The 56816-nt window shown below is 59.7% G+C and carries 55 protein-coding genes and 1 riboswitch (2 of these 56 running past the window's edge); of the genes, 29 read left to right on the top strand and 26 right to left on the bottom strand.

What is annotated here, in order from left to right; all coding sequences use genetic code 11:
• Window positions 1–245, top strand: the final stretch of a protein-coding gene (locus CLV74_RS08615; protein ID WP_245888492.1) for a glycosyltransferase. It extends 1624 nt beyond the left edge of the window; only the last 245 of its 1869 coding nucleotides appear in the window; the start codon falls outside the window, past its left edge; it ends in the stop codon at window positions 243–245.
• Here CLV74_RS08615 and CLV74_RS08610 read toward each other — a convergent pair.
• Window positions 242–886 carry a GntR family transcriptional regulator gene (locus CLV74_RS08610; RefSeq protein ID WP_106263813.1) on the bottom strand — a complete coding sequence of 215 codons (645 nt, stop codon included), beginning with the start codon at window positions 884–886 and terminating at the stop codon, window positions 242–244. The genes CLV74_RS08615 and CLV74_RS08610 overlap by 4 nt on opposite strands.
• A 112-nt stretch (window positions 887–998) precedes the next feature.
• Here CLV74_RS08610 and CLV74_RS08605 point away from each other — a divergent pair, with 112 nt between their 5' ends.
• From CLV74_RS08605 to CLV74_RS08595, 3 genes are all read left to right on the top strand, one after another.
• Window positions 999–1646: a pyrimidine 5'-nucleotidase gene (locus tag CLV74_RS08605; protein WP_106263857.1), complete on the top strand. Its 648-nt coding sequence runs from the start codon at window positions 999–1001 to the stop codon at window positions 1644–1646.
• A 73-nt stretch (window positions 1647–1719) separates the two neighbouring features.
• Window positions 1720–1971, top strand: a complete 252-nt coding sequence (locus CLV74_RS08600; RefSeq protein ID WP_106263812.1) for a hypothetical protein — start codon at window positions 1720–1722, stop codon at window positions 1969–1971.
• 58 nt (window positions 1972–2029) lie between these two features.
• Window positions 2030–3232: a UbiH/UbiF family hydroxylase gene (locus CLV74_RS08595; protein ID WP_106263811.1), complete on the top strand. Its 1203-nt coding sequence runs from the start codon at window positions 2030–2032 to the stop codon at window positions 3230–3232.
• A gap of 15 nt (window positions 3233–3247) precedes the next feature.
• Here CLV74_RS08595 and CLV74_RS08590 read toward each other — a convergent pair whose 3' ends face one another.
• The 3 genes from CLV74_RS08590 to CLV74_RS08580 form a co-directional block, all read right to left on the bottom strand.
• A complete protein-coding gene (locus tag CLV74_RS08590; RefSeq protein ID WP_106263810.1) occupies window positions 3248–4372 on the bottom strand; it encodes an aminotransferase class V-fold PLP-dependent enzyme in 1125 nt (374 codons plus the stop codon).
• Window positions 4373–4549: 177 nt separating this feature from the next.
• Window positions 4550–5023 (bottom strand): Lrp/AsnC family transcriptional regulator, encoded by a 474-nt coding sequence (locus CLV74_RS08585; protein WP_106263809.1) that lies wholly within the window; start codon window positions 5021–5023, stop codon window positions 4550–4552.
• Window positions 5020–5475: an Lrp/AsnC family transcriptional regulator gene (locus tag CLV74_RS08580; protein WP_106263808.1), complete on the bottom strand. Its 456-nt coding sequence runs from the start codon at window positions 5473–5475 to the stop codon at window positions 5020–5022. Before CLV74_RS08580 ends, CLV74_RS08585 begins: the two co-directional genes overlap by 4 nt.
• Window positions 5476–5610: 135 nt before the next feature.
• Here CLV74_RS08580 and ilvC point away from each other — a divergent pair, with 135 nt between their 5' ends.
• Both ilvC and CLV74_RS08570 read left to right on the top strand, forming a co-directional pair.
• A complete protein-coding gene (gene ilvC / locus CLV74_RS08575) occupies window positions 5611–6633 on the top strand; it encodes a ketol-acid reductoisomerase (RefSeq protein WP_106263807.1) in 1023 nt (340 codons plus the stop codon).
• Window positions 6634–6720: 87 nt separating this feature from the next.
• The gene (locus CLV74_RS08570; protein WP_106263856.1) at window positions 6721–7632 is read left to right on the top strand and encodes a DMT family transporter; all 912 of its coding nucleotides are present in this window, start codon (window positions 6721–6723) and stop codon (window positions 7630–7632) included.
• 51 nt (window positions 7633–7683) lie between these two features.
• On the opposite strand, the gene glmM is transcribed toward CLV74_RS08570, so the two are convergent.
• The 8 genes from glmM to CLV74_RS08530 form a co-directional block, all read right to left on the bottom strand.
• A complete protein-coding gene (gene glmM / locus CLV74_RS08565; RefSeq protein ID WP_106263806.1) occupies window positions 7684–9030 on the bottom strand; it encodes a phosphoglucosamine mutase in 1347 nt (448 codons plus the stop codon).
• Window positions 9027–10040 carry a dihydropteroate synthase gene (gene folP, locus CLV74_RS08560; protein WP_106263855.1) on the bottom strand — a complete coding sequence of 338 codons (1014 nt, stop codon included), beginning with the start codon at window positions 10038–10040 and terminating at the stop codon, window positions 9027–9029. Before folP ends, glmM begins: the two co-directional genes overlap by 4 nt.
• 18 nt (window positions 10041–10058) lie before the next feature.
• Window positions 10059–11003, bottom strand: coding sequence for a dihydroneopterin aldolase (locus CLV74_RS08555; protein WP_106263805.1), 945 nt, complete (start codon window positions 11001–11003; stop codon window positions 10059–10061).
• A 103-nt stretch (window positions 11004–11106) separates the two neighbouring features.
• Complete coding sequence (locus CLV74_RS08550) at window positions 11107–11763, bottom strand: cell wall hydrolase (protein WP_106263804.1); 657 nt, start codon at window positions 11761–11763, stop codon at window positions 11107–11109.
• Window positions 11764–11925: 162 nt separating this feature from the next.
• Entirely contained in the window at window positions 11926–14418 is a 2493-nt protein-coding gene (locus CLV74_RS08545; RefSeq protein ID WP_106263854.1) for a putative PEP-binding protein, read from the bottom strand.
• 205 nt (window positions 14419–14623) lie between these two features.
• The gene (glyS, locus tag CLV74_RS08540; protein ID WP_106263803.1) at window positions 14624–16675 is read right to left on the bottom strand and encodes a glycine--tRNA ligase subunit beta; all 2052 of its coding nucleotides are present in this window, start codon (window positions 16673–16675) and stop codon (window positions 14624–14626) included.
• Entirely contained in the window at window positions 16676–17209 is a 534-nt protein-coding gene (locus CLV74_RS08535) for a DUF6446 family protein (protein ID WP_106263802.1), read from the bottom strand.
• Window positions 17206–18147, bottom strand: coding sequence for a glycine--tRNA ligase subunit alpha (locus tag CLV74_RS08530; RefSeq protein ID WP_106263801.1), 942 nt, complete (start codon window positions 18145–18147; stop codon window positions 17206–17208). The genes CLV74_RS08535 and CLV74_RS08530 overlap by 4 nt, the downstream gene beginning before the upstream one ends.
• A 159-nt stretch (window positions 18148–18306) precedes the next feature.
• Between CLV74_RS08530 and CLV74_RS08525 the strand changes: the two genes are divergently transcribed.
• The gene (locus CLV74_RS08525; protein ID WP_106263800.1) at window positions 18307–20088 is read left to right on the top strand and encodes a serine protease; all 1782 of its coding nucleotides are present in this window, start codon (window positions 18307–18309) and stop codon (window positions 20086–20088) included.
• A gap of 21 nt (window positions 20089–20109) precedes the next feature.
• Here CLV74_RS08525 and CLV74_RS08520 read toward each other — a convergent pair whose 3' ends face one another.
• The 3 genes from CLV74_RS08520 to metZ all read right to left on the bottom strand — a co-directional run bounded on the left by CLV74_RS08520 (window position 20110) and on the right by metZ (window position 24133).
• Entirely contained in the window at window positions 20110–21558 is a 1449-nt protein-coding gene (locus tag CLV74_RS08520) for a TrkH family potassium uptake protein (RefSeq protein WP_106263799.1), read from the bottom strand.
• A 182-nt stretch (window positions 21559–21740) separates the two neighbouring features.
• A complete protein-coding gene (gene folE2 / locus CLV74_RS08515; RefSeq protein WP_106263798.1) occupies window positions 21741–22838 on the bottom strand; it encodes a GTP cyclohydrolase FolE2 in 1098 nt (365 codons plus the stop codon).
• A 104-nt stretch (window positions 22839–22942) separates the two neighbouring features.
• Window positions 22943–24133 carry an O-succinylhomoserine sulfhydrylase gene (gene metZ / locus CLV74_RS08510; RefSeq protein WP_106263797.1) on the bottom strand — a complete coding sequence of 397 codons (1191 nt, stop codon included), beginning with the start codon at window positions 24131–24133 and terminating at the stop codon, window positions 22943–22945.
• A gap of 65 nt (window positions 24134–24198) precedes the next feature.
• A riboswitch (SAM riboswitch) is annotated at window positions 24199–24276 on the bottom strand.
• Window positions 24277–24384: 108 nt separating this feature from the next.
• On the opposite strand from metZ, the gene CLV74_RS08505 reads away from it, so the two are divergent.
• Window positions 24385–25095 carry a glutathione S-transferase N-terminal domain-containing protein gene (locus tag CLV74_RS08505; RefSeq protein WP_106263796.1) on the top strand — a complete coding sequence of 237 codons (711 nt, stop codon included), beginning with the start codon at window positions 24385–24387 and terminating at the stop codon, window positions 25093–25095.
• Window positions 25096–25174: 79 nt separating this feature from the next.
• Here the strand turns inward: CLV74_RS08505 and CLV74_RS08500 are convergent, their stop codons facing one another.
• Both CLV74_RS08500 and CLV74_RS08495 read right to left on the bottom strand, forming a co-directional pair.
• Window positions 25175–26440 carry a vWA domain-containing protein gene (locus CLV74_RS08500; protein ID WP_106263795.1) on the bottom strand — a complete coding sequence of 422 codons (1266 nt, stop codon included), beginning with the start codon at window positions 26438–26440 and terminating at the stop codon, window positions 25175–25177.
• Window positions 26441–26532: 92 nt separating this feature from the next.
• Complete coding sequence (locus CLV74_RS08495; protein ID WP_106263794.1) at window positions 26533–27444, bottom strand: AAA family ATPase; 912 nt, start codon at window positions 27442–27444, stop codon at window positions 26533–26535.
• Between the two features lie 319 nt (window positions 27445–27763).
• On the opposite strand from CLV74_RS08495, the gene CLV74_RS08490 reads away from it, so the two are divergent.
• The 12 genes from CLV74_RS08490 to CLV74_RS08435 all read left to right on the top strand — a co-directional run bounded on the left by CLV74_RS08490 (window position 27764) and on the right by CLV74_RS08435 (window position 39292).
• The gene (locus tag CLV74_RS08490) at window positions 27764–28723 is read left to right on the top strand and encodes a phosphoadenosine phosphosulfate reductase (RefSeq protein ID WP_245888491.1); all 960 of its coding nucleotides are present in this window, start codon (window positions 27764–27766) and stop codon (window positions 28721–28723) included.
• A 53-nt stretch (window positions 28724–28776) separates the two neighbouring features.
• Window positions 28777–29817: a dihydroorotase gene (gene pyrC, locus CLV74_RS08485; protein ID WP_106263792.1), complete on the top strand. Its 1041-nt coding sequence runs from the start codon at window positions 28777–28779 to the stop codon at window positions 29815–29817.
• A gap of 90 nt (window positions 29818–29907) precedes the next feature.
• Window positions 29908–30588: an orotate phosphoribosyltransferase gene (locus tag CLV74_RS08480; protein ID WP_106263791.1), complete on the top strand. Its 681-nt coding sequence runs from the start codon at window positions 29908–29910 to the stop codon at window positions 30586–30588.
• Between the two features lie 184 nt (window positions 30589–30772).
• Window positions 30773–32254, top strand: a complete 1482-nt coding sequence (locus CLV74_RS08475; protein WP_106263790.1) for a replicative DNA helicase — start codon at window positions 30773–30775, stop codon at window positions 32252–32254.
• 79 nt (window positions 32255–32333) lie between these two features.
• Window positions 32334–33374 (top strand): alanine racemase, encoded by a 1041-nt coding sequence (gene alr, locus CLV74_RS08470; protein WP_106263789.1) that lies wholly within the window; start codon window positions 32334–32336, stop codon window positions 33372–33374.
• Entirely contained in the window at window positions 33371–34147 is a 777-nt protein-coding gene (locus CLV74_RS08465) for an MlaE family ABC transporter permease (RefSeq protein WP_106263788.1), read from the top strand. Before alr ends, CLV74_RS08465 begins: the two co-directional genes overlap by 4 nt.
• A complete protein-coding gene (locus tag CLV74_RS08460; protein WP_106263787.1) occupies window positions 34144–34890 on the top strand; it encodes an ABC transporter ATP-binding protein in 747 nt (248 codons plus the stop codon). Before CLV74_RS08465 ends, CLV74_RS08460 begins: the two co-directional genes overlap by 4 nt.
• 8 nt (window positions 34891–34898) lie before the next feature.
• Window positions 34899–35288 (top strand): hypothetical protein, encoded by a 390-nt coding sequence (locus tag CLV74_RS08455; RefSeq protein WP_106263786.1) that lies wholly within the window; start codon window positions 34899–34901, stop codon window positions 35286–35288.
• 81 nt (window positions 35289–35369) lie between these two features.
• Complete coding sequence (gene radA / locus CLV74_RS08450) at window positions 35370–36737, top strand: DNA repair protein RadA (protein WP_106263785.1); 1368 nt, start codon at window positions 35370–35372, stop codon at window positions 36735–36737.
• A gap of 21 nt (window positions 36738–36758) precedes the next feature.
• Window positions 36759–37316 (top strand): CvpA family protein, encoded by a 558-nt coding sequence (locus tag CLV74_RS08445; protein WP_106263784.1) that lies wholly within the window; start codon window positions 36759–36761, stop codon window positions 37314–37316.
• A gap of 105 nt (window positions 37317–37421) precedes the next feature.
• Complete coding sequence (gene purF / locus CLV74_RS08440) at window positions 37422–38879, top strand: amidophosphoribosyltransferase (protein ID WP_106263853.1); 1458 nt, start codon at window positions 37422–37424, stop codon at window positions 38877–38879.
• Window positions 38876–39292, top strand: a complete 417-nt coding sequence (locus CLV74_RS08435; RefSeq protein ID WP_106263783.1) for a DUF1284 domain-containing protein — start codon at window positions 38876–38878, stop codon at window positions 39290–39292. The genes purF and CLV74_RS08435 overlap by 4 nt, the downstream gene beginning before the upstream one ends.
• 156 nt (window positions 39293–39448) lie before the next feature.
• Here CLV74_RS08435 and CLV74_RS08430 read toward each other — a convergent pair whose 3' ends face one another.
• Entirely contained in the window at window positions 39449–40021 is a 573-nt protein-coding gene (locus tag CLV74_RS08430) for a biotin transporter BioY (protein WP_106263782.1), read from the bottom strand.
• 106 nt (window positions 40022–40127) lie between these two features.
• Here CLV74_RS08430 and CLV74_RS08425 point away from each other — a divergent pair, with 106 nt between their 5' ends.
• The 4 genes from CLV74_RS08425 to CLV74_RS08410 all read left to right on the top strand — a co-directional run bounded on the left by CLV74_RS08425 (window position 40128) and on the right by CLV74_RS08410 (window position 43549).
• Window positions 40128–40778 carry an SDR family oxidoreductase gene (locus CLV74_RS08425; protein ID WP_106263781.1) on the top strand — a complete coding sequence of 217 codons (651 nt, stop codon included), beginning with the start codon at window positions 40128–40130 and terminating at the stop codon, window positions 40776–40778.
• 64 nt (window positions 40779–40842) lie between these two features.
• Complete coding sequence (gene surE, locus CLV74_RS08420) at window positions 40843–41628, top strand: 5'/3'-nucleotidase SurE (protein ID WP_106263780.1); 786 nt, start codon at window positions 40843–40845, stop codon at window positions 41626–41628.
• A 5-nt stretch (window positions 41629–41633) separates the two neighbouring features.
• Entirely contained in the window at window positions 41634–42272 is a 639-nt protein-coding gene (locus CLV74_RS08415) for a protein-L-isoaspartate(D-aspartate) O-methyltransferase (protein ID WP_106263779.1), read from the top strand.
• 74 nt (window positions 42273–42346) lie between these two features.
• On the top strand, window positions 42347–43549 hold the full coding sequence (locus tag CLV74_RS08410) for a peptidoglycan DD-metalloendopeptidase family protein (protein ID WP_211299022.1): 1203 nt from the start codon (window positions 42347–42349) through the stop codon (window positions 43547–43549).
• Between the two features lie 103 nt (window positions 43550–43652).
• Here CLV74_RS08410 and CLV74_RS08405 read toward each other — a convergent pair whose 3' ends face one another.
• The 6 genes from CLV74_RS08405 to CLV74_RS08380 form a co-directional block, all read right to left on the bottom strand.
• Complete coding sequence (locus CLV74_RS08405; protein ID WP_106263852.1) at window positions 43653–44450, bottom strand: ATP-binding protein; 798 nt, start codon at window positions 44448–44450, stop codon at window positions 43653–43655.
• A 44-nt stretch (window positions 44451–44494) separates the two neighbouring features.
• On the bottom strand, window positions 44495–45367 hold the full coding sequence (gene tatC, locus CLV74_RS08400; RefSeq protein ID WP_106263777.1) for a twin-arginine translocase subunit TatC: 873 nt from the start codon (window positions 45365–45367) through the stop codon (window positions 44495–44497).
• Complete coding sequence (gene tatB / locus CLV74_RS08395) at window positions 45364–45837, bottom strand: Sec-independent protein translocase protein TatB (RefSeq protein ID WP_106263776.1); 474 nt, start codon at window positions 45835–45837, stop codon at window positions 45364–45366. Before tatB ends, tatC begins: the two co-directional genes overlap by 4 nt.
• A gap of 6 nt (window positions 45838–45843) precedes the next feature.
• A complete protein-coding gene (tatA, locus tag CLV74_RS08390) occupies window positions 45844–46056 on the bottom strand; it encodes a twin-arginine translocase TatA/TatE family subunit (protein ID WP_106263775.1) in 213 nt (70 codons plus the stop codon).
• 204 nt (window positions 46057–46260) lie between these two features.
• On the bottom strand, window positions 46261–47349 hold the full coding sequence (locus CLV74_RS08385; RefSeq protein WP_245888489.1) for an ABC transporter ATP-binding protein: 1089 nt from the start codon (window positions 47347–47349) through the stop codon (window positions 46261–46263).
• Between the two features lie 158 nt (window positions 47350–47507).
• Window positions 47508–48287: an SDR family oxidoreductase gene (locus CLV74_RS08380; RefSeq protein WP_106263774.1), complete on the bottom strand. Its 780-nt coding sequence runs from the start codon at window positions 48285–48287 to the stop codon at window positions 47508–47510.
• Window positions 48288–48438: 151 nt separating this feature from the next.
• Between CLV74_RS08380 and CLV74_RS08375 the strand changes: the two genes are divergently transcribed.
• The 5 genes from CLV74_RS08375 to CLV74_RS08355 all read left to right on the top strand — a co-directional run bounded on the left by CLV74_RS08375 (window position 48439) and on the right by CLV74_RS08355 (window position 54490).
• Entirely contained in the window at window positions 48439–49458 is a 1020-nt protein-coding gene (locus CLV74_RS08375; protein ID WP_106263773.1) for a Hint domain-containing protein, read from the top strand.
• A 42-nt stretch (window positions 49459–49500) separates the two neighbouring features.
• Window positions 49501–51105, top strand: a complete 1605-nt coding sequence (locus tag CLV74_RS08370) for a peptide chain release factor 3 (protein ID WP_106263850.1) — start codon at window positions 49501–49503, stop codon at window positions 51103–51105.
• A 132-nt stretch (window positions 51106–51237) separates the two neighbouring features.
• Entirely contained in the window at window positions 51238–51987 is a 750-nt protein-coding gene (locus CLV74_RS08365; RefSeq protein WP_245888488.1) for a hypothetical protein, read from the top strand.
• Window positions 51984–52964 carry a glycosyltransferase family 2 protein gene (locus CLV74_RS08360; protein ID WP_106263772.1) on the top strand — a complete coding sequence of 327 codons (981 nt, stop codon included), beginning with the start codon at window positions 51984–51986 and terminating at the stop codon, window positions 52962–52964. The genes CLV74_RS08365 and CLV74_RS08360 overlap by 4 nt, the downstream gene beginning before the upstream one ends.
• Before the next feature lie 137 nt (window positions 52965–53101).
• Window positions 53102–54490 (top strand): DEAD/DEAH box helicase, encoded by a 1389-nt coding sequence (locus CLV74_RS08355; protein WP_106263771.1) that lies wholly within the window; start codon window positions 53102–53104, stop codon window positions 54488–54490.
• A 145-nt stretch (window positions 54491–54635) separates the two neighbouring features.
• Here CLV74_RS08355 and CLV74_RS08350 read toward each other — a convergent pair whose 3' ends face one another.
• Both CLV74_RS08350 and CLV74_RS08345 read right to left on the bottom strand, forming a co-directional pair.
• The gene (locus CLV74_RS08350) at window positions 54636–56303 is read right to left on the bottom strand and encodes a ribonuclease J (protein WP_106263770.1); all 1668 of its coding nucleotides are present in this window, start codon (window positions 56301–56303) and stop codon (window positions 54636–54638) included.
• On the bottom strand, window positions 56300–56816 hold the 3' portion of the coding sequence (locus CLV74_RS08345) for a type III pantothenate kinase (protein ID WP_106263769.1). Its footprint extends 260 nt past the window's final position; 517 of the gene's 777 nt are visible here — the last part of the coding sequence; its start codon lies off the right edge, out of view; it ends in the stop codon at window positions 56300–56302. The genes CLV74_RS08350 and CLV74_RS08345 overlap by 4 nt, the downstream gene beginning before the upstream one ends.

The following is a 56816-nucleotide window of genomic DNA, read 5'->3' as shown; positions in this document are numbered from 1 at the left end:
CGGGTCTGCTGACATCCCTTTCATGGGTCTTCATTGGCAGCGAGGTCCTGAATATGTTCAGTGCTGCACTGGCCACCAAAGGACCACAGCACCGCCACCTCTGGCCGTGGATTCCGACCATGGTGTTCTACTTCCCCCTTGCCAGCGTCGCCGCTGCCAAGGCCCTTTATGAGATGATTTTCAGCCCGTTCTACTGGGACAAGACCACCCACGGCATCTCTAAGGTAAACCCGAAAGAAGCTTAGCTGTGGTTTTCCGCGTCGGACTTGAGGCGCGTGACAAAAGCCTTGGAAATATGGGCTTTCAGCGCCTTATACGCCGCCTCACTATCGCCGTTTTCAATCGCGGTGACAATGTGGTCATGCTCTTGCAAGGCAGTCTCGCTGCGCCCTTCCGCAGCCAACGAGGTCGTCGCCATCAGCGCCATGGTCCGGTAGACCAGATCCAACTGCTGCACCAGATACCGGTTATGAGAGGCCAGATGCACCTGACGGTGGAACCGCCGGTTCGCGCGGGCCAGCGCCGCCGGATCATTCAGCAAGGCTCGGTCCTTCTCGACCATATCGCGAAGAACGTTAATCTCTTCTTCCGTAGCATGTCGGGCTGCTAGCTTGGCTGCCAGCGCCTCAAGCTCGGAACGGACAACATACAGTTCGGCCAACTGGTTGTGGTCCAACGACGCCACGATCATCGAGCGCCCATCACGGGTCAGCAAAGACTGGGTCTCCAGACGCTGCAGTGCCTCACGGATCGGGGTACGAGACACGCCAAAGCGCTCGGCCAGTTCGCTTTCCACAAGTCGATCGCCTGGTTTGTAGGTGCCCGAGTCAATCGCATCAAGGATCAGCGCATAAGCATCTTTGTTCTGGTTGCGGTCGTCTGGCATGGGGGCTCCTACACAAGATCGGGCCAAGGTATGCCGGACCTGTTACCGTAATCAACCCAAAGAATACCACGACTTACTAGGCAATTTGGCGCATAGGGCCTATGTGATCATCATGACCCGTAATGCTTTCAGCCACGTGGACACTTGGGTGTTCGATCTGGACAACACCCTGTATCCACCCCACATGCGCCTTTTCGATCAGATCGAAGAGAAGATGGTGAACTATGTGATGCGGACACTGAATGTGACCGCCGAACATGCCAACGACCTGCGACGCACCTACTGGCGCTTGCATGGCACGACATTGGCGGGCCTGATGGCCGAGCATTCCGTCGATCCTGATCCGTTTCTGGACGAGGTTCACGACATCGATTTCTCGGTCTTGTCGCCGGATGCTGATCTTGCCGAAAAGATCGCCGCGCTGCCCGGGCGTAAGATCATCTACACAAACGGCGCCGCCCCCTATGCCCGCAACGTGCTAGAGGCACGTGGTCTGTCGGGCCTTTTCGATGCGATTTACGGGGTTGAGCACGCAGGCTATCGCCCCAAACCCGAAGCGGCCGCCTTTGAACGGGTCTTCGCCATGGACAAACTGGACCCCAAACGCGCCGCAATGTTCGAAGACGATCCCCGCAATCTGACGGTCCCTCACGCCATCGGCATGCGCACCGTGCACGTGGCCCCACAGCCGGAGCCGGCAGATCACATCCACTTCCATACTCCTGATTTGAATGACTTTTTGTCGCGCCTGACAGATTGACACAGCGACAAAGCTGCTCATGGCACTCAGCTTTCGACCCGCGCTAGGCACGAGGCAACGAAAGGAAAAAACCATGACTGCTCTCTCTCCCTCCGCGCCCCGCAGCAACCTTGTGGCCCGTATCGTTCTGTCGATCCCCGTGATTGGCTGGATTGCCCGCGATCTGCTGCACGGCGACAAGAACAACATCTGGTTCTTTATCATTGCCATCGTCAGCCTCTGGGGCATCTCGGTGCTGACTTTTGGCATTCCCGGCCTCTATCTGCCTGCGGTCGGCTTTGTGCCGGTCATGTGGATCATCCTGCTTTTGATCACACGGGGCTAATCGTCGCTTGGACGCCCCCCGCGTTTCGCTCTATGTGGTTGTGCCAAGGAGACAAAGCATGACCCAGAGCGAAACCTACGACATCATCGTATCGGGAGGCGGCGTTGCCGGCCTCAGCGCCGCTGCCGCCTTCGGAACCGCCGGATTTACCGTCCTTTGCGTGGACCCTGCCCCGCCCGTCACCGAACGGGATGCCGAAGGGTCGGACCTGCGCACCACGGCGATCCTGCAACCCGGTCGCGACTTTCTGGATGAGGCGGGCCTGTGGGCGCGTCTTGATGCCCATGCGATGCCGCTGCAAGTGATGCGGATCGTTGACGCAGGTGGCCCTGATGGTGCCCCGCGCGTAACCAAGGATTTCAACGCCTCTGACATTTCCGAGCTGCCCTTTGGCTGGAACCTGCCCAACTGGCTTCTGCGGCGCGAAATGGTGGCCCATCTAGAAACCATCCCGACGGTGACCTTCCGCACCGGCGTTGGCACCGCGGGCGTTCTGGCCCGCAGCAGCGAAGCCCGTGTCCGCCTCAGCGACGGCACCGTGGCCAGCGCCAAGCTGCTGATTGCCGCTGACGGCCGTAACTCGCCAGTGCGCAAGGCGCTGGATATTCCGGTGAAAACCCGTCGCTACGGGCAAAAGGCCTTGGCTTTTGCGGTAACGCACCCGCTGCCCCACGAAAATGTCTCGACCGAGATTCACCGCCGCGGCGGCCCCTTCACGCTGGTCCCGCTGCCCGATTATGAAGGCCGACCCAGTTCAGCCATTGTCTGGATGGAAGACGGAGCCGAGGTTCAGCGCCTGATGGAGATGGATGTGCCGGAATTCGAGGCCGCCATGAACGACCGGTCCTGCCAGATTTTGGGACCGCTCACATTGGCGTCCCGCCGCACGGTCTGGCCGATCATCAGCCAGTGGGCCGAAACCATGTACGGTGCCCGCACCGCTCTGGTCGCCGAGGCCGCCCACGTCGTACCGCCGATTGGCGCACAGGGTCTGAACATGTCACTGGCCGATCAGCGCTGCCTGCTGGATCTGGCCAAAGCCGATCCCGCAAATGTGGGCAGCCCGCAGATGCTGGAGCGCTATCACCGCCGCCGTCACCCCGAAGTGCTGGCCCGAGTGACTGGCATCGACATTCTGAACCGCACTTCGCAGCTTTCCGCGCAGCCCCTGCGCGACGCACGGGCAGCGGGCCTGAACGCCCTATACTCACTGGCCCCAGTGCGAAAAACCCTTATGCAACTGGGGCTTGGCATGCGCTAAGCCCCAGCGCCAGACTTACAGTGCGGCGTCCAGCGCCGCGCTGATCCGCTTCAATGTCGCTTCCACATTGAACAGCTTATCCAAACCAAACAGCCCCAGACGGAAGGTCGAGAAACCCTGCGGCTCATCGCACTGCAGCGGAACGCCCGCCGCGATCTGATACCCTTTTGCGGCAAATGCGCGTCCACTCTGGACTTCAGGGTTGTCCGTGTAGCTGACAACCACCCCCGGCGCGCCAAAGCCCTCAGCGGCGACAGACTGGATGCCCCGTTCTGCCAGAATAGCGCGAACGCCATTCCCCAACTCCCACTGATGCTCGCGCAGGCGTTCAAACCCGTAGATCTTGGTCTCGGCCATGGTATCGCGGAACGCACGAAGGGCGTCCGTCGGCATGGTGGCGTGATAGGCATGGCCACCGTTTTCATAAGCCTGCATGATCTGATACCATTTTTTCAGATCGACCGCGAAGCTGTCCGACTGGGTTTCCTCAAGCCGCGCCAAAGCACGCTCGCTCATCATGACCAGACCTGCCGAAGGACTGGAAGACCACCCCTTCTGCGGCGCCGAGATCAGAACATCGACGCCAAGCGCCTCCATATCCACCCAAATGCACCCGCTGGCGATGCAGTCCAGCACCATCAACGCGCCAACCGCATGCGCCGCTGCGCTCAGTGCCGCGATATAAGTATCAGGCAGAATTACTCCGCTAGACGTTTCCACATGGGGCGCGAAAACAATCGCAGGCCGCTCTTCGCGAATACGGGCAGTGACCTCGTCAATCGGTGCGGGTGCAAACGGGGAATGAGGATCATTGCCCATCTGCCGCGCCTTCATCACGGTCGTCTGATCGGTGATTTTCCCAGCATCAATGATCTGCGTCCAGCGGAACGAGAACCACCCATTCCGCACGACCAAAACCTTTTCGCCCTTGGCAAACTGCCGCGCGACGGCCTCCATCCCGTAGGTCCCGCCACCAGGGACAAGTGCGACGCCCTTGGCATTATAAACCTCTTTCAACATGGAAGAGATGTCGTTCATGACTTTTTGAAAGACCGCCGACATATGGTTCAGCGAACGGTCGGTAAAAACCACCGAGAACTCTTCAAGCCCCTGCGGGTCCACATTATCCAATAACGCCATACCATTGCCTCCTCGAATGCACGTTTAGGCAAAGTGGTAACGGCCCAAGCGGTCACTGGCGAGGAATACTTTTGCATGCAAATCGCCCCCGCTCGCGGGCACGTCGTTTGAAACCGCTATCGAATGAGTATTTTAACAATAAAGAAGTTCAAAAGTGCTTCTTTATTGCACAAATACTCACTTCGCCCCCGCGCCACCCAGCGGTCCCGGAAGGCGCTCTTCGCTCAGCAAGACGTTTGCTTCCACGTCCCCAACACCGGGCAGCGCCATGATCCGGCGGCGCAAGACCCGTTCGAAGTCGCTGATATCACGGGCGACAATGCGCAGACGGTAATCATAGACGCCAAGGATGTGTTCGACAGTTTGCACTTCGGGAATGGCGGTCACTGCCCGTTCAAAGTCCTCAAGGCTGACCCTGCCCTTTGTCGCCAATTTCACGCCAAGAAAGACGGTGACGCCGAAGCCAAGGGCCTCATGATCCAGAACCAGGCGGCGGTGGGACAGTGCCCCTTCTGACCAAAGGCGTTTGATCCGCCGCCATGCAGCTGGCTGCGACAGACCAAAACGCCGGCCCAACGCGCCCGCGCTGAGGGTGGCGTCTTGGGAAAGGGCTTGCAGAAGCTTCAGGTCGATCTCGTCCAGATCCATCATATGGGCAGGGTTCCTTGCCCCTGAATACGGGCCACATGCATCAGCGCCTCGATGTCCACAATGTGGGGCAAAGTGAGGATGCGTTCCCGGTAGAGTTTCTGATAATGCGCCATATCGCGCGCGATCAGAGAAAGGCGCAAATCAACACGGCCAAGAAAGCTCTGGATTTCGAGAACCTCGGGAACATCGCGGGCGGCGGCGCTGAAGGTCTCGAAGGCATTGGGAATGGTCTTGTCCAGCACCACGCGCAAGGAGACCTCGACCTCATAGCCCAAGGCGCGCCAGTCGATCACCGCCTGAACGCCGTTGATCACTCCGGTACTGCGCATCTTTTCAAGCCTACGCCAACAGGCACCACTGCTAACCCCCGCCCTTTCGGCAAGGTCTGCGGAAGAAATAGACGGATCTGCCTGATAAAGGCGCAGAATGCGTCTGTCTGTGTCATCAAGCATGATTTACTCGGACTTAAAAAAATATGCGCATAGTTTTTTCGCAAATACCGAAACTACGCGCAAGATTGAAAGCGCATTCATCGAAATTCCATGGCATAACCTCGTTCAAACGAAACACCAGCGAGGAGATTTCCGATGCGCGTTTACTACGACCGCGATTGCGACGTTAACCTGATCAAAGAAAAGAAAGTGGCGATTCTGGGCTACGGCAGCCAGGGCCACGCACACGCGCTGAACCTGCGCGACTCGGGCGCCAAGAACGTTGTCATCGCTCTGCGCGAAGGCTCGGCCTCGGCCAAGAAATGTGAGGCCGAAGGCCTGCAGGTCATGGGCATCGCAGAAGCGGCTGCATGGTGTGATGTCATCATGTTCACCATGCCCGACGAACTTCAGGCAGAGACCTACAAGAAATACGTCAAAGACAACCTCAAGCCCGGCGCAGCAATCGCATTTGCCCACGGCCTGAACATCCACTTCGGCCTGATCGAAGCGCCCGAAGGCGTTGACGTCATCATGATGGCCCCCAAAGGCCCCGGCCACACCGTGCGTGGCGAATACACCAAAGGCGGCGGCGTGCCCTGCCTGGTCGCCGTACACAACGACGCAACTGGCAAGGCGCTGGAAATCGGTCTGTCGTACTGCTCGGCCATCGGCGGCGGTCGCTCGGGCATCATCGAAACCAACTTCCGTGAAGAGTGCGAAACCGACCTGTTCGGCGAGCAGGCAGTTCTGTGCGGCGGTCTGGTCGAACTGATCCGTTGCGGCTTTGAAACTCTGGTCGAAGCTGGCTACGCGCCCGAAATGGCCTACTTCGAGTGTCTGCACGAAGTGAAGCTGATCGTGGACCTGATCTACGAAGGCGGCATCGCGAACATGGACTACTCGATCTCGAACACTGCCGAGTACGGCCAGTACGTCACCGGCCCGCGCATCCTGCCCTACGAGCAGACCAAAGCGGCGATGAAAGAAGTTCTGACCGACATTCAGCAGGGCAAGTTCGTTCGCGACTTCATGCTGGAAAACGCTGTTGGCCAGCCCACCCTGAAAGCATCGCGTCGTGCAAACGACGAGCACCTGATCGAAGCGACCGGTGCCAAACTGCGTGAAATGATGCCCTGGATCTCGGCCGGCAAGATGGTCGACAAGTCGAAGAACTAAGGTTAAGGCGCTGGCCTGCGGGCCATGCCCAATCCTTTCGCCCCGGTCCGCAAAGGCCGGGGCGTTTTCGTTTCCAAAGAGGCCCTCATGCCCGAGATCACATCGCGCAGCTGGATCATGGTTGCCACCCTTGGCTTTGTCTGGGGAGCAAGCTTTCTAGGCATTGAGCTAGCATTGCGCGGGGTAACGCCCTTTTGGCTGGTGGCCTACCGCCTTGGATTTGCGGCACTTTTGACCGTGATGGTCTGGCGACTACGCGGTGGGCGGATCGTACGCCCGCAAGACGGCAAACGCCGCTGGCCCTTTCTAGTGGTCGCGGCGCTGTTCAGTTCCGTCATCCCCTTTGCCCTACTAAGTTGGGGCCAACAGCATGTGACATCCGCCACAGCAGGCGTTTCGATGGCGGCCGTGGCACTGGTCGTGATGCCCATGGCGCATTTCTTTTCGGTTGGAGAGCGCATGACGCCTCGGCGTGTCTTCGGGATGCTGGTCGGCTTTGGCGGCGTTTTGGTTCTGCTGGGGGACGGGCTGTTTCAAAGCTCTGGCGCGGCGCTAGAGAATTGGGGCCGTCTGGCGTGTTTCGGCGCAGCTTGCTGCTATGCCATCAGCTCCGTCACCACCCGCAATTGCCCGCCCATCGACCCGATCGCTATGGGCGCAATCACGATGGTCGTCGCCGCAGGAGCTGCCGTTCCATTGGCAATTGCAACAGAGGGCGCACCGCCCCTACCCGATCTGACAACCTTGATGGTGCTGGTGATGCTGGGAATGGTACAAACCGCTGGTGCAAACCTGCTGCGCATTCTGGTGATCCGCAGCGCGGGATCGACCTTCATGTCCCTCACCAATTATCAAGTGCCGTTCTGGTCGATGATCTTTGGCGCAGTTTTCTTGGGCGAGGCTCTACCCGCAGGCCTTTTCATCGCCTTGGGGCTGATCCTGACCGGCATGGGCATGAGCCAGTGGGACGCATTCCGCAACCTGTTCCGGAAAAAATAAAGGGCGCGCCTCTTCAGGCGCGCCGATCATTTTTCTCTGGCGACCAATAGGTTAGCGCGTGGCGCTTTCTACTTCCGAGACAATGCCATCCACCACTTGCATCAGCAGCGCGGGATCTTCGCATTCTGCCATCACGCGGATCAACGGCTCTGTCCCCGATTTGCGGATCAAAAGGCGCCCACGCCCTTCCAGACGGCTCTCTGCCTCAGCAATGGCGGCTTTGACAGACGCAACTTCCAACGGGGTTTGCCCGTCGCTATAGCGGACGTTCTTCAGCATTTGCGGCACGGGCTCAAAGCTGCGGGCCAACTCGCTGGCGCGTTTTCCGGTCAGTACCATTTCCGACAGGAATTGCAGACCTGCCAACAGACCGTCACCGGTGGTGGCGAAATCGGTCATGACCACGTGCCCTGACTGTTCGCCCCCCAGATTATAGCCGTTCTTGCGCATTTCCTCGACCACATAGCGGTCGCCAACCTTGGTGCGCGCCAGACCGATGTTGCGGGCTTTCAGGTATCGCTCCAGGCCAAGGTTGGACATGACCGTCGCAACCAGCGCCCCGCCCTTCAGGCGATCTTCGGCAGCCCAACGGGCCGCGATCAGGCCCATCAACTGGTCGCCGTCCGCGATCTTGCCCTTTTCGTCGATGATCATGACGCGATCCGCATCGCCATCAAGGCAGATGCCTACATCGGCGCCATTGGCCAGCACGGCTTCAGCCGCAGCGCGGGGATCGGTCGAGCCACAGTTCTTGTTGATGTTGGTCCCGTTCGGGCTGGTGCCCACAGGGATCACTTCGGCGCCAAGCTCCCACAGAGCTTCGGGCGCTGCACGATAGGCCGCCCCGTTCGCACAGTCGATCACCACCTTCAAACCATCCAGACGACGACCCGCAGGAAACGTGCCTTTCAAACGCTCGATATAGCGGAAGCGGCCATCATCAATCCGGCGGGCGCGACCGATATTCTCGGCCTTGGCAGGCTGCACATCACTAAGAACTAGCGCTTCGATCTCTTCTTCCGCCTCATCGGACAGTTTGAACCCGTCGGGGCCAAAGAATTTGATGCCATTATCATGGTGTGGATTGTGTGACGCCGAGATCATCACCCCCACATCCGCCCGCATCGAGGTGGTCAAGAGACCAACCGCCGGTGTCGGGATCGGCCCCAACAGCAGCACGTTCATACCGGTCGAGGTAAAACCTGCCGTCAGCGCGTTCTCAAACATATAGCCCGACAAGCGCGTGTCCTTGCCGATCACCACGCGGTGGGTATCCGAACCGTCACGACGGAAGTACCGGCCTGCAGCAGCGCCGATCTTCAATGCCATTTCGGCAGTCATAGGGTATTGGTTCGCAGTGCCACGAACCCCATCGGTTCCGAAAAATTGGCGAGTCATTCTGGGAAGCCTCCAGTCACGGCGGTGAAAAGCGTGAGTGCCTGACGTGTTTCAGCCAGATCATGGACACGCATGATTTGCGCTCCTTGGTGCACACCGGCCAAAGCAACCGCGACCGAGCCGGGCATTCGCCGGTCAGCCTGCGGTTCATTGGCAAGCGTACCGATAAATCGTTTACGCGACACGCCTAGCAAAATCGGACAGCCTAGGCTGTGAAAGAGCGAGAGGCGCTGCAATAGGGCCAAGTTATGCTCGAGCGTTTTGCCAAACCCGATGCCCGGATCGATGCAGATACGTTCACGTGGGATACCAGACTTCTCGGCCGCGATGATGCGTTCATAAAGAAGATCATATACATCCAGAACGACATTCGCGTAACTTGGCGCATCTTGCATGGTCTGCGGATCGCCTTGGGCATGCATCAGACAAATCGGCGCACCGGCGTCGGCAGTGGTCTTTGCAATAGCAGGATCGAAAGTCATTGCAGCAACATCATTGACCAGATTGGCACCTGCCTGCAATGCGGCGGCGGCCACCAATGACTTGCGCGTGTCGATCGAAATCGGAGTCTCAAGCGCTCCGCGCAAGGCAGCGATGACCGGCGCTGTGCGCGCAATCTCGACCTCGACAGGCACTTCTTCAGCGCCCGGACGGGTCGATTCGCCACCGATATCCAGAATATCCGCCCCCGCCTCAGCCATAGCGCGGGCATGGGAAATCGCCTGTTCCGGCGCGGCGAAACGGCCCCCGTCCGAAAAACTATCGGGTGTCACATTCAGGATGCCCATCAGATTTGGCCGAGCCATAGACATGCCCGCCATCGGCACGCGCGGCGTGATCAACGGCGCCAATTGTGCTGCTGTCAGGTCAGACGCAGGAATGACCTTCGGGGCAACATCGCGCGACAACACCTCCACGTGGGTGAACCATGCCCACCCTCCCGCAAGAGTTTGCGCGCCCAGAGGACGCGCCGGACCAGTTTGCACCAAGGGACGAATGTAGTCTTTCATAGCGCGGTGCATGCGCGATCACTGTGCGTTTTGCAAGAGTTCCGCTTGATCCGTTGCAACACGGCGCACAGGCAGCGCCCCTGCTGCCACATCCACATCACCGACAACCACGATCTCGGCGGCATCCATTTCAGCGGCCAACCACTGACACAGGGCCATCGGTTCGTACGAGGCGGGATGTTCCACCGCATCCAGCACCAGTTTCGACGGTGCCCAAACACTGATCTGGCCGTGTTTCATTCCCCAATCGAGTTCGGTACGGGTTTCGACCACCACGCAGCGACGATCCCGACCGGCCAGCACCCATGCATTCTGCTCGATCGCGAGTAGATCAATCCGGCGCTGCGCCAGCTTGGCAGCGGTCTGCGGCGCGACGATATCCGACTTTCCCACACATAGGATCGCAGGACGGTTTCCGGCAGTCAGCTGATTCAACCAAAGCGGCAGCTGTGGGGCCGAAATCGCCTCATTGGATAGGTAGACCACCCGAGGATCGTTTTCGGCGTTGTGGTGCGGCTCTGGGCCCTCTGCGTAGTCCTGTTTGTTGCGAACAATCTCTACCCCCAGCGCGCCAGGGCCGCGATCCAGCTTTTCGATGCGCACGAATGCACGCACTGCTTGTGGCTCGGCAAGGATCAACACGGCCACACGGTCAGCGAGAGTTTCCAGTAAATTCAGCCGCTCTTCCGCCAGCGCCGACGCAATGGCTTCGGTCACGCGGTCATAGGACAGGATACGATCCACGTCGTCTTCCAGCGGATCAAGGATCGGCTGAACCTCAACCACCACGTTGAAGCAAACTCGCTGGGTTGTTCCGCGCTCGGCCTGAAAGGCACCGATTTCGACCTCGACGGTGTGATCGCGCACGCTGATGCGATCAAGCGGCCCCGACAGACCCGGAAGCGGCATCGATTTGGCACGCTCGGACGGATGTTCGAAGGCGAGACGGACTTCGTTATTCATAATCTGGGTCTCCCCGACTGGTTTCGGGCGCACCCTAGAAAGATCGGCGGGAAATGCCAACACGTCGGGCGGCACTTAGCGTACCGCAAACGACCTGTTCCGATCAGCGCTGCGAGACGCGCGAGGGTTGGCGGTAAAAGTGATGCACGCCAATGGTTGCGGTGCGATCGAAGGATTTCGACCACCGAGGACGCACAGCTTTGGTGTGGTAGAACGTTGCGCCTTCGGTCAGACCGCGATCGCCGCCGTCCATCATCACACGGGCAACTTTGGCAACACGCTGCCAAGCGCGGGGTTCATTGATCTTCTCGGCCACGCCGTCACAAGTGTAGGTGAACTGGCAGGCATATTTGCGACCGGTTCCCTGATTGACCACGCCGCAGATGGTGTTGGGGAAGTTCACACTGTCAACACGGTTCAGGATCACCTCTGCAACCGCGAATTGGCCTTTCAGGGTTTCGCCACGCGCTTCAAAATACAGCGCCTCGGCCAGACATTTCCATTCGGGACCACCAGAAGCCTTGGGCTGCGCAGCGATCCAAGTGGGATCGTAGGAGACTTCAGGTTCCGAACGCTCCGGATTGGATTGGGGAAGACGTGTAAGACTTCCCAAGTGTTGCGCAGAAACAGACGATAGCGCCTTACGTTCTTGACCAAGAAGATCAGTCAACCTTGCGTCCAGTTGATCTGACGCAAGGACAACCGTAGGCAAGATGAGACCTACGAGGGCTGTAGCGACCTTGATAAAGCCAAATCGCATCCTGTTACCTCTTTGTTACGTCCGTCCAACAACACAGGGGGGGCTATTAGCGCAGCATGCCCTGCAAGTCCAATAGTGTCAGACGCATCTTAATAGCAGGTAACAATAAGTCGATTTTCCGCGCAAAAGTGATATGCGAATTTCCGTACTAATTTCAGTTGGTTAGGAAGTCCGATTGTCCATCAACGCGAATTGGGCTGCGGCAAGACGCGCGCCGGGCACCCGAAAGGGTGAGCAAGAGACGTAGTCAAGACCAGCACTGCGACAGAATGCAATTGATTCGGGGTTCCCGCCGTGTTCACCGCAAATTGATAGCGTAATTTCTGGGCGGGTTTCCCGCGCCCGCTCGGCCGCAAGTTGCAAAAGTTCGCCGACGCCATCCAGATCCAGCGTATGGAACGGATCTTCCGGATAAACGCCTTCTGTTACATAGGCTGACATAAACCTTCCCGCATCATCGCGTGAAAGCCCATAGGTCATTTGCGTCAGGTCGTTCGTCCCAAAGCTCATGAACGCCGCGTGGCTGGCAATATCACCGGCTCTCAGACAGGCGCGCGGTGTTTCCGCCATTACACCAAGCCGATAGGTAAAGTCCCTGCCCGTCTCGGTCCGCACAGCGGCGGCAACCGCGTCAACGCGGGTTTTGACCAGTTCGACTTCACGCTTGGCAGAAACCAGCGGGATCATGATTTCCGGCACGACAGGCTCGCCTTCTCGGCTGGCCTCAATGGTGGCCTCAAAGATCGCACGCGCCTGCATCTCGTAGATTTCCGGCACGGTCACACCAAGTCGCACCCCCCGAAGACCCAGCATCGGGTTGTATTCTTCCAACTGCTCTGCGCGGCGGGTCACATCGGACACGGGCAGGTCCAGCGCCTCGGCCAAATTCAGCAGTCCCCCCCGATCCGAAGGCAGGAATTCGTGAAGAGGCGGGTCAAACAGACGGATACACACAGGCAAGCCCTGCATGATCCGGAACAAATCGATAAAGTCGGCCCGCTGCATGGGCAGAATACGATCCAGAGCGGCACGGCGATCCTCAGCCGTATCGGCAAAGATCATCTCGCGCATGGCGGTCAGACGATCGGCCTCAAAGAACATATGTTCTGTCCGCGCCAAACCGATGCCCTGCGCTTTAAAATTCCGCGCGGTTTGCGCATCTGCTGGCGTATCGGCGTTGGCTCTGATCTCGATGTCGCGGAACTCGTCCGCCCATTCCATCAAGGTCTGCAAGCTATCGTCCAGCGCAGCCTCCAGCATGGCAGGCTCGCCTGCCAGAACATCGCCGGTCGTACCGTCCACGGTGATCACGTCGCCCGCCTTGAACAAGCGTCCGTCTTTGGTCACCAAAGTTTTTTTACGCAGGTTAAAACGTAGATCCTCAACGCCCACCACACACGGCAGACCAAGACCGCGCCCGATCACTGCCGCATGGCTGGTCATCCCACCGCGCTCGGTCAGAACGCCGGCAGCGGCATGCATCCCGCGAATATCCTCAGGCTGGGTTTCCCGCCGCACCAGAATGCAGGCTTCAAACCGCGCGGCACTGGCCTGCGCCTCAGCCGAGTCAAACACGATCCGGCCCGTCGCCGCGCCGGGGCTGGCGGCAACGCCCCGCCCGATCCGATCCCGCTTCGCTGTCGGGTCCACCTGACGGTGTAGCAATTCCGACAAGGCACGGGGCTGAATGCGCATCACTGCCTCAGCGCGATCGATTACACCGCTCTCGGCCAGATCAACGGCAATCCGCAAGGCCGCACGATTGCTGCGCTTGACCCGCAATCCGTCAATAATATGGGCATGGCCGTTCTCGATGGTGAATTCGATCTCCATCTCTTCCCGCAGACGCCGCCGCATCCGAGCGCCAAAGTCTAAAAGTTCGTCAAATGCCTGCGGCGCATGTTCCTGCAATGACGGCCCGCGCGCATCACACTCCAAATACAATGCCTCGCGCTGTAACAAGGCCTCGCGCCCTTGGCTTTGGCTCAGATACCGCCCAGTGATCTGGGGCTGGCCAGTGTCGGAATTCACGAACTGGATCACGCCCGAGCCACATTCCCCCGCGCCAATCCCCAACACCATCTGCTGGACGATCAACCCAAGGCCTGCATCCGCAGGCGCACCCTTGGCCTGACGCAACAGTCGCGCACTGGTGCCTTCCCAAGCCCGCGCCATACTGCGCAACACCTCGGCCAGTTGTTTTTCACGAGACTGAGGAAACGGCTCATCCGTTTCTTCCTCATAGGCCGCAAGCGCCGCCCGCAACCCTTCGGACCCCTTGGCCGTAATCTCGTCAAACGCATCCGGATCCAGCCGCGCCACATGCACCGAGAAATACTTCACAAACCGCAAATAAAGCTGCGCTGCCGCCTCCTGCCCGACCCGATCAGAAAGTTCCACGTAAGTGGCATCATTCATCCCGATGTTCAGAACTGCTTCCGGCCCGCCCCAATCGGGGTCTTCCGAGGACGGCCGAACGCACAGCAACGCCCCCCCATCAAAAACCGACGTTAACTCCGACAGATCAGGCATCCGCCCTGCGGCAATCTCTTTCACAGCACGGAAAGATAGCGCCACCGTCAACGGCACTGGCAATTCCATACGAACTAGGCGCTGCAAACACTTCGCCCGCCCTCCATGGGTCGCCACCGCCATCGGCGCGGTCGGAGTGATCAGGGTGATGTGATTCTCGGAATTCTGCACTGCAGCACCTCTCTGCTTGGACCGCAGGATAGGCTGATGGTGCCAACAGGCAAGCACCACTTATTCATCTTGGCGTAAATACCTTGGGGGTGTGGGGGCAAAGCCCCCGCTGGCCCGTCGGCAAATACCGGCACGTCCCCGCGCCGGTCTTCACGTATCAGCCTTCGATACGGCCCAAATCGGCCACCTGACCCACGGTCTGGCGAATCTGGCTCAGCAGATTCAGACGGTTGCGGCGCACGGTCTGGTTCTCGGTGTTCACCTGCACGGCTTCGAAGAACGCATCCACCGGCGCCCGCAAAGCAGCCATTTTGCCCATCGCACCTGCGAAATCCTCGGCTTTCAGATCAGCCGCAATTGCAGGGCTGGTGGCGGTCAGAACATCGAACAAGGCGCGCTCTTCGTCCACTTCCGCAAATTTGGGATCGGCTCCGAAGGAATATTCGACCCCGTCCTTCTCTTCGGCTTGGGTCAGAATGTTGGCCGCACGCTTGTAGCCTTGGACAAGGTTCACACCGTCCTCGGTTCCCAGCACATCCGACAGCGCCTTCGCCCGCTTGACCAGAAGGGTCAGATCATCGGCCCCGTCCATCGCCAGACAGGCGTCGATCACATCATGACGAATGCCCTGATCCTTCAAATAAACCTTCAGACGATCAAAGAAGAACGACAGTAGATCGTCCTTCGCCTCACCTGCCGCGCTCAAAAGCGACGACAGCGACACGCGCAGATCATTCTCAAGGATCAGACGGATCACACCCAGTGCCGCACGGCGCAGAGCAAACGGGTCTTTCGATCCGGTGGGCTTTTCGTCAATCGCCCAGAAACCGGTCAGCGTATCCAGCTTGTCTGCCAGCGCAACGGTCACCGACAAAGGCGCGGTGGGCACATCGTCCGAAGGGCCGAGGGGCGAGTAATGCTCTTGGCACACAGCCGCAACTGCCGCGTCATAGCCCGCAGCCTCTGCATAATAGCGCCCCATCAGGCCCTGCAGTTCGGGGAACTCATAGACCATTTCCGACTGCAAATCGGCCTTGGCGATACGGGCCGCGGTCTGCGCTGCCTCGGCATCCGCACCGGTCACGGCGGCCAGTTCACCGGCCATCGCCACAATCCGCTCGATCCGCTGCTTTTGCGAACCCAGCTTGTTGTGGAAGGTCACGTTGCCAAGACCATCGACCCAAGTGTCCATGCCCGCTTTCGCAGTGCGCAGATCGTTTTCCCAAAAGAACTTGGCATCCGACAGACGGGCGGCCAGAACCTTTTGGTTCCCCGCAAGAATGGTCGCGCCATTATCGCGGGTTTCGATGTTCGCGACTGTCACGAACTTTTCAATCCGGCCTGTCTTGGGATTTTTGACCGAGAAAAACTTCTGGTGCTCTTTCATCGAGGTCTGAAGAACCTCGGCAGGCAGGTTCAGGAAGTCCGCGCCGATCTCGCCCATCAGGACAACGGGCCATTCCACCAGACCCGCGACTTCGGCCAGCAGGCCGTTGTCTTCGACCACTTCCAGACCTTGGGCAAAAGCCATGTTGGTGGCGTCGTGCCAGATGGTGTCCGCACGTTCGGCAGGGTCCAGAACCACTTTGGCCTTTTTCAGCTTGGCCACATAGTCATCGAAGTTGTTCACCTCAAAGGCATCGCCGCCCATGAAACGGTGACCACGAGTGCTGCGACCCGACTTGATGCCGTCGATGTCCAGATCAACCACTTCGCTGCCGTCCTCGCGGGTCATCAAGCAGATGATCGAGTGCAACGGACGCACCCAGCGCAAAGACCCTGCGCCCCAGCGCATGGACTTGGGCCAAGGGAAGTTGCGGATGGTGGCTTCCAGAACTTCAGCGATGATGGCCGAGGCCTCACGACCGGGGGTCTGGATCATAGCGAAATAGACCTGACCCTTTTTCTCGTCGCGCACTTCCAGCTGGTCTTTGGTCAGACCCACACCGCGCAGGAAGCCTTCGATGGCCTTTTCGGGCGCATCTACACGGGGGCCTTTACGCTCTTCCTTCAGGTCGGGCGAGCGTTCCAGCACATCCTCGACCGCCAGCACCAGACGGCGCGGCGTGGCATAGGCGCGGGCGTGGGCATAGGTCAGGCCAGCCTCGACCATGCCGTCGGTCACTTTCTTTTTCAGATCCTCGGCGGCACGGGCTTGCATGCGTGCGGGGATCTCTTCGGAGAAAAGTTCAATCAGCAGATCAGGCATTTACTTCACGCTCTTCGGGGGTTCGGGGCAATCTTCGGGAACGGGATCGCCGTCATAAACAACTTCACCGCAATGGTTCAGCTGGTGCCAGACGAAGCCGCGCCCATCGGGCAGCACGGCCACAACGCGGTCAACACCATAGATAAAGTCGCGCTGACCGACAAAGGCCAGCGCCTCGCCGGTTTCCAGCGCCGCGCCGATGTCACCAGCGTCAAAGCAGTCAAACCAACCGGGGCCGACCAGCGGTTCGGCATTGGGGTATTCCACATAGGTCTCGGTCAACATCGCCTGGCTCAGCGGGGTCGAGAAACACGCGCGGTAGCGCAGCGGGCTGCTGTCCGAGTTGATCGCCTCAAAGCTGTCGTAGACGATGCCTTCCGGCTGGCCGCCGTTGATGCTGGTCATCATCACATCGTCAGAGCCGGTTGCCGGCACCGCGTCGTAATAGGCGTAAACCTGTAGATAATAGAGGGCAGCACCCGCTGCCAAAGCTGTCAGGACCATGCCAGTGCCTATGATCTTTCCCGCGCTCATGCAGCGTCTTCGGGGGTGTAACCGCCCGCCTCGGTCTGGACGAAAGCATCGGCGCACATCTTGGCCAGTGCGCGGACGCGGCCGATATAGGCCTGACGCTCGGTGACCGAGATCACGCCGCGTGCATCCAGCAGGTTAAAGATGTGGCTGGCTTTGATGGTCTGATCATAGGCGGGGTGCGCCATGATGATCCGCTTACCGGTCTTGGGGTCCACGTGTGGCTCTGCCAGAATGCGGGCGCATTCGGCCTCGGCCTCTTCAAAATGGCGCAGCAGCACGTCGGTGTCGGCCACGTCAAAGTTCCAGCGCGAATATTCCTGTTCGGTCTGCTGGAATACGTCACCATATTTCAGCGGAATCGGACTATCGGGATCGCTGTAGGGCATGTCCATCACATGGTCGATGCCCAGAACATACATGGCCAGACGCTCTAGACCGTAGGTCAGCTCGCCCGAGACAGGGTGACAGTCGTGACCGCCCACCTGCTGGAAATAGGTGAACTGGGATACTTCCATCCCGTCACACCATACTTCCCAACCAAGGCCCCATGCGCCAAGGGTCGGGCTTTCCCAGTCATCCTCGACAAAACGGATATCGTGCAGGTCCATGTCGATCCCGATTGCCGCCAGCGAGCCAAGATACAGCTCTTGCAGGTTCGCGGGGCTGGGTTTGATCAGCACCTGATACTGGTAATAGTGCTGCAAACGGTTCGGGTTTTCACCGTAACGACCATCGGTCGGGCGGCGCGAAGGCTGGACGTATGCCGCGGCCCAAGGCTTTGACCCCAGCGAACGCAAGGTGGTTGCAGGATGGAATGTCCCTGCGCCGACTTCCATATCGTAGGGCTGAAGCACCGCACAGCCCTGCTGGCCCCAGTAATTCTGGAGACGAAGGATGATTTCCTGGAAGCTGCGGGGTTTTTCAGTCGTACCGGACATGCTCTTTCCTCATGGGCTCGTGCGCCACACTCTGTATTCATGTCGCGCCCTGCGGTCAATTGTAGGGTCGGTAATATTGACCTATAGGGCGAAGCAGTTTTGATTGTTGTGAAAGCGTCCCCTACCGACGCCGCAAAAATGTTTAATTGAGGATTACGGATGACTCGCTTCGCCGCGCTATTGGGCAGCATTTCTTTGATGGCTGTAAGCCACGCCTCCGCACAAGAGGCCGCATGGCTGCAGATCGAGGCTCAGCCCACGTTGAACGAGGCGCAGTTTCGCGCTCAGGCCTATGCCAGCTCGATGCCCGAAGTGAACGGCTTCGCCCTGAGCAGCGGCTGGTACGCCATCGCCCTTGGCCCCTACAGTGAAGAACGCGCACAGGAATTGCGCCGCGAATATCTGCGCACGGGCCGCATTCCGCGCGACAGCTACGTGTCGGACGGCGCAGGCTATGGCCAGCAATTCTGGCCCGTGGGCGCGATCAACACCCGCAATCAGGCCCCGATCGAGCCGGAAAGCCCCCAGATCGACACCACCTTGCCGGAAGTGGCCGCCGACACCCCTGCCCCCGTGCAAGTTACCCCTGCCGAGCCCGATCTCGAACCGATCTTCGTCGAAGAGACTCCCTATGAGGCCCGCGCCAACGAAAGCCTGCTAACACGTCAGGAACGGGACCTGCTGCAAATCGCTTTGCAATGGTCCGGTCACTATAATGGCCGCATTGATGGCGCCTTCGGTCAAGGAACCCGTAACTCGATGGCCTCATGGCAAGCCGCCAACGGCTATGAGGTCTCGGGCATCCTGACCACCCGCCAGCGCGCCGACCTGATGGGACAGTACAACGCGGTCTTTGACGGACTGGGATTCGAACTTGTCTCGGACATGGAAGCAGGCATCCAGATGGAACTGCCCCTTGGCGTGGTCGCTTTGAAGGACCACCTGACGCCGTTCGCCCATTATGACGCGACCACCGATATGCCGGTGCAAGTCCTGCTGATCAGCCAACCGGGCGACAGCGCCACCCTTGGCGGCCTCTATGAGATCATGCAAACGCTGGAAGTGGTCCCCACCGAAGGCCCGCGTAGCCTGTCGCGCAACAGCTTCACCCTTGAAGGCGCGAACGAGCAGATCACCAGCTATACGCAGGCCTCGATCGAGAACGGAGCGATCAAAGGCTTTACACTGGTCTGGCCCGCAGGCGACGAGGCCCGCCGCAGCCGCGTGCTGGACCGGATGAAGGCCAGCTTTACCGCGCTGGACGGCTACCTGAGCACCGCCCTTGATCTGGATGCAACACAGGATATCGATCTGGTCTCGGGCCTTGCCGTGCGCAAACCTGCTTTCACCCGCTCGGCCCTTTGGGCAGATGCGCAGGGCCGCGTGGTCACTCTGGCCGAAGGGCTGGACAGCTGCGCCAGCCTGACCATCGACAGCGATTACGACGCCACGCTGGTGGCTGCCGATGCCAACGGCCTCTTGGCGCTGATCGCGCCGACGCAACCTTTGGCCCCTGCGGCCCGCGCCATCCTGCAACAGGTTCCCCCACGTCTTCAGTCCGAAATCGCTGTGGGCGGTTATTCCTTCGGCGGCGTCCTAAGTGCGCCTTCGGTCACCTTCGGCCACATCGAGGATATGGCCAGCCTGACCGGCGACACCCGCATGATGCGCCTCAACATCGCAACCACCCCCGCCGATGCGGGCGGCCCCGTTGTGGACATGAGCGGCGCGGTCATCGGCCTGATGATGGGCGATCACGACGGCGACCGAGTGCTGCCGGATGGTGTGCGCTTTGCCGTGAAGGAAAGCGAGATCGAAGCCTTCCTGCAATCCCAAGGGGTTGCTGTTGAAACCACCGCCGATGTGGGCCGGATGGAAGCCGAGGACCTGCGCTATGTGGCTTCGGACCTGACGACGCTGGTAGAATGCTGGCAGAACTGATCCAAGGATTGGCGCGCCGCCTCAGGCGCGCCAGAACCGGACGGTGAACAAGGCGTAAACGACCAAAAGCTCCAACCGACCGACAAGCATGGCAATCGCCAGCATCCATTTCGCCACATCATTCACGCCGGCAAAGTTGCCCGCAGGCCCCACTTCCGGTCCCAACCCGGGACCGATATTGGCCAGCGCCGTCGCCGCAGACGAAATCGCCGTCACCAGATCCAAGCCTGTTAGCGACAGAAAAAACGTCAGTATGCCAAGTGACACGACAAAAAACACGAAATAGGCCATGACCGAGCTCAGCACGTCATCGCCGATCTGCCGCCCCTCATACCGGGCCACAAACACGCCATTCGGCGCATAGATCTTCTGGATCTGCACTTTCAACGAAGCGATCAGCAGCTGATAGCGGAAGATCTTGATCGAACACGCAGTCGAGCCCGCACAGCCCCCGATCAGACCGATGAAAAAGAACATGCAGATCAGGAATGGACCCCACTCCATATAGTCCACACTGGCATAGCCCGTGCCGCTGATAATCGACGTGATGTTGAACAGCCCCTCGCGCATCGCCTGTTCCCAATGATGGGGAAAGATCCGCGTCAGCACCAATGTAGTCACCACGGTCAACACCGCGATCACCATCAAGAACCCGCGCACCTGCGCGTCCTTGAACAAGGCCGTCCGGTTCCCGTTGACCAACTGAACATAACGCACAAAAGGCAGCGCCGCCAAAATCATAAAGACCGAGGCCACATATTCCGCCGGCCCCGAGAACGTCCCGAATGACGCGTCATAGTTCGAAAATCCACCCGTCGACATGGTGGTCAGCGCGTGCACCGTGGCGTCAAAGGCGCCCATCCCCAGAACCAGATAGCAAAAGCCGCACAGCATCGTCAGACCCAGATAAATCACAAATATCTGCGCCGCGATCGCACTGGCTCGGGGCAGAATTTTCCCCATTGTATCAAAGGCTTCAGCGCGAAAAATCTGCATCCCCCCGACCCGCAACTCGGGCAGGAACACCATGGCCACAACAATGATGCCGATGCCCCCAAGCCACTGCAGAATACCCCGCCACAGCAGAATACCCTTTGGCAGGTCGTCCAGCCCCGAAAACACGGTCGAGCCTGTGGTGGTAATCCCCGAAACCGCCTCGAAAAACGCGTCTACAAGTCGCGCATCGGTCGCCCCGATTACAAATGGCAGTGCCCCAAAAATCGACAGTACAAACCAAACGCCTGTGGTCAGCAAAAAGGTCTGCTGCAAGGACAGTCCTTCTTTCACCGCATTCGCACAGGCCAGCGCCATCAGACCACCAAACAGAATGGTCACCAACGAGCTTTGCAAAAAGACATGAGCCTCGCCGCGCCCCTCGGCCAGATCGACCAGAAGCGGCGGCACCATAAAGACGCCAAGCGCCACGACCAAAAGGCCGATCACATATCCGACGGGACGAAGATCAAACATAAGAGGCAGCCTTGGACTGTCCCCCCAAGCCTGTCAAGCACCTGCAACGCATGCCGCCTAAATCCTCCTCTTCCTTGCACAAAACAAAAAAGACCCCTGTCTCCAGCGGCCTTTTCATCTTGGCAAAAATACCTCGGGGGGCGCGGGCAAAGCCCGCGGGGGGCAGCGCCCCCACGACGCCCTCAGCCCACGTGGAACAGGGTCGAGAACAGGCGCGGGTCCAGACTGTCTTGCTCGAACAGCGGCCCTTGGGTCAGGATGCTCACCGCATCATGGCTATGCAGACTTTCCTGATGACTTGCGATCACACGGAAATCACCAACCCGCCAATCTTTTTGCAATTGCTCGCAGAACAGGCGCGCTGCGTCTTCCACAAAGATTGGGTTCGCCGCATTTAGCTCTGCAAAAGCCTGCTCATCCTCGCGCTTCACCATCACCTGAGTTTCCGTTGGCACGGCGGCACGGCACAATTCGATCAGGTCTTCGAACCACAGGCATTCCTGCTCCGGCCGCAACTCCACCGACACCCGCGCAACCGAGCGCTGGGAATGGGGCGTTGCCAACTGACCACGGGTCATACGAGCATGCTCGCTCAGTTCCAGCGAACACGGACAGGTCGAGCTATAGACAAAGTCCAGATGCACAACTTTGCGACGCACACCGCCCTTTTCCACCAGCTCCAGCGCAATATCGTAATATTGGTAACCGGACAGACCCGAGCGCAGTGAAGGCACTTTCACCGGATAGCTCAAGCGCATCTGGATGCGTGCATCAAAGCTTTCCAGATCGGCTTTGTAGTCGTCCAAGGCCGCCTCGATCACTTCAAAGCTAAAGGTCTTTTCTGCGTGCTTGTAAAAGCTGCGCATGATGCGGGACATGTTGATGCCCTTTTTATCAGCATCAAGACTGACGGTGCCGGTCACGCTAGTCTCCAGCGTCAGATCGCCGTTATCACGGGTATGGTAGCGGATCGGCAGGCGGAAATTCGAAATCCCCACATGCTGGATCTGCTCATGAGCACCACGGATCAAACTGGAAGGGCCGTTTTGAAGGTCGGGCAGCGCCGCTTTGTAAGCGGCATCTACCTTCAAACCCTCAGGATACTCGCGGGACAAGACAGGATAACCCGCCTCTGCCCCTGCGATCTCTTTTAATTCGGGAACAAGGCCCGCAGCATCCTCGGAACTGGCACCGCGCATGAATCGCCGAAGCAACTCCAGTGCTTCTGCCGCTTCTGCTTCGGTAGGTTGCTGTTCCAAATCCGAGATATGTACGTTCATCCGTTCTGTCTCCTGTGGTACCAGGCCATTAGTAACGTAGGAATTCACACCTACTTTTCCAATTCCCCATACGGATACGTGAGACCACCCCGAATGGATCAGTTTCAGACGGCATCCAATCCGCGCAAAACGTCATCGATCAGATCCTGCGCATCTTCGAGGCCCGCGCTCATGCGAATAAGCCCGTATGTAATCCCCAAGTGATCCTTTTGTTCCTGCGGCAGACGCTGGTGCGTCGTGGTCGCGGGATGGGTCACGATGGTCTTTGCATCCCCGAGGTTGTTCGAGATGGTGCAGATCTCCAGCGCGTTCATGAAGCGGAACGCCGCATCGCGACCGCCTTTGATCTCATAGGCCACCATGGTCCCGCCCGAACCCATCTGCGCCTGACACAGGTCATACTGCGGATGCGAGGGGCTGCCAGGATAAACAACACGTTCCAGCTTCGGATGACCCTCAAGCGCCTTGGCAATTGCGGCAGCGGTAGCCGCTTGAGCCCGCACGCGCAGATCCAACGTCTCAAGGCCCTTCAGCATGATCCAGGCCGTAAAGGGGCTCATCGCGGCGCCCGTATGCTTCATGTATGGCTCAAGGGTGCCACGGATGAATTCCTTGCTCCCCAGAACCACACCACCAAGGGCACGACCCTGACCATCAATGTGCTTGGTGGTCGAATAGACGATCACATCCGCACCCAATTCCGTCGCCCGCGAAAACACCGGCGTCGAGAAAACGTTGTCCACCACAACCAATGCGCCAACCGCATGGGCCAGATCGGAAACCGACTTCATATCAATGACTTCCAACGCGGGGTTGGAAACGGACTCAAAGAACACGGCCTTGGTGTCAGGGCGGATCGCCGCCTTCCACTGATCCAGATCGGTGCCGTCCACAAAGGTCACGTCCACGCCATACCGGCCCAGAATTTCTTCAAGGATATAAAGGCACGAGCCGAACAGCGCCTTGGCCGACACCACGTGATCCCCTGCCCGCAGCATCGAGACCAGCGCCCCGTTGACCGCAGCCATCCCGCTGGCGCAGGCAAAGGCATCTTCGGTGCCTTCAATGGCGGCGATACGGTCTTCGAACATGGCGACAGTCGGGTTGCCATAGCGGGCATAGATGAACTCATCCTCGCCCAGTTGGACAAAGCGCGCCTCGGCCGCCTCAGCGGTCTCATAGACAAAGCCCTGGGTCATAAAGATGGCCTCGGACACTTCGCCATATTGGCTGCGACGGGTACCGCTGTGCACCGCTTTGGTGCGCGATTTCCAGTTCGAGTTGTCCTTCGTCATCGTCCAGTCTCCATTCTGCGCGGCAATCAGCCACGAAAAAACCCCCGGTCGCGGTCAGCAACAGGGGGGTCCCAAGCCTGACCTCTTTAGCGGTTTATTTATCGTGGCCCGCAATCCGGTAACAAAGCGCCACCGGACCCGATTACGCCCTACGCGGCCCTGCGTCAACCTGTCGGATTTACCAAGCACCCTTGCCAAAACTGCAACTCTGACCAAGCTAGAGCGCAATGGTGAACAGAAGGTTAACGCCAATGCCAACCCCGATCGAACTCTACTACTGGCCCACGCCCAACGGATGGAAAATCTCTGTCGCGCTGGAAGAGATGGGCCTGCCCTACAATCTGCATCTGGTGGACATCAGCGCAGGGGATCAATTCAAGCCGGAATTCCTGAAAATCAGCCCTAATAACAAGATGCCTGCGATCACCGATCCCGAAGGCCCGGACGGAGCGCCGGTCTCTCTGTTCGAGTCCGGCGCGATCCTGCAATACCTCGCCCGTAAGACCGGCCAATTCTATGGTACCACCGAACGAGACAGGCTTAATGTCGGTCAATGGCTGATGTGGCAAATGGGGGGACTTGGCCCGATGGCAGGGCAAACCCATCACTTTGTCAAATACGCCCCTCTGATGACCCCACCACAGGACCTGCCATACGCGAAAGAGCGCTACATCAAGGAAACCGCCCGCCTGTATAAGGTGCTGGATGGGCAACTGGCGCGAAATGCTTGGGTGGCCGGAGACTTTTATTCCATCGCGGATATGGCGATCTACGGGTGGGCGTCTCTCTGGGAGGGGCAAAAGCAAACCCTTGAAGACAAGCCCCACATGGCGCGCTGGTTAGAGGCCATGGCCTCCCGCCCCGCCGTTGCCCGTGGCATGGCACTGGCGCTGGAAAAGCGCCAAGCCCTGCAAAAAGATCGCGAGGCCATGCGCGGAATGTTCAAAGACACCAAAGCCTGAAGGTCTTTTTCGCCTATCCATAAATGACCCAAAAACCTGTGCGCCCCGCAAGGGGCGCTCCGCCGGATTTGGAAAAGGCTTAGCCTTCGGAGGTGTAGCTGTGCAGCGCCTGCATCATGCGGGCTTTCTCTCCGCCATCACCGGACAACGCGTCAGCCAACCCCTCGATCGAAGCGATGTTGTGGCCGGTCCGGAACACATCCACATGGGGCAGCAAAGCCTGAATCCCCTTGGCCCGTGGGGCGAACTCTTCCCATCGCAGCAGCGGGTTCACCCAGATCAGCTTGCGGGCGCTGCGGCCCAAGCGTCCGGCCTCAAGCGCAAGCAAGTCCGGATCGCCCCGCTCAAGCCCGTCAGTGATCAGGATCACCACAGCGCCCTGCCCTAACACCCGACGAGACCAGTCACGGTTGAACCGCGCCAGCGTCTCGCCAATCCGCGTGCCGCCCTGCCAATCCTGAGCTTCTGCACCGGCGGCGGCTAAGGCCGCATCCACATCTTTGGCCTTCAAATGGCGGGTGATGTTCGTCAGACGGGTGCCGAAGGTGAAGGCATGAATACGCCCCCAACCACTGCCCCCGTCATTTGAGACCGCATGAAGGAAATGCAGCATCGCGCGGGAATATTGGCTCATTGACCCGGAGATATCGCAAAGCGCCACCAGCGACAAAGGACGCGGTTTCGGTGCCATCCGAGGCAGTTGCCGAAGTTCCCCCCCATTTCGCAGCGCCGCCCGCAAAGTGCGCCGCGCATCAATACGGGCCCCTTGCAGATCGGGAGCGCACCGCCGTGACAGCATCACCGGCACAGGCAACCGGATCTCGGCGATCTGGCGCTTGGCTCGGGCCAATTCTTCTGCGGTCATCTGCTCGAAGTCGAGCGAGCGCAGGCGCTCTTGTTCGGACATTGTCAGAGTGCTGTCGACCTCGATCTCCTCGCCGCCTCTTTCGTCCTCGGACTGTGGCATCTCGGGGATTTGGTCCTGTAGCAGCGCCTGTGCCGCCCGCTTCTCTGCGGCTTGAGCTTTCCGCTCTTCCTGCACCCCGCGAACTGAGGGGAGCATCATGCTCATCATATGTTCCAGAAAGCGCGGATCGCGCCAGAACAGGCGGAAGGTTTGCGCGAAGACCAGACGATGTTCGGGACGAGAAATGAAGCAGGCCGCAAGGGTGTGGTAGAAATCCATCCGGCTGGTAAAGCCGCTGGCCGCCACCGCACGCACCGCATCCGCCACCCGGCCCGGCCCTACCGGCAGGCCAGCATAGCGCAAGGCCCGCGCGAAATGGGCGATATTTTCGGCAAGCCTCGGGTTTTCAGGCAATTCGAGCGGGATGTATTCAGCCATCGCGCACCTTCAGACCGCGCAGGGGGCTGTCTGCCCCCCGGCGCCCCTGCGGGACGCCGCCCCCCGAAGGTATTTGGCGCTAAGATGAATGATCATGCGTCTTCGGTCAGGCTGGCGCGGGCTTGATCCAGCAGTCGGGTGGCCTCGGATCCGGCGATGCGCTGGATGTCGTCCTGATATTTCAACAAGGCTCCGATTGTGTCGGCGATAACGTCCGGTGTCAGGGAGATCACATCCAGTGCCAGCAGGCATTTCGCCCAGTCGATGGTTTCCGCAACGCCCGGCTTTTTGAACACATCTTCGGTGCGCAGGGATTGGACGAAAGCGATGACCTCTTTCGAAAGCGTCTCTGCCGCTTCGGGGACGCGGGAATGGAGAATCTCAAGCTCACGCGCAGCGTCGGGATAATCCACCCAGTGGTAGAGGCAGCGGCGCTTGAGCGCGTCATGTACCTCGCGGGTGCGGTTCGATGTGATTATCACAATGGGAGGTTCTGGTGCCTTGATCGTGCCCATTTCCGGGATCGAAATCTGGAAATCTGAGAGCGCCTCAAGCAGGAAGGCCTCAAATGGCTCGTCGGTGCGATCAAGCTCGTCGATCAGCAGAACGGGGGCACCTTGCGGATGCGGGCGCATAGCTTGCAGCAAGGGACGCTCGATCAGGAAGTCGGGACCGAAGAGTTCCTGTTGCAAGGCACCGCGATCCGCAGCGCCCGAGGCCTCGGCCGTGCGGATGGCGATCATCTGGGCGGGAAAGTTCCAGTCATAGACCGCGCTAGAGGCATCCAGCCCCTCATAACACTGCAAGCGGATCAAGGGGCGGTTCAGAGAACGGGCAATCGTCTTGGCGATTTCGGTCTTACCTGTGCCGGCCTCGCCTTCAAGGAACAGCGGGCGTCCCAGCCGCAATGACAGGAATACGACCGTGGCCAAGGCCCTGCCACATACATAGCCTTCTTGCGCAAGCGCGTTTTGCACCTGATCGATGCTTTCGAAATTCGTCATGTCTGCCCCTCCCCGACGGGTTCCATGCTGCACGGTTGGCATCACCGGTCAAGATCGGGTTTCCCGCGACTTTGGTGCTATAGGGCGCGCCTGTTCACCGGATCTTCATCGATATTTGCCACGGTATCAAAAAGAGTACTTACCGTATCCACTTGGACATCGCCGCAGTCGTTCGATCAATGCAGATTGCGAAAACACGAAAAATATTGAGAATATTCCTTGCAGAGCCCCCGAATGGGCCCGTCCTGTTCGCATTTCTGCCCAAATTAATTGTTAGTCAAACTACGTAATTCGTACGAAGACCCTCAAGGAGCCCATGATGCAGGAAACGGCAAACGCATTCGACGAGTCGATGCTGGATCTTTCCAAAGACGCATGGCTGGAAAAGCTTTCCGAGATCGGGGACGCCCATGGCTATTTTCAATCCCTCGGAAAAGATCATTGTGCGGTGTTCATCGACGAAAAGCCGACCCTGCTGGTGACGTTCGAAACGATCGAGAATGCCCAAACCGGCACAGATAATGGCCAGCCAATGGGATTCGATCTGGTCCGCTCATTGGGCTGGTCGCATCTTTGCCTGCTATCGAACGGGGATACGTGGTTCCGCGACAAGGCTGTGTACGGGTTCTTTGACCGGCTGATCGATGACGGCTTCTTTGACGAATTCGAACAGGTGGTATTCTACGGCAAGGGTAGTTGTGGATACGCCGCAGCGGCATTCTCGGTTGCGGCGCCTGGCGCGACCGTCATTGCGATCCAGCCGCAAGCCACGCTTGAGCCGCGCCTGACCCACTGGGACGAACGCTTCCACCCGATCCGGCGGCTCTCCTTCACTGATCGCTTCGGATTTGCCCCCGACATGCTGGAGGCCGCAGAACGCGCCTACATCCTCTATGATCCAGGCATCATGTTCGATGCGATTCACGCGGCTATGTTCCGCCGGCCGAACACTGAACTGGTCCGCATCCCCTACATGGAAGGCGATCTCGAAGCACATCTGATCAACATGCAGATCCTCTACAAGCTTCTGGCAAAAGCAATGACCGGCAAACTGACCCCCTTGGCGCTCTACCGGATGCTGCGGGCACGGCGGGAATACCCTCACTACATCCAGATGCTGGCCAAAAGCCTGCGCGGCCGCGATCACGTGGGCTATGAATACCGCCTGCTCAAAAACTCGGCAGAACGGCTGGATGTCCGACGGATGAAACGCCGCCTTGCCCGACTGGAAGAGGCCGCCGAAAACGGGGAAATCACGCTTCCGGGCTTTGACGGTTAAGGCCAGCGCAACAAACACTGGCATCGCGCCGCGCCTTGGGCTAATCCGCGCCTATGACCCAAAGCATCACGATCCGCCGCCCCGACGACTGGCACCTGCACCTGCGCGATGGCGCAATGCTGGCCGGTATTGCGCCCGAAACCGCGCGCCACTTTGCGCGTGCCATCATCATGCCCAATCTGGTGCCCCCTGTGGTGACCGGATCTGACGCCGCCGCCTATCGCGAACGTATCCTTGCCGCGATCCCCGAAGGCGCTGATTTCACGCCACTGATGACCCTCTACCTGACCGAGGACACGGACGCGGACGATCTCGCAGCGGCCCACACCAGCGGTCTGATCAAAGCGGTCAAACTCTATCCTGCGGGTGCAACAACCAACTCCCACTCGGGCGTGACCAACTTCGACAAGGTCCGTCCCGTGCTGGAAAAGATGGCCGAAATCGGCTGCCCCCTTTGCGTTCATGGCGAAGTCACCGACCCTGCCGTCGACATCTTCGACCGCGAAGCTGTCTTCATCGATCGCGTTCTGGACCCGATCCGCAAAGCGACCCCCGATCTGCGCGTGATCATGGAGCATATCACCACCAAGAATGGCGCTGACTATGTGCGCGAAGGTGGCGATAACATCGGCGCGACGATCACCACGCACCACCTGATCATCAACCGCAACCACATCCTCGTGGGCGGGATCAAACCGCACTACTACTGTCTGCCCGTCGCCAAACGGGAAGAACATCGCCTCGCCCTGCGCCAAGCGGCGACCAGCGGCGATGCCAGCTTCTTCCTTGGCACCGACAGCGCCCCGCATGCAGATGCGGCCAAAGAAAGCGCCTGTGGCTGCGCCGGTTGCTTCACCGCGACCAACACCATGTCGCTCTTGGCCCATGTCTTCGAGGAAGACGGCGCCCTCGACAAACTCGAAGCTTTCGCCTCTCTGAACGGTCCGAAATTCTACGGCCTGCCTGCAAACGAAAGCACCCTGACGCTGACCAAAACCGACGCGCCCGTGGACTTCCCCAACAAGATCGAAACCGGCGCTGGCCCTGTCACCGTCTTCGATCCGGGCTTCCCGGTCTTCTGGACCGCCGACTGATTTCATCTTGGCAAAAATACCTTCGGGGGGAGGCGCGATTGCGCCGGGGGGCAGACAGCCCCCCCTCCGCAGCCACAAGGAACCACACCGATGATCCCCACCTCCTACCCCACCCGCGAAGAGATCGCCCGCCTGACCGCCCGCATGCTGCTGGAAATCAAGGCCGTCCACTTCAACGCACGTGAGCCCTTCACTCTGGCCTCCGGCCTGCCCTCGCCCACCTATATCGACTGCCGCAAGCTGATCAGTTTCCCGCGCATCCGCAGCACCCTGATGGACTTCCTGACCGTCACCGTCATGCGCAATGCGGGCTTTGAGGCCTTCGACAATATCGCTGGCGGCGAGACCGCAGGCATTCCGTTCGCAGCTCTGGTCGCGGAACGTATGGCGCTGCCCATGACCTATGTGCGCAAAAAGCCCAAGGGCTACGGTCGCAACGCCCGCATCGAAGGCGCGATGACTGAAGGCGAACGGGTTCTGCTGGTGGAAGACCTGACCACCGACGGCGGCTCGAAACTGTCCTTCGTGGATGCGATCCGCGAAACCGGCGCGACCTGCGGCCATACTGCGGTGATTTTCTACTACGGCATCTTCCCCGAAACCGAGAAAACCCTCGGCGATCACGGCGTTGATCTGCACTATCTCTGCACCTGGTGGGACGTTCTTGCCGAGGCCAAGGAAAGCGGCGCCTTCGACGAAGAGACCCTGACCGAGGTCGAGAAATTCCTGAACGCACCGCGCGAGTGGCAGGAAGCCAACAAAAAAGGCTAATCCCCGCCACCGGCAAAAGCCCGCCACCCGTTTGACGGGAAAAGCGGACATGTAGACGAAAGGTAACGCGCTCCTACAAAATCATGGGGGCGCGTTATTCACATTTTACCCACAGGGTTATACAATTTGCCATCGCGCATCGCTCTCCGCTATTGCCTAGAGCCACCCGTATCACGAGGATAAGATGAACGAGATCGCAGCGATCAAAGCACAGGTGGAGGCCTCTGAAGGGCTGCCCCACTCGATCGAGGCCGAGCAGCAATTGCTAGGGGCCATTCTGACGAACAACGAAATCTACGATCGTGTCGCCACCCTGATCAAGCCCACCCATTTCCACGATCCGGTCCACGCCCGGATTTATGAGACGGCTGCGGCAAAGATCTCCAAGAACATGCTGGCCTCGCCCGTGACGCTAAAGGCGTTTCTGGAAAATGACGAAGGCCTGAAGGAACTGGGCGGCCCCGCCTATCTGGCCCGCCTTGCGGGCAGCGCCGTGGCGGCCTACGCGGCACGCGATTACGCCCAGATGATCTATGATATGGCCATCCGCCGTGAATTGATCCAACTGGGACAGGAAATCTCGGGCAAGGCCTCCAAGATCGAGGTCCACAACGACCCCCGCGAACAGATCACCGAGGCCGAGCAAAAGCTCTACAAACTTGGCGAACAGGGCAAATCGGAAACCGGCTTCCAGTCGTTCCTGCGTGCCGTGACCGAGGCGGTGAACGTCGCCAACATCGCCTACCAGCGCGAAGGTCAGCTGGCGGGTATCTCGACCGGTCTGATCGATCTGGACAAGAAAATGGGTGGCCTGCACCCGTCGGACCTTATCATTCTGGCGGGACGTCCCTCGATGGGGAAAACCTCGCTGGCAACCAACATCGCCTTCAACGTGGCCAAAGCCTACCGAAAGGGCCTGCGCCCCGATGGTAGCGAAGGCACATTGGACGGCGGCTGCGTGGGCTTTTTCAGCTTGGAAATGAGCGCGGACCAGCTGGCCAGCCGTATTCTGGCCGAAGCGTCCGAGATCAGCTCGCACAAAATCCGTCAGGGTGATTTCACCGAGACCGAATTCCGCCGCTTTGTGGAAGCCGCGAAAAGCCTCGAATCCTGCCCGCTATACATCGACGACACGCCCGCGCTGCCGATCTCTCAGGTCGCCGCCCGCGCCCGCCGTCTGAAACGGACCCACGGCCTTGATGTGCTGATGGTCGACTATTTGCAGCTGCTGCGCGGCTCGCAGTCGGAAAACCGCGTGAACGAAATCTCGGAGATTACGCAGGGTTTGAAGGCCATCGCCAAGGAACTGCAGATCCCCGTGATCGCCCTATCGCAGCTGTCGCGTCAGGTGGAAAACCGCGAAGATAAACGTCCGCAGCTGTCAGACCTGCGTGAATCGGGTTCGATCGAACAGGACGCCGACGTGGTGATGTTCGTGTTCCGCGAGGAATACTACAAGGAACGGGAAAAGCCGGGCGAACACGATCTGGAACGCCTGCAAGTCTGGCAGGAAGAGATGGAGCGCCTGCACGGCAAGGCCGAGGTTATCCTGGGCAAGCAGCGTCACGGTCCCATCGGCACCGTGGAACTGGCGTTCGAATCCCAGTTCACCCGCTTTGGCAACCTTGTGAAACCATGGCAACAAGATCAGGGCGGCGACTATTAAGCCGCCCTTTACCGTTCACAGGATACAAGTTCACAGCGATTTCTCTTGACCCTGCAATGCCAAATGGCATCAAAGCGGCATGGCACGTTCTGAACTGATGATCGATCTCGACGCCCTTGTGGCGAACTGGCGCGCTCTGGCCGCCGCCTCCGGCAATGCCGAGGCTGGCGCCGTTGTGAAAGCCGATGCATACGGGTTGGGGGCCGCAACGGTCGCCGCTCGACTGGCCCGTGAAGGCGCCAAGAAATTCTTTGTCGCCATTGCAGAAGAAGGCATTGAGGTACGCCACGCCGTGGGCCCCGATCCGCAGATCTTCGTGTTTGGCGGCCATATGGCAGGTGATGCGACAGTGATCCGCAACGCGGACCTGATCCCCATGCTGAACTCGGCCGAGCAATGGCAGCGTCATCAGGCCGAAAGTGCCGGTCGCCCCTTCGGCATCCAGCTGGACAGCGGCATGAACCGTCTGGGCATGGAACCGGCGGAATGGGACAGCGTCAAAGACGCCGTTCTGGCCGCAAACCCCGTGCTGGTCATGAGCCACCTTGCCTGCGCGGATGAGCCTGATCACGCCATGAACGCGCAGCAACTGGCCGCGTTCAAAGCCATGACCGACGGCATCAACGCCCCCCGCGCCCTTAGCGCGACGGGCGGCATCCTGCTGGGGGCCGACTACCATTTCGACGTGACCCGCCCCGGCATCGGCATGTACGGGGCCGAGCCCTTTGTGGATGCGCAGCCCGTCGCCCATCTGAACATCCCCGTAATCCAGTCTCGTATCGTTGAGGCGGGCGAGACCGTGGGTTACGGCAACAGCTGGACCGCCGACAAGCCCACCCGCGTGGCGACCATCGCCGCCGGTTACGCTGACGGCATCATCCGCGCCCAATCGGGCAAGGGTAAAGTCTATGCCAATGGTGTCGCCTGCCCAATTCTGGGGCGCGTTTCGATGGACCTCATTGGCATCGACATCACCCATCTGGACCATATTCCCGAAACGGTCGAGCTGCTTGGAAAACATCAAACGGTGGATCAAGTGGCAACCGCCGCTGGCACCATCGGCTATGAAATCCTGACCAGCCTCGGCAATCGCTACCAGCGGAAGTATATCGGCGCATGATCCGTCTACTGGCCTCACTCGGGCGCGCTGTGATGGGGGCGCTGGCATCTATTGGCGCGGTGGTTCTCTACGCCGCGCAGACCGTCAGCCACCTGTTTCGCCCGCCGTTCTATCCGCGCGAATTCCTTAACGCGCTGATCCAGATCGGCTGGCTGTCCCTGCCCGTGGTGGGCCTTACCGCCTTCTTCACCGGTGGCGCTTTGGCGTTGCAAATCTTTGCAGGTGGATCGCGCTACGGGGCCGAAGAGGTGGTGCCTTCCATCGTCGCCATCGGTATGGTGCGCGAATTGGGGCCTGTGCTTGGTGGCCTGATGGTCGCTGCCCGTGTGGCCAGTTCAATCGCTGCTGAGATCGGCACGATGAAAGTGACCGAGCAGATCGATGCGCTGACAACTTTGTCCACCAACCCCATGAAATACCTGACACTTCCCCGCGTTCTGGCAGCAACGCTGGCTGTTCCGGTGCTGGTGGCCGTGGGCGATTCCATCGGGATTTTCGGCGGCTATGTGGTGGGCGTGAACCGTCTGGATTTCAACGCTGCCACCTACATCAAGAACACCGTGGACTTTCTGGAAGGCTGGGACATTATCTCGGGTCTCGTAAAGGGCGCGGCCTTCGGGTTTATCGTGGCCACGATGGGCTGCTATCATGGCATGAATTCGGGCCGCGGGGCGCAAGGCGTGGGCCGTGCAACCAAGTCCGCAGTCGTCTCCGCCTCGGTCCTGATCTTCGCCGCCAACTACATTCTGACAGAGTTGTTCTTCGCCGCATGATCCAGCTGACCGATATCCACAAAACCTTCGGCTCGAACCACGTGCTGCGCGGCGTGAACCTTGAGATTGCCAAGGGCAGTTCCATGGTGATCATCGGCGGCTCAGGGACCGGAAAGTCAGTGCTGCTGAAATGCATTCTGGGTCTGGTCCATCCCGATCAGGGAACCATCATGGTGGACGGCCAGAACGTCGAGACCGCCAGCCGCGATCCCTTCCTTGCCCGTTTCGGGATGCTGTTCCAAGGCGCGGCGCTGTTTGACAGCCTACCCGTCTGGCAGAACGTCGCCTTCCGTCTGCTGCGCGGCAGCCTCAAGCGGCCCAAGACTGAGGCCCGCGAAATTGCCATCGAAAAGCTGCGCCGTGTGGGCCTGAAACCGGATGTGGCCGACAAATTTCCGGCTGAACTGTCCGGCGGCATGCAAAAGCGTGTGGGCCTTGCCCGTGCCATCGCGGCCGACCCCGAAATCATCTTTTTCGATGAGCCGACCACCGGCCTTGATCCGATTATGTCCGGCGTCATCAATGACTTGATCCGCGAGATTGTAACCGAAATGGGTGCAACCGCGATGACCATTACCCACGACATGACATCCGTTCGCGCCATTGCCGACAACATCGCGATGATCCACGAAGGGGTGGTTCAGTGGACTGGCCCTGTTGCGCAAATGGATGCATCGGGCAATCCTTATCTGGACCAGTTCATTCATGGCCGCGCCGAGGGGCCAATTGCTGCCGTAAGATAGGACGACCCATGCTGTTTGAGACGAGTACCCCTGTTATGATCTTTTTTGCCCTGCAAAACGGGATCTATCTGGCGATCCTTGTCCCGATCGCTTTGGCACGGGTTTACTCCAGCCGCTCGCCTGCCCGCATCTGGGCGCTTGTGGCGCTGCTGCTGTGTCTGGTGGGGCTGTTCACCATCTATGTAATGCCCGCTATCGGCCTCTATGCGGGGCCCCTCTTCAACTATGCCACGCAACTGAAGCAAAGCGGCGGCGGCTTGGGACTACCCATTGGCGCATCGCTGGCGCTTGTGGCCTCGACTACCGCGCGGGGGCGTAACTGGCCTTGGCTGGACTGGGTCCATGCGGTTGTTTTCGTTGGCTTCCTGCTTCTTTGGGCATGGGTCAGCTGGTTCTAAAGCTGACCGGTTTCGCGAAACCAGAAGAGAAACAAACAAAGAACACTTGCGCTGTGCGCTGCCATTGGGCATGACTTTGCCATGGCTAAAACACTGAACTTCACCTGTACTGCTTGCGGCGCGGCCACTTCGAAATGGTCGGGCCGTTGTGACGCTTGCGGCGAATGGAACACCATCGTCGAGGAAAAGCCCCTATCTTCGGCTGGTCCCGCCAAGAAATCCCTTGGCGCGATGAAGGGCCGCAGCATCCCCCTGACCGACCTTGGCACGGCCGAAACGCCCCCGCCCCGCACCTTAAGCGGAATGGGCGAACTGGACCGCGTTCTAGGCGGAGGTCTGGTGGATGCCAGCGCGATTCTGGTGGGCGGCGATCCGGGCATCGGCAAATCGACCCTCTTGCTGCAAGCTGCAGCACGCTTTGCCCAGAACGGGGTGAAGACCGTTTATATATCGGGCGAGGAAGCCAGCGCTCAGGTCAGAATGCGCGCCCAACGTCTTGGCCTTGCAAACGCGCCGGTGCTGCTGGGGGCCGAAACCAACCTGCGCGACATCCTCACTACGCTTGAGACCGAAAAGCCCCGTCTGGCGATCATCGATTCGATCCAAACCATGTGGGCCGACAATGTGGACAGCGCCCCCGGCAGCGTCAGTCAGGTCCGCGCCGCCGCTCATGAGCTGACCACATTTGCCAAACGCAACGATATGGCAGTGATTCTGGTCGGCCACGTCACCAAGGAAGGCCAGATCGCCGGTCCCCGCGTGGTCGAACACATGGTGGACACAGTTCTGTATTTCGAGGGCGAACGCGGGCACCAATTCCGTATTCTGCGCAGCGTGAAAAACCGCTTTGGCCCTGCCGATGAGATCGGCGTCTTTGAGATGACCGGCAGCGGCCTGTCCGAGGTCACCAACCCCTCGGCCCTGTTCCTGTCAGAGCGCGGCAACCCCAGCCCCGGCTCGGTCGTGTTCTCGGGCATCGAAGGCACCCGCCCTGTCTTGGTTGAATTTCAGGCGCTGGTCGCCCCCAGTTCCCTCAGCCAGCCGCGCCGCGCTGTGGTCGGATGGGACTCGGCCCGCCTTGCCATGGTGCTTGCGGTGCTTGAAGCGCGCTGCGGCATCAGCTTTGCCGGCCTGGACGTCTATCTGAACGTAGCGGGCGGCATGAAACTGTCAGAACCCGCCGCCGATCTGGCCGTTGCGGCAGCGCTACTTTCGGCTCGTGAAGATTCCGCCCTACCCGCAGATACAGTGGTTTTTGGCGAAATCAGCCTTTCGGGTGCCTTACGTCCGGTGGGTCAGGCGGAAAACAGGTTGAAAGAAGCAGAAAAACTTGGTTTCTCGAACGCGATTGTGCCAAAGGGCAAGAAAGGCGCAAAGATCGCTGGTATCAGCCAACGCGCTTACGAGGATTTGACTGCTTTCGTCGGAGATGTTTTCGGCGCAGGCTAGTGCTTAAAACGGGGAAATACGATGGAAGGTTTCACGATTATCGACGCGGCTGTTGCAGGCGTCGTGGTCCTCTCGGCGCTGCTGGCGTTCTCGCGAGGCGTCGTGCGCGAGATCATGGCCATTGTCGGCTGGGTTGCCGCCGCAGTGCTGGCCTTCATCTTTGCCCCCAATGTGGAACCTCTGGTCAAAGAAATCCCCGGTGTGGGCGGTTTCATCGCGGACAGCTGTGAATTGTCGATCATCACCGCCTTCGCGCTGGTCTTTGCCGTGGCGCTGGTGGTGGTGTCCCTCTTCACCCCGCTGTTTTCCTCGATCGTCCAGCGTTCGGCCCTTGGCAGCGTGGATCAGGGCCTTGGCTTCATCTTCGGCGTGGTGCGTGGCATCCTCTTGGTGGCTATCGCGTTCTTCCTCTACAACACCGTCATGACCACCCAGAACGTTGAGATGGTGAACAATTCCCGTTCGGCCGCTGTCTTTGCCAAAATGACCGATGGCATCGCCGAACAGAACCCCGAACAGGCGCTTGGCTGGCTGACCCAGCAGTACGAAGGTCTGGTCGGCGCATGCGGCACTAAATAACGACAGCTTGGATTTGTAATCCTTTCGTGACACTTCACAGCGCGGCCCTTATATGGGGCCGTGCTAGGCCATTCTTGGATTCGGAGACCCCTCTTGACCGCCCAGATGCCCCCCGCCCATCCGTTCGATGATGACAAGCTGCGCGAAGAGTGCGGCGTCTTCGGTGTTGTCGGCGTAAAAGACGCTGCCAACTTCGTCGCCCTTGGCCTTCATGCCCTGCAACACCGCGGGCAAGAAGCAGGAGGTATTGTCAGCCACGATCCGGAACAGGGTTTTAACTCGGCTCGTCGTTTCGGCTATGTCCGCGACAACTTTACCAAACAAAGCCTGATGGAGACGCTCCCCGGTCCGCTTGCGATCGGCCACGTGCGCTACTCCACCGCCGGCTCGAAAGGCAACACCGCGATCCGCGACGTTCAGCCATTCTTCGGTGAATTCTCCATGGGCGGCGCTGCCATCGCCCATAACGGGAACCTCACCAACGCAAACTCTCTGCGCCGCGAACTGATTGAGCGTGGATCGATCTTCCAGTCCAGCTCGGATTCGGAGTGCATCATCCACCTGATGGCCCGTTCGCTACAGCAAAACGTGCCCGAGCGGATCAAAGACGCGCTGCGCCGCGTCGAAGGTGCGTTCAGTGTGGTTGCCATGACCCGTACCAAGCTGATCGGTGTCCGTGATCCTCTGGGTGTGCGTCCGCTTGTCATCGGCCGCATTGGTGAAGACGGCTGGGTCCTCAGCTCGGAAACCTGTGCACTGGACATCATCGGCGCCGAGTTCATCCGCGACGTCGACCCCGGTGAGATGGTGGTGATCGAACATGGCCTTCTGAAAAGCCACCGCCCGTTCGAACCTGCAAAGCCCCGCTTCTGCATCTTCGAGCAGGTGTATTTCTCGCGTCCGGACTCGATCCTCATGGGCCGCTCGGTCTATGAGACCCGCCGCCAGATCGGCATCGAACTGGCACGCGAATCCGCCGTGGACGCAGACATCGTCTGCCCGGTTCCCGACAGCGGCACCCCTGCGGCCATCGGCTTCAGCCATGAATCGGGCATTCCCTACGGCATGGGCATCATCCGGAACCAGTACATGGGCCGGACCTTCATCGAGCCCACCGAGCAGATCCGCAACATGGGCGTCCGCCTCAAGCTGAACGTCAACCGCGCGCTGATCAAAGGCAAGCGGGTGATTCTTGTGGATGACTCGGTCGTCCGCGGCACCACCTCGCGCAAGATCAAAGATATGATCCTTGATGCGGGCGCTGCCGAAGTGCACTTCCGGATCGCGTCGCCCCCTACCGCTTGGCCCTGCTTCTACGGCGTGGACACCCCGGATCGGGACAAACTCCTTGCAGCCCGCATGTCCGAGGACGAAATGCGCGATTACTTGGGCGTAGATAGCCTCAAGTTCATCTCGCTTGATGGCCTCTACCGTGCCGCAGGCGAAGCAGAGGGCCGCTCCAAGAGCTGCCCGCAGTTCTGTGACGCCTGCTTCTCCGGCGAATACCCGGTCGAGCCCCGCGATATGGTCGAAAAGGGCTTCCAGCTCAAAGCCGCTGAATGAGCGTACCGCTCACCTTCCGGCCACACCACTTCCTCTGTGCCCTCGGGTACAGAGGAAAGGGGTACTCGGACGATTTTACAGCAAACATGACACGGATCGTCACCGATGGCCTCTTTGCGCCCGACGGTGACACCACCCTGATCACTGTCCGCCTCACAGCTGACAGCATCTGCACCCCCTGCCCCAAACGGCGCGGCGAAGGCTGCACCGCCGGCGACAAGATCACTGCTCTTGATCAACGCCATGCGCGCGCCATCGGCCTGACAGGTGGCGAGACCCTGACTTGGTCAGAGGCCAAATCCCGCATCAAGGCAAACGTTCGTCCCGCAGACCTCAACACGCTCTGCGCGGGATGCCAATGGCTGGACCTCGGCCTTTGCCACTCGGCCCTCGAAGAGCTGCACAGCGCCTAAAGTGCACCCATTTTCATCTTGGATAAAATACCTTGGGGTGAATTGGCCCGGAGGGCCAAGAGGGGCAAGGCCCCTGACATCATCCACAAAAGAAAACCGCCGCTGCCCGATGGGGCAACGGCGGCAATCTTAAACAGCCTGGGCTGACGGAAAGGCTTATGCCTTCGCGCCTTTCAGAGCCTTCAGCGCGCCGGTCACGATCAGCGCGGCCAGAACGGCTTTCACGGTGTCACCGATCAGGAAGGGCGACATCCAGTGCATCCACAGAACGTCCATGGTCTTGCCGAACGCCAGTGCGGGCAGTGCCAGACCGGGGATGTACAGCAAAACCGAAGCGACGATACCGGCAGCAGCGGCCAGGAAGACATTGCGGGTTGCGCCTTTTTCAGCAGCAAAACCTGCCAGCCATGCCAGTCCGACGAAGCCGATCAGGAAGCCTGCGGTGGGGCCGAACAGGGCAGCGGTGCTCGCACCGTTTGCAAAGACAGGCAGACCGGCTGCGCCTTCTGCCAGATAGGTCAGCAGCGCCAGCGCACCCATGCGCGAGCCCAGTGTAAAGCCGACCAGCAGGATCGCCAGGGTCTGCAGGGTCATCGGTACGGGGAACATCGGGACGCTTACCTGTGCAGCCACTGCAACAAACAGCGAGCCACCCAGAACCTGTGCGGCTTTCCAGCCAAGAGCATCCGAAGTGATCAGGGCCTTACCCAGAACAGTCTCACGGGACATAGTCGTCCTCCTCTCAATAATAAGTAACTGCCTTTTTTCGCCGCACCACAGCGAAAGTCAAGCAAGGTCTCTTGATGTTAACGCCAAACCCTGAAATCTGCTGGGTATGGAACAGACCGATACTCAAAAACTGGCCCTTGTCACCGGCGCCTCGCGCGGTCTGGGGGCTGCGATGGCAGAATTGCTCTCGCAAAACTATCATGTTGTGGCGGTGGCGCGGACCACCGGCGCACTGGAAGAACTGGACGACCGGATCAAAGCCAAAGGCGGTCAGGCCACTCTGGCCCCTATGGATGTCTCGAACCGCGATGCTATGGCACAACTGTGCCGCAGCATCTATGACCGTTGGGGCAAGATTGATCTATGGGTTCACGCTGCCATTCATGCCGCGCCCCTGACCCCTGCTGCCCATATCAATGCCAAGGATTGGGACAAGTCGATGTCAATCAACGCGACCTCGATGGGCATCCTGATCCCCTACATCGCCCCTCTTCTGGGCGAGCATGGCACCGCCGTCTTCTTTGACGATCCCAAAGCAGGCAAGATGCTCTATGGCAGCTATGGTGCGTCCAAGGCCGCGCAAATCGCACTAGCCCGCAGCTGGCAGGCCGAAAGCACCGGCCCCCGCGTGGAAATCCTGCAACCAGCAGATATGCCCACCGCCAGCCGCGCCCGCTTCTTCCCCGGACAGGACCGCGAAGCAATGGCCAAGCCGATGGATGAGGCGCAAAGGCTACTGAACCAGCTTTTTGGCTGACGCCTTCTGGACCTGTCCCCTTCCCTGAACTATTCCTTTGCGAAAGACAGGCTTGGGGGCAGGTATGCGTATTCTGATTACAAACGACGACGGTATCAACGCACCGGGTCTAGAGGTTCTGGAACAGATCGCCGCCGATCTGGCCGGACCGGACGGTGAGGTTTGGGTTGTTGCCCCCGCCTTCGAGCAATCAGGCGTCGCACACTGTATCAGCTACACCCACCCCACTATGATCGCCCAGATGGGTCCGCGCCGCTATGCGGCCGAGGGCAGCCCCGCCGACTGCGTTCTGGCGGGCGTTCACCACGTTATGAAAGACACGCCTCCCGATCTGGTACTGTCGGGCGTCAACCGTGGTAACAACTCGGCCGAAAACGCGCTTTATTCCGGCACCCTAGGCGGCGCTCTGGAAGGGGCGTTGCAAGGCATCCCCGCTGTCGCCCTGTCCCAATACCTCGGGCCGGAAAACGTCAACATCGATGATCCGTTCGAGGCCGCCCGCCAGCATGGCGCGGCGACTCTGCGGCGCATTCTGGATGCGGACATGCCGCAGGGCGAAACCTACCGCCTGTTCTACAACGTCAACTTCCCGCCCGTGCCCGCAGCTGGCGTCAAAGGCGTTAAGGCCGCGCCGCAGGGCCTGCGAATCGGCACCTCTTTCGCGGTCGAGCCACATCAGTCCCCCTCGGGCCGCGTGTTCCTCTGGGCCAAGGGCGGCAACCAACGGGCCGAAACCCAGAGCGGATGCGATGCCCATGTGAACCTTGATGGCTGGATTTCTGTGACCCCGATGCGCGCAGACCTGACCGCCCACGACGCGCTTTCCGCGCTGGACTCGGTTCTGGACTGATCCCGATGGATACGGCCGAACTCAAGATGCAATTCATGTTCGCCCTCCGCTCCAAGGGGGTGACGGACACGCGCGTTCTGATGGCGATGGAGACCATCGACCGGGGCTTTTTCGTAAAGGGAATCTTCGCAAACCGCGCCTATGAAGACACGCCTCTGCCCATCGCATGCGGTCAGACGATCAGCCAGCCCTCGGTGGTGGCGCTGATGTCTCAGGCCCTGAAGGTCAGTCCCCGCGACAAGGTGCTAGAGGTCGGCACAGGCTCTGGCTACCAAGCGGCGATCCTGTCGCAACTCGCGCGGCGGGTCTACACGATTGACCGCCACCCCCGTCTGGTACGCGAGGCCAGCACGATCTTTCGCCGGCTTGATCTGAACAATATCACCGCGTTGACGGGCGACGGCAGCTTTGGCCTGCCCGAACAGGCCCCCTTCGACCGGATAATTGTGACTGCCGCAGCGGAAGATCCGCCTGGCCCGCTCTTGGCCCAACTCAAGATCGGCGGTATCATGGTTGTGCCCGTGGGCCAGTCCGATGCGGTGCAAAGCCTGATCCGTGTGACAAAAACCGAAGAAGGCCTGCACTATGATGAGCTGCGCCCCGTCCGTTTCGTGCCCCTTGTCGAAGGTATCGACAAGGACTGAGAGCTAAAATTGATTTGAACCCCGAAGGGCCCTGCACTGCAGACCAGAAGAGCCCGCCAATGAGGAAGATCGAGATGCCACGCACCCGTTTTTCGTGCGCCCCCAAGGCCTTGACCGCCATCAGTTGCCTCGCGCTGCTTGCTGCCTGTGACCCTAACCAGATGGATCCGGATTTCCGCAGCTACGGCAAGGGGTTTGACACCACTGACGCCGCCATGTCGTCATCGCTGCGGCGCCCAACGCCCGATGCCAACGGCGTGATTTCCTATCCGACATATCAGGTCGCACTGGCCCGCAACGGCGAGACCGTGGCGCAGGTCGCGCAGCGCCTTGGCGTCGATGCCAACGAACTGGCCCGCTATAATGGCCTGAACGTAGCCGATCCCCTGCGCCGAGATGAGCTGCTGGCCCTGCCCACCATGGTCAACGGCGGCGCGGTAGCCTCGTCCGACTTTGGCCCTGTTGGCGGTGTGGAAACCACCACCCTGCAGCCATCCAACACGGACATCACATCGATTGCAGAGATCGCCATCGACCGCAGCCCGCAAAGCAGCACCATCACTCCTGCCCCGCAAGCAGCGACCTCGGTGGATGGCCAGCCGATGCGCCACAAGGTCCAGCGCGGCGAGACTGCGTTCATCATCGCCCGTCTCTACAACGTACCTGTCCGCTCGCTTGCGGAATGGAACGGTCTGGACAGCAACTTCACCGTTCGCGAAGGTCAGGTCCTGCTGATCCCCGTGACGCAAGCACAGGCCGCGGCCCCCGCCCCAGCGCCCAAAGTGGTCAAGGACCCGGGCGCAGGCTCTGCCACTCCGACGCCCCCCAGTGCCACCAAGCCGCTGCCCAAAGAAACCCCGAAGGCCGCAGCCGAGCCCGTCAAGACACCCGAACCGCCCAAGGTCACCCAATCCGCGAAACCCGCAGGTCGCCTTGGCTGGCCCGTACAGGGCAACATCGTGCGTGACTACAAGAAGGGCACCAACGACGGCATCGACATCGCCTCGACCTCGGGCGCGGCTGTGCAGGCCGCAGAGGCAGGCACCGTCGCGGCCATCACCGCTGACGCCAATCAGGTGCCGATCCTTGTGATCAAGCACCCGAACAACTTGCTGACCGTCTATGCCTACATCGACGATCTGGCGGTGAAGAAGGGCGACAGCGTCACCCGTGGCCAGACCATCGCCAAAGTGCGCGCGGGTAGCCCTGCGATCCTGCACTTCGAAGTGCGCGATGGTTTCGAAAGCGTCGATCCCACAGGCTATCTGAATAAATAAGGGCGCCATGGCCCCGCTTCGGGGCCATTCCACCCAACCTGACATCAAAAAACCCGGCCTTGGGAACCAAGGCCGGGCTTTTTGATGACCGCTGGATCAGGGCTTACAGCAGAACGCCGTGCCGCCCTGCCAGATCGGTAAAGAACTGCCATGCCACACGGCCCGAACGGGCACCGCGGGTGGCCTGCCATTCGATCGCTTCGGCATAAAGTGTCTCTTCGTCGACCGTCACGCCATAGGTGGCGCAATAGCCGCGGATCATGTCCAGATACTCGTCCTGCGAACAGGGATGGAACCCAAGCCACAGACCGAAACGGTCCGACAACGAGACCTTCTCTTCCACAGCCTCGGACGGATTGATCGACGAGGACCGCTCGTTCTCGATCATATCCCGCGGCATCAGGTGACGCCGGTTTGAGGTCGCGTAGAAAATCACGTTCTCAGGACGGCCCGCAATGCCCCCGTCCAGCACCGCCTTCAGGGATTTGTAGTGCTGGTCATCGTGGGAAAAGCTGAGGTCATCGCAGAACAGCACGAACCGTTCACGGGGCGCCGCCCGCAAAAGATCCAGCAAGCGCCCGACCGACGGCAGATCTTCCCGCGCCAGTTCCACGATCTTCAGGCTCAGCCCCTGATCCAGAACCGCCGCATGAACGGCCTTCACAAGAGATGACTTGCCCATCCCCCGCGCGCCCCAAAGCAGCGCGTTGTTCGCGGGCAGGCCACGGGCAAATTGCAGCGTATTGGCCAGCAGCGTATCGCGGATGCGGTTGATCCCCACCAGAAGCGAGATATCCACCCGCGACACGCGCGGCACCGGCGTCAGACGCTCGGGTCCGGTCTGCCACAGAAAGGCATTGGCCATCTCAAAGTCAGGTGCGTCCAGCGGCGCAGGAGCCATCCGCTCCAACGCCGCTGCGATCCGTTTCAAAGTCTTGTTGCCGCTCACCGGTCGTCGTCCTCGTCGAACTCTTTCAACAGGGGATCTTCATCCGGATTGTCGTCGTAGTAACCCTCTGCCCGCAGACGGGCTTCGCGCTTTTTCTCGACACGGCGCACAAGGAAGATCGAAATCTCATAGAGGCCGTAAACTACGGTGAACAGGATCACCTGCGTGATGACATCCGGCGGCGTCACGACAGCCGCCAGAATCAAGATCGCCACGACCGCGTATTTCCGCACCGCGCCAAGACCATCCGCGCTAACCATGCCTGCCTTGCCCAGAAGGGTCAGCAGAACCGGCAGTTGGAAGCACAGACCGAAGGCAACCACGAACTTGATCGTCAGGCTCAGGTATTCCTGCGCTGACCCCATGAACGAGATCGCAGACTGCTGCGTTTCACCATCCGATGTCAGGCTTCCCGGCTGTTGAAAGCCAAGGAAAAAGTCGAACGCCATCGGTGTCACGACATAGTAGGCAAAGGACGCACCCAACATAAACATGAAGGGCGAAGCGATCAGGAAAGGCAGGAATGCCCCCTTTTCGCTCTTGTACAGGCCCGGCGCCACGAACCGCCACAACTGGTAGCTAATGAAGGGGAAGGCCAACACCAAGCCCCCCACCAGCGAGATCGAGATCGCAACGAAGAAGCCTTCTTGCAGTTTGATCAACACCAGTCCGCAATCATCCTGTCCCCGTGCAGAAAGTGCGCTGCACAGAGGTTCAGTCATGAAATTGAAGATCGGGTTCCAGAAGGAAAAACAGAACACCATCGCAATGATAAACGCGATCATCGCGCGGATCAGGCGGGTGCGCAGCTCGGCCAGATGCTCGATCAGCGGGGCCGAGCTATCTTCGATCTCGTCGGATTTCGTCATGTAGTGGATCCGTCTTTGGCGACCTTTTCCGGTGCAGCAGCCAGATCCCCATGCTCTTCAGCATCGGCGGCGGCCTCAGCCCGTGCGGCTTCTGCAGCGGCACGTTCCTGCTCTTTACGCTTGGTCGCGGCCTGCGCCGTCGCATCGTGAATCTTCTTGGCCACGTCCTTGCGGTCGTCGCTCAGGCTGTCATCGGGTGTCCATTTGGCAAAGTCCTTGGCCGCATCCTTGACGGAATCCAGTCCAAGATTACGGGCCGAAGTCGCCTTGCGAACAGTGTCGGCAGCGTCTTTCACGCCTGCCTCATCAGCTGCCTGCTCCATCGCACGCGAAAACTCGCGTGCCATACCTTTTGCCTTACCGACAAAGCGGCCGACATTCCGGAACAGAACGGGCAGATCCTTGGGGCCGACAACGATCAAGGCAACGACGCCGATCAGTAGCAGCTCGCTCCAGCCAAGGTCAAACATATGGGCTTATGCCTTGTCTTTTTCTTCAGCAGGAGTGACGTCACGCGCATCGGCGCTGTTGTCTTCCAGCTCTTGGGTGCCGTCTTTCACGCCTTTTTTGAAAGCAGTGATGCCTTTGCCGACTTCGCCCATCAGCGAGCTGATCTTGCCACGACCGAACAGGACCAGAACCACAACAGCAATCAGCAAAAGGCCCGGCAAACCGATATTGTTCAGCATTGTATGTCTCCCTTTCAGCGACCGGCGTCATTGGTTGGCCGGTTTCGCAATCATACCATCATCGCAATATGTATGGGGTCTCTCGCGGGGTTGAAAGGCACTACCGACGAATTATCAGGTATTTTTTACCAGATGTTTCGTCGCAGCCCGTTTCAGGGCAAGATTTCGCCACCGCAGAAAAACGGGCAAACGGGCGAAATTCGCTTATTTTGCAGGAAAAACAAAGCACCGGTCGCGGCGCAGCATCAACCAAAGCGGCATTCCGGGCTTGGGCAGAAACACGTTCGGGACGCTGGCCGTCAGGATCGAGCCGTCATAATCCATGCGGAACTCCACCAGACTTTCCTTGCCCATAAAGCGGGCACGTTCCACCACGCCCCGTGCAGGGGTTCCGTCCACAGCGGTCGGATTCGGCCCGCGGCCACCGCGATCCAGATCGATCCGGATGTGCTGGGGGCGGATCACGATATCCACTTCGGCCCCGTCTTTGACACCGGGTGCCAGAAACTGGCCAAAGGGCGTTTGCGTCAGCGCACCGCGCACGGTGCCGCGAATAACGTTGATGTCGCTGAAAAACGCGGTCGCCGCCTTATCCACCGGATTGTTGTAGATGTTGTAGGGGGCGCCTTGCTGGACGATCACCCCGTCGCGCATCAAGGCGATTTCATCGGCCATGCGCATCGCCTCTTCAGGCTCATGAGTGACCAACAGAACGGCGGCGTCTTCGTCCTTCAAAACGGCCAGTGTCTGATCACGGATGTCATCGCGCAGGCGGTTGTCCAACCCCGAGAACGGCTCGTCCATCAGCATGATGCGCGGTTTGGGGGCCAAAGCGCGGGCCAAAGCGATCCGCTGCTGTTCGCCGCCGGACAATTCATGCGGGTAGTTGTCGATGTGGCGCAGCATATCCACGCGCTTCAGCAATTCTTCCACCCGCGCGCGCTTTTCTTCCTTAGCGCCTTTCAGGCCAAAGGCCACGTTGTCGGCCACACTCATATGCGGGAACAGGGCAAAGTCCTGAAACATCAGACCGATCGAGCGGCGCTCAGGCGGGATGCGGAATTTGGTGTCGCAGATCAGGCTACCGTCCACATAAATCTCGCCGCTGTCCTGCATCTCGACGCCCGCGATCATTCGCAGCGTCGTGGATTTCCCGCAGCCCGAAGGCCCCAGCAGACAGGTCACCTGCCCCGGCATGACCTTTAGCGACACACCGCGAACCACCTGTGTCCCGTCGAAACTGCGGGTCAGATTGCGGATTTCCAAGCGCGGGGTCAGCTTTTGATCGGTCACGGGGGCCTCATGTCTTTCCGACAATTTTGGTCGGAGTTCCTCGGCTGATAGCAAGCGACCGCCCCCCCTGCAAGTCGCGCGGATGAAAGAGCGGTCAGAGAATAACAAAGGGCAGCGCAAGGCTGCCCTTCCGGCTGCATCACAAATTGCAGCGCATTTTACATGGTCGAGTTGTATGCGCCGCCATCCAGCAACACATTCTGCCCCACCATGAACCCTGCATACTGAGAGCACATAAAGGCACAGGTCGCGCCGAATTCACGGGGCGTGCCGTAACGGCCAGCGGGAATCGTGGCCTCACGGTTGGCGCGGGCCTCTTCTTTTGTGATCCCCTGAGCTGCCGCTGCGCCGGTATCTAGCGAGTTTGCACGATCCGTGTCATGTAGACCCGGCAGCAGGTTGTTGATGATCACGCCATCACCACATACCTGACGCGAGGTTCCCGCCACATATCCGGTCAGGCCCGCACGGGCCGAGTTCGAAAGACCCAGCACAGCAATCGGCGATTTGACCGACTGGCTAGTGATGTTCACCACACGGCCCCAGCCGCGCTTTTGCATCCCCGGCACCAACGCTTTGATTAGCGCGATGGGGGTCAACATGTTCGCATCCAGCGCCTTGATGAAATCGTCGCGGTCCCAATCGGTCCACATCCCCGGAGGCGGACCACCGGCGTTGTTGACCAGAATATCAACCTCGCCGGCCACATCCAGCAACTGGGCGCGCCCCTCTTCGGTGGTCACATCACAGGCCACGGTTTCAACGCTGACCCCGTAAGTGTCGCGGATATGCTGCGCGGTGGCTTCCAGTGCCTCGGCGCCACGGGCGTTCATCACAAGGTTTACACCAGCTTCGGCCAGCGCTTCGGCGCAACCGCGGCCCAATCCCTTACTGGACGCACAAACCAAGGCCCGCTTACCGGCAATTCCCAGATCCATATTCTCTCCCTTCGGGTCTCAGTTTGACCCGCTATTTCAGCGACTTCGTGGCCACTCTATAGAAAAATACCTAATCGTTTACGATTCCTGACCTAGAATCGACACGATTCAGCGGATAAGTAATCCTATATCTTTCGAAGGAAACACCCCCATGGCCGATAAGGCCCCCGCGCAACCCCTGCCCCCACAGTCGCTTCCGGTCTACCGCAGCGAAGAATTCTGCGTGGTCAGCGGCGCGAATATGGGGGATACGCTGTCCTTCGCAGACGATCTCACTTTGGATGACACCTACTGTCTGGAAAAGACCGCCCCGTCGCGCCTGTCGATCCTGCCCCAAGGGCGTCGCAAGGCGCTGGTGGCCCCCGATAGCGAATGCGGAACACCTGGCAATCTGGTGATTCTGGACAGCGTGATCACGTTGATGTCGCCACGCGGCGACACGACCGAAGCGCTGATCATGGTCGAGATTGACGCGATGGGCGACGTGCAAGAGGTGTTCTTGCTGCCCCTAGCCCGACTGATGCCCGGCGATGACTACTCGCTGGTTGGCATCAACCGTGATGAGGCCGCGCAAAAGCTGGCCCAAGTGGCCTGTGTCGCGTTCAGCCGTGGCACCCACATCACTATGGCCTCGGGTGCGCAGGCCCCGATCGAGACATTGAAGGTCGGCGATCGTGTCCTCACCCGTGACGCTGGCATCCAGCAAATCCGCTGGATCGGTCAAACCACCGTGCGCGCAACAGGGGCCTTTGCGCCTATCGTGATCACCGCCGGTACCCTGAACAACGAACATGATCTGGTGGTCAGCCCCGAACACCGCCTTTTCATCTACCAGCGCCGTGACGCCCTTGGCACCGGCCGGTCAGAAGTTCTGATCAAGGCCCGCCATCTGGTGAACGGATCAACGGTCTACTGGCGTGAAGGCGGCTTTGTGGATTATTTCCAGCTGCTCTTTGACGAACACCAGATCATCTACGCCGAGGGAATCGCCGCCGAGACCCTGCTGCTGGACACAAGAACCGAGGCAGCCCTGCCCCCAGACGTGATCCGCGGCGTCAATGAATCCCTGCACGGTCAGGCCACCGCCAACAGCCTGTCGCTGGAGGTGCCGGAAAACCTGCTGAAGGATCCGGATATTATCAACCGGATCAAGAACGCGTCGTCCGGCTGAGGCACGCTTGCCGAAATGCGGCTTCCGCAGTATGAGGCCGCCATGCTGGATACAACAAATCGACCCGCCCTGCCCCCTGAGATCGCCCGTCGCCGGACGTTCGCTATCATTTCGCACCCGGACGCTGGTAAAACCACGCTGACGGAAAAATTCCTGCTGTACGGTGGTGCGATCCAGATGGCCGGTCAGGTCCGCGCTAAAGGCGAGGCCCGCCGCACCCGTTCCGACTTTATGAAGATGGAGCAGGATCGCGGAATTTCGGTCAGCGCCTCGGCGATGTCCTTTGATTTTGGCGAATTCCGTTTCAATCTGGTGGACACCCCCGGCCACAGCGACTTTTCCGAAGACACCTATCGGACCCTGACCGCCGTGGACGCCGCTGTCATGGTGATCGATGGCGCGAAAGGCGTGGAAAGCCAGACCCAGAAACTGTTCGAGGTTTGCCGTCTGCGCGATCTGCCCATTCTGACCTTCTGTAACAAGATGGACCGGGAAAGCCGCGATACCTTTGAAATCATCGACGAGATTCAGGAAAATCTGGCCATCGACGTGACGCCTGCCAGCTGGCCGATCGGCGTAGGCCGCGATTTCTTGGGTTGCTACGATATGCTGCGTGACCGGCTGGAACTGATGGACCGCGCCGACCGCAACAAGGTGGCGGAATCGATAAAGATCGAAGGTCTGGACGATCCCAAGCTGGAACAGCACATCCCCGCCGATCTGCTGGAAAAGCTGCGCGAAGAGGTGGAAATGGCGCGCGAGCTGCTACCCGCCCTTGATCCGCAAGCGGTTCTGGAAGGTCACATGACCCCGATCTGGTTCGGCAGCGCCATCAACAGCTTTGGCGTGCAGGAACTGATGAAGGGCATCGGCGCGTATGGCCCCGAGCCTCAACCCCAGTCCGCCGAACCCCGCCAGATTTCCCCCGATGAGAACAAGGTGGCAGGCTTTGTGTTCAAGGTGCAGGCCAACATGGACCCCAAGCACCGCGACCGCGTGGCCTTTGTCCGCTTGGCCTCGGGCCACTTCAAGCGCGGCATGAAACTGCTTCATGTGCGCTCGAAAAAGCCGATGGCGATCTCGAACCCCGTGCTGTTCCTTGCCGCTGACCGTGAACTGGCCGAAGAGGCTTGGGCCGGTGACATCATCGGTATTCCGAACCACGGCCAGCTGCGCATCGGGGACACCCTGACCGAGGGCGAAACCCTGCGTGTCAGTGGCATTCCCAGCTTTGCGCCTGAACTGCTGCAAGGGGTTCGCGCAGGCGATCCTATGAAAGCAAAGCACCTTGAAAAGGCGCTGATGCAGTTCGCCGAGGAAGGCGCGGCGAAGGTGTTCAAGCCGAACATCGGCTCGGGCTTTATCGTCGGTGTCGTGGGCGCGCTTCAATTCGAAGTCCTCGCCAGCCGGATCGAGCTGGAATACGGCCTGCCCGTCCGCTTTGAGGCCAGCCAGTTCACCTCTGCCCGCTGGGTCAGCGGCGCGAAGGCGGATGTGGAGAAATTCGTCAACGCAAACAAGCAGCACATCTCGTACGATCACGATGGCGATGTGGTCTACATGACGCGGATGCAATGGGACATCGATCGCGTCGTGCGCGACCACCCAGAGTTAAAGCTGACCGCGACGAAAGAGATGATGATCTAACAAAACCTGCAAACGCCCGCTCTGATCAGAGCGGGCGTTTTCCTTTTGGCAATGGTTGAAATGCAGCCAACAAGCCGTTGCCATAAAACAAACTTCTTGCAATCCAGCCTTTCCTTTCCCACCATGCGGGCCATGAGCAATGCGACCTATCCCGAAGGCTTTCAAGGCATCACCGACCGCTGGGAAGAGCGGCGCGATCCCCTCACTGCACGCGCGGGTGAAGGACTGCCGCCGCTTGATTGCGACCTTACCGAACTGGTCCGCCAAAAGATGCCCGATCCTGCGGAGCCTTTGGTCAAACCTGCCTCACCCTTTGCGTTCAAAAGCCACGCGCTGGCCCGCGAACTGGCCGGTCACAGCGCACTTGCACACTTCAACGCGCTGCTCATCGCCCACCTGCGCCGCCGCGCTTGGCCCGATCATGCGCCAGCACTGTTTGCCCGCCTCTGGGCCGAACAAAGCCCCGCCTTAATCGTCGAATTGAACCCGCGCTGGTTGGTCTCATCCATCATCACTTTTGCGGATCACGGCCAGACCGAAGGCCAACGGCGGATTGGGTCTTCGATGAACATGCTGTTCTCGATGATGAAGCTCTATGAATTCGAACGCACCTTCAGCGGCAAATCTCCCGACACGCCCTTTGGCCTGAACAAACGTGTGCAAGAACGGCTGCCGATGGACATGGACGACTTCTCACTGAAATCGGGCGGTCTGGATTACAATTTACTGGCCCCGCTCTGGCGCGATGCGCAGGCCGATCCGGTCACCGCGCCGCTGGCCTGCCACTTGCTGAACATGCTGAACGACGATCCCAAAACCCTGTTCCGCCGCCTGCAAACCATGCGCAAACGCATCGCCCGTCGGGATGAGAAAAGCCAATGACCACTTGGGGGATCGTCACCACCGTCAAGGCCAACGCCAAGACCATCATGACATGGGTCGCCTATCACCTTGAGGCAGGCGCGGATGAAATCCAGCTCTATCTGGACACCCCCTGCCCGCGCGCCGAAAAGGCGCTGGCCGGTTATCCAAAGGTCAAGGTCATCCTCTGCGATGAGAAATACTGGCGCCGCCGCCGCCCGCTGGAAGAGCATCAGCGCCCGCCCATGCACCAAGCCCGCCAGTTCGCCAATGCGAAATGGGCCTATATGCACACCAAGGTGGATTGGCTGATCCACATCGACATCGATGAATTCCTATGGCCTGAAACGCCTGTGGCGCAGCAGCTGGCTGCCTTGCCGGACAGCGCCCTCTGCGCCCGCATCCGCCCGCTTGAGGCTCTGTCAACCGAGGGACAGGACACCCCAGAGGGCGTCACCTACTTCAAATCCGCCGCACTGCCGTGGGATCAGCGCAAAGAAGAGACCCGCCACATCTACCCCATGTATGGCCCCTTCCTGAACGGCGGCTTTCTATCTCATCTGGCAGGAAAAATGGGCGTCCGCACGGGCATCGAAGAGATGATGGTCCGCATCCACAACGTGGAACTAGACGGTGCGTTGAACCCCGGCGAACAGGATCTAACGGGCCTGACCCTATGCCATATGCACGCACATTCGTGGGACCACTGGCGCAAACTTCTGGACTACCGCGCCCGCAAAGGCTCTTACCGCAAGGAACTGGCCCCGCCCGTCGCGCCTCCGGGCACAAAGCCGCTGGAAGACGCCATGAACATGCATGATCTCTTCAAAATGCTCCTGGACGAAGGGGGCGAAGAGGCTCTGCGCGCTTTCTTTGATGAGGTCTGCCTTGCCACCCCCAACTTGCGCGAACGCCTTGCCCGCTACGGCCATTTGGCCGAGCGGCGGCTGGATCTGGATGCAAAGCGACTGAAGGTTTTCGGACCCGATTGGACGTAACCTGCCCTGACATTGACCGCAAAGGCATTTTGGGCTATGCCGCGCCCCAAGGCTGAACTGAACTCACGCCACCGGCATCACCCGATGCCAGATGCAACCGCTACGGGCCAAGTCGTGTCCGTAAACCACGGATACACATGACGAAATTCTCTGATCTGTCCCTAGACCCGAAAGTCCTGAAAGCCATCGAGGAAGCAGGCTATGAAAGCCCGACCCCGATCCAGGAGGGAGCGATTCCCCCCGCGCTGGAAGGCCGCGATGTTCTCGGGATCGCGCAGACCGGCACCGGCAAGACCGCCAGCTTTACCCTGCCGATGATCACGCTTCTGGCCAAAGGCCGTGCGCGCGCGCGCATGCCCCGCAGCCTTGTGCTGGCCCCGACCCGCGAACTGGCGGCTCAGGTGGCGGAAAACTTCGACACCTACACAAAACACATGAAGCTGACCAAAGCGCTGCTGATCGGCGGCGTCAGCTTCAAAGAGCAGGAAGCCCTGATCGACAAAGGCGTCGACGTGCTGATTGCCACCCCCGGCCGCCTGCTGGACCATTTCGAGCGTGGCAAGCTGCTGCTGACCGGCGTGCAGATCATGGTGGTCGATGAGGCCGACCGGATGCTGGACATGGGCTTTATCCCCGATATCGAGCGGATCTTTAGCCTGACGCCCTTCACCCGCCAGACCTTGTTCTTCAGCGCCACCATGGCGCCCGAGATCGAGCGCATCACCAACACCTTCCTGTCGGCCCCTGCCCGCGTGGAAGTGGCCCGCCAGGCCACCGCCTCGGAAAAGATCGCGCAGTCGGTTTGCATGTTCGAGGAAGCCAAGCGCGACAAAACTGGTAGCCGCAAACGCGCCCTGCTGCGCAAGCTGATTGACGGCGAAGGCGACACCGTGACCAACGGCGTCATCTTCTGCAACCGCAAGACCGACGTGGATATCGTCTCGAAGTCGCTCAAGAAATACGGCTATGACGCGGCACCGATCCACGGTGATCTGGACCAGTCCCAGCGCAACCGCACGCTGGATGATTTCCGCGAAGGCAAGATCAAGTTCCTAGTGGCCTCGGACGTTGCTGCCCGCGGCCTGGACGTTCCCAGCGTGACCCATGTCTTTAACTATGACGTGCCCGGTCACGCCGAGGACTACGTCCACCGCATCGGCCGCACCGGCCGCGCAGGACGCGATGGCAAAGCGATCATGATCTGCGAGCCCCGCGATGAGAAGAACTTCAAGGCAATCGAAGATCTGATCCAGAAAGCCATTCCCCGCGTGGACAATCCTCTGGCGGGCCAGCCGGAAGAAGAACCCCGCGAAGCCAAAACCCCTGCCGCGCCCCGCGAACGTGACGACAATAGCCGTTCGGCCAGCCGCTCGCGCAGCAACAGCCGTGGCCGCAAAAAAGGCGGCAGCCCTGCGGATCTGGTGGGCGAAAGCAACCGTGGTAAAGGCATCATCGTGGGCATGGGTGATCACATGCCAAGCTTCATCGCCATGAGCTTTGAAGAACGCCGCGCTGCTGGCTGCTAACGCCCAAGATTTTTCGCCGAAAAATCTTTTGACGGGACGATCTTCTGCGAAGATCGTCCTTTTTCTTTGCCTCAACCCGCGCAGACACGACAAAAGGCGACCCGAGCGGGCCGCCTTTTGTGAAACCTTTCGCAGAAAGGTTTTCTTAGCTCAAACGGCTGATGATCACCGTCACTTCGGGCTTTTTCCCGATTTCGGCCTGTGCGGTCTGACGGGCCTGACGCTTCAAGCCCTCTTCCAGCTTGTCATCATCGGTCAAGGTTTTGGCACCAGCGCGCCCCATGAACTGCGACAGGTCTTCTTCCAGCACATCGACCAGAGGCGCATTGTTCCGGCCCATTTCTGGCAGGCCGCGCAGTTCGCACCAAGGTTCACCCAAGGGATCATCGTCTTCGTCAAGAATGACCGTCACGACGATATGACCATTCAGCGCCATGCGAATACGGTCGCGGACAATACCGTCCAAGGCGCCTATCTGCACGCTGCCATCCAGATAGGTGCGACCAGTGTCCACATATTCAGCCACATTGGGACCAGCGCCGCTCAGGTCGATCAGCATACCGTTTACAGCGACAATCGCCTCGGCCCCGCGTTCTTTCGCCAGTTTGACGTGTTCGCGCAGGTGACGGTGCTCTCCGTGCATGGGCACAACGATGTCTGGATTGACCAGCTTGTGCATCTCCAGCAGATCAGGCCGGTTTGCGTGACCCGACACGTGATAAAGACCACCGGCATCATCAATCACATCCACCCCCATCTCCGAGAACTGGTTCATGATGCGGATCACACCGCGCTCATTGCCCGGAATGGTCTTGGACGAGAATAGAAACGTATCCCCTTCTTTCATCTGCAGACCCAGATATTTGCCGTTCGCCAGTTGGGCGCTTGCCGCACGGCGTTCGCCCTGGCTGCCCGTGACGATCAGCATCAGGTTCTCGCGCGGTACATCCCGCGCGTCCTCGGCCGTGATCGTTTTCGGGAAATCGGTCAGGATACCGGTCTGTGTCCCTGCTTCGACCATGCGGCGCATCGCGCGGCCCAGAAGACAGATCGAGCGGCCCGCCGCTTGCCCCGCCTCGGCCAAAGACTTCAGACGGGCAATGTTCGAGGCGAAGGTCGTGGCCACCACCATCCCCGACGCGTTCGAGATCAGCTCTTCCAGATTGGGGCGCAGGGTCGCCTCGGACCGGCCTTCATGGTTGCTGAAGACGTTCGTGCTATCGCACATCAGCGCGTGCACACCCGAAGCCCCGATGCTAGCCCAAAGATCGCGATCAAAGGGTTCGCCCACTACGGGGGTCTCATCAATCTTGAAGTCGCCCGAATGGACGATCCGGCCCCGCGGCGTGTCAATCACCAGCCCCGAGCTTTCGGGGATCGAGTGCGAGATCGGCACAAAGCCCACCTTGAACGGGCCAACGGTGATCTGCTCGGGCCAAGCCGACGCGGTGCGCACGACGCTTTCCGAATAGCCGTATTCACCCATCTTGTGACGGGCAATGTTGGCGGTGAAGGCGCGGGCATAGACCGGTGCGCCAAGACGTTCGTACAGATGACCAACCGCGCCCACGTGGTCTTCGTGGGCGTGGGTGATAAAGATTGCTTCCAGCTGGTTCTTACGCTCTTCCAGCCAGGAAATATCGGGCATGATCAGGTCGACACCGGGCGTTGTGTCCATGTCCGGAAAGGTCACCCCCAAATCCACGAGGATCAGGCGTTCTTTGTCTTTGGGACCATATCCGTAGACATAGGCGTTCATCCCGATCTCCCCCGCACCACCGAGGGGAAGATAGATCAGTCGTTCACTGCTCACGCGTCATGTTCCTTGTTGTACTGATGAATGACCGTCAGGCCGTGCATCGTGAGAAATTCGTCAAAGGCGTCAAATAGCGCATCCCCTTGCTGAAACAAAGGGGCCAGTCCACCTGTAGCGATAACTTTCATCGGGCGATCCCGTTCCGCCTTGATGCGGTTACAGATTTCGTTGACCAGACCAACATAGCCCCAAAAGACGCCGGACTGCATACACGCTACCGTGTTGGTGCCGATCACCCGATCTGGTTTGGTCACATCCACATGGGGAAGCGCGGCTGCGGCTTGGTGCAAGGCGGTCAGGCTCAGGTTCACGCCGGGGGCAATCACGCCGCCGATGTAAGCGCCATCGCTATCCACGACATCGAAGGTCGTCGCGGTGCCAAAGTCCACCACGATCAGATCGCCGCCATATTTGTTATATCCCGCAACCGTATTCACCAGACGGTCAGGGCCTACTGCGGTGCCCGGATCAACCCGCACATCCACAGGCAACAAGCATTCCGGCTTGCCA

This window comes from Donghicola tyrosinivorans, assembly GCF_003003355.1.
Classification (GTDB): Bacteria; Pseudomonadota; Alphaproteobacteria; order Rhodobacterales; family Rhodobacteraceae; genus Donghicola; species Donghicola tyrosinivorans.
Note: the sequence above shows the minus strand (reverse complement) of the source record. Positions and strands in the feature narration are given on the sequence as shown.

Excerpts from the sequence above, each read along its gene's own strand:
- CLV74_RS08550 (WP_106263804.1), bottom strand. The coding sequence starts at position 11,763 with ATGCGATTTGGCTTTATCAAGGTCGCTACAGCCCTCGTAGGTCTCATC.
- folP (WP_106263855.1), bottom strand. The coding sequence starts at position 10,040 with ATGAAAGACTACATTCGTCCCTTGGTGCAAACTGGTCCGGCGCGTCCT.
- CLV74_RS08430 (WP_106263782.1), bottom strand. The coding sequence starts at position 40,021 with ATGTCCCGTGAGACTGTTCTGGGTAAGGCCCTGATCACTTCGGATGCT.
- metZ (WP_106263797.1), bottom strand. The coding sequence starts at position 24,133 with ATGACGAAGGACAACTCGAACTGGAAATCGCGCACCAAAGCGGTGCAC.
- CLV74_RS08445 (WP_106263784.1), top strand. The coding sequence starts at position 36,759 with ATGGAAGGTTTCACGATTATCGACGCGGCTGTTGCAGGCGTCGTGGTC.
- glyS (WP_106263803.1), bottom strand. The coding sequence starts at position 16,675 with ATGCCTGATCTGCTGATTGAACTTTTCTCCGAAGAGATCCCCGCACGC.
- pyrC (WP_106263792.1), top strand. The coding sequence starts at position 28,777 with ATGACCCAAAGCATCACGATCCGCCGCCCCGACGACTGGCACCTGCAC.
- CLV74_RS08460 (WP_106263787.1), top strand. The coding sequence starts at position 34,144 with ATGATCCAGCTGACCGATATCCACAAAACCTTCGGCTCGAACCACGTG.
- CLV74_RS08425 (WP_106263781.1), top strand. The coding sequence starts at position 40,128 with ATGGAACAGACCGATACTCAAAAACTGGCCCTTGTCACCGGCGCCTCG.
- CLV74_RS08545 (WP_106263854.1), bottom strand. The coding sequence starts at position 14,418 with ATGGCGGTGGCGACCCATGGAGGGCGGGCGAAGTGTTTGCAGCGCCTA.
- CLV74_RS08465 (WP_106263788.1), top strand. The coding sequence starts at position 33,371 with ATGATCCGTCTACTGGCCTCACTCGGGCGCGCTGTGATGGGGGCGCTG.
- CLV74_RS08375 (WP_106263773.1), top strand. The coding sequence starts at position 48,439 with ATGGCCGATAAGGCCCCCGCGCAACCCCTGCCCCCACAGTCGCTTCCG.
- CLV74_RS08370 (WP_106263850.1), top strand. The coding sequence starts at position 49,501 with ATGCTGGATACAACAAATCGACCCGCCCTGCCCCCTGAGATCGCCCGT.
- alr (WP_106263789.1), top strand. The coding sequence starts at position 32,334 with ATGGCACGTTCTGAACTGATGATCGATCTCGACGCCCTTGTGGCGAAC.
- CLV74_RS08495 (WP_106263794.1), bottom strand. The coding sequence starts at position 27,444 with ATGACGAATTTCGAAAGCATCGATCAGGTGCAAAACGCGCTTGCGCAA.
- glmM (WP_106263806.1), bottom strand. The coding sequence starts at position 9,030 with ATGACTCGCCAATTTTTCGGAACCGATGGGGTTCGTGGCACTGCGAAC.
- CLV74_RS08525 (WP_106263800.1), top strand. The coding sequence starts at position 18,307 with ATGACTCGCTTCGCCGCGCTATTGGGCAGCATTTCTTTGATGGCTGTA.
- tatB (WP_106263776.1), bottom strand. The coding sequence starts at position 45,837 with ATGTTTGACCTTGGCTGGAGCGAGCTGCTACTGATCGGCGTCGTTGCC.
- CLV74_RS08505 (WP_106263796.1), top strand. The coding sequence starts at position 24,385 with ATGCCAACCCCGATCGAACTCTACTACTGGCCCACGCCCAACGGATGG.
- CLV74_RS08455 (WP_106263786.1), top strand. The coding sequence starts at position 34,899 with ATGCTGTTTGAGACGAGTACCCCTGTTATGATCTTTTTTGCCCTGCAA.
- CLV74_RS08415 (WP_106263779.1), top strand. The coding sequence starts at position 41,634 with ATGGATACGGCCGAACTCAAGATGCAATTCATGTTCGCCCTCCGCTCC.
- surE (WP_106263780.1), top strand. The coding sequence starts at position 40,843 with ATGCGTATTCTGATTACAAACGACGACGGTATCAACGCACCGGGTCTA.
- ilvC (WP_106263807.1), top strand. The coding sequence starts at position 5,611 with ATGCGCGTTTACTACGACCGCGATTGCGACGTTAACCTGATCAAAGAA.
- CLV74_RS08580 (WP_106263808.1), bottom strand. The coding sequence starts at position 5,475 with ATGCTTGATGACACAGACAGACGCATTCTGCGCCTTTATCAGGCAGAT.
- CLV74_RS08555 (WP_106263805.1), bottom strand. The coding sequence starts at position 11,003 with ATGAATAACGAAGTCCGTCTCGCCTTCGAACATCCGTCCGAGCGTGCC.
- CLV74_RS08600 (WP_106263812.1), top strand. The coding sequence starts at position 1,720 with ATGACTGCTCTCTCTCCCTCCGCGCCCCGCAGCAACCTTGTGGCCCGT.
- CLV74_RS08535 (WP_106263802.1), bottom strand. The coding sequence starts at position 17,209 with ATGAGCGCGGGAAAGATCATAGGCACTGGCATGGTCCTGACAGCTTTG.
- folE2 (WP_106263798.1), bottom strand. The coding sequence starts at position 22,838 with ATGAACGTACATATCTCGGATTTGGAACAGCAACCTACCGAAGCAGAA.
- CLV74_RS08605 (WP_106263857.1), top strand. The coding sequence starts at position 999 with ATGACCCGTAATGCTTTCAGCCACGTGGACACTTGGGTGTTCGATCTG.
- CLV74_RS08500 (WP_106263795.1), bottom strand. The coding sequence starts at position 26,440 with ATGGCTGAATACATCCCGCTCGAATTGCCTGAAAACCCGAGGCTTGCC.
- tatA (WP_106263775.1), bottom strand. The coding sequence starts at position 46,056 with ATGCTGAACAATATCGGTTTGCCGGGCCTTTTGCTGATTGCTGTTGTG.
- CLV74_RS08475 (WP_106263790.1), top strand. The coding sequence starts at position 30,773 with ATGAACGAGATCGCAGCGATCAAAGCACAGGTGGAGGCCTCTGAAGGG.
- CLV74_RS08365 (WP_245888488.1), top strand. The coding sequence starts at position 51,238 with ATGAGCAATGCGACCTATCCCGAAGGCTTTCAAGGCATCACCGACCGC.
- tatC (WP_106263777.1), bottom strand. The coding sequence starts at position 45,367 with ATGACGAAATCCGACGAGATCGAAGATAGCTCGGCCCCGCTGATCGAG.
- radA (WP_106263785.1), top strand. The coding sequence starts at position 35,370 with ATGGCTAAAACACTGAACTTCACCTGTACTGCTTGCGGCGCGGCCACT.
- CLV74_RS08360 (WP_106263772.1), top strand. The coding sequence starts at position 51,984 with ATGACCACTTGGGGGATCGTCACCACCGTCAAGGCCAACGCCAAGACC.
- CLV74_RS08610 (WP_106263813.1), bottom strand. The coding sequence starts at position 886 with ATGCCAGACGACCGCAACCAGAACAAAGATGCTTATGCGCTGATCCTT.
- purF (WP_106263853.1), top strand. The coding sequence starts at position 37,422 with ATGCCCCCCGCCCATCCGTTCGATGATGACAAGCTGCGCGAAGAGTGC.
- CLV74_RS08570 (WP_106263856.1), top strand. The coding sequence starts at position 6,721 with ATGCCCGAGATCACATCGCGCAGCTGGATCATGGTTGCCACCCTTGGC.
- CLV74_RS08590 (WP_106263810.1), bottom strand. The coding sequence starts at position 4,372 with ATGGCGTTATTGGATAATGTGGACCCGCAGGGGCTTGAAGAGTTCTCG.
- CLV74_RS08410 (WP_211299022.1), top strand. The coding sequence starts at position 42,347 with ATGCCACGCACCCGTTTTTCGTGCGCCCCCAAGGCCTTGACCGCCATC.
- CLV74_RS08490 (WP_245888491.1), top strand. The coding sequence starts at position 27,764 with ATGCAGGAAACGGCAAACGCATTCGACGAGTCGATGCTGGATCTTTCC.
- CLV74_RS08435 (WP_106263783.1), top strand. The coding sequence starts at position 38,876 with ATGAGCGTACCGCTCACCTTCCGGCCACACCACTTCCTCTGTGCCCTC.
- CLV74_RS08530 (WP_106263801.1), bottom strand. The coding sequence starts at position 18,147 with ATGTCCGGTACGACTGAAAAACCCCGCAGCTTCCAGGAAATCATCCTT.
- CLV74_RS08405 (WP_106263852.1), bottom strand. The coding sequence starts at position 44,450 with ATGGCTCCTGCGCCGCTGGACGCACCTGACTTTGAGATGGCCAATGCC.
- CLV74_RS08595 (WP_106263811.1), top strand. The coding sequence starts at position 2,030 with ATGACCCAGAGCGAAACCTACGACATCATCGTATCGGGAGGCGGCGTT.
- CLV74_RS08480 (WP_106263791.1), top strand. The coding sequence starts at position 29,908 with ATGATCCCCACCTCCTACCCCACCCGCGAAGAGATCGCCCGCCTGACC.
- CLV74_RS08355 (WP_106263771.1), top strand. The coding sequence starts at position 53,102 with ATGACGAAATTCTCTGATCTGTCCCTAGACCCGAAAGTCCTGAAAGCC.
- CLV74_RS08520 (WP_106263799.1), bottom strand. The coding sequence starts at position 21,558 with ATGTTTGATCTTCGTCCCGTCGGATATGTGATCGGCCTTTTGGTCGTG.
- CLV74_RS08585 (WP_106263809.1), bottom strand. The coding sequence starts at position 5,023 with ATGATGGATCTGGACGAGATCGACCTGAAGCTTCTGCAAGCCCTTTCC.
- CLV74_RS08380 (WP_106263774.1), bottom strand. The coding sequence starts at position 48,287 with ATGGATCTGGGAATTGCCGGTAAGCGGGCCTTGGTTTGTGCGTCCAGT.